The sequence below is a fragment of the Citrobacter sp. XT1-2-2 genome, assembly GCF_023516235.1.
GTDB classification, from domain to species: Bacteria; Pseudomonadota; Gammaproteobacteria; order Enterobacterales; family Enterobacteriaceae; genus Citrobacter; species Citrobacter werkmanii.
This window is the reverse complement of record NZ_CP097324.1, coordinates 1,435,828-1,493,498: the sequence shown is the minus strand read 5'-3', so window position 1 is coordinate 1,493,498 and position 57,671 is coordinate 1,435,828. Positions and strand designations below refer to the sequence as shown.

The 57,671-nt window shown below is 53.9% G+C and carries 40 protein-coding genes and 2 pseudogenes (2 of these 42 only partly in view); 6 read left to right on the top strand and 36 right to left on the bottom strand.

Annotated features, from left to right (window positions below; translation table 11 throughout):
* Positions 1–481, top strand: the end of a protein-coding gene (ptsI, locus tag M4I31_RS07030; RefSeq protein WP_003038080.1) for a phosphoenolpyruvate-protein phosphotransferase PtsI. The gene continues 1,247 nt to the left of window position 1, outside the view; 481 of the gene's 1,728 nt are visible here — the last part of the coding sequence; the start codon falls outside the window, past its left edge; it ends in the stop codon at positions 479–481.
* A 40-nt stretch (positions 482–521) separates the two neighbouring features.
* Positions 522–1,031: a PTS glucose transporter subunit IIA gene (crr, locus tag M4I31_RS07025; protein WP_000522253.1), complete on the top strand. Its 510-nt coding sequence runs from the start codon at positions 522–524 to the stop codon at positions 1,029–1,031.
* Between the two features lie 62 nt (positions 1,032–1,093).
* Here crr and M4I31_RS07020 read toward each other — a convergent pair whose 3' ends face one another.
* Together M4I31_RS07020 and pdxK are read right to left on the bottom strand one after the other, a co-directional pair.
* Positions 1,094–1,333, bottom strand: a complete 240-nt coding sequence (locus M4I31_RS07020; protein WP_038642483.1) for a hypothetical protein — start codon at positions 1,331–1,333, stop codon at positions 1,094–1,096.
* Entirely contained in the window at positions 1,330–2,196 is an 867-nt protein-coding gene (gene pdxK, locus M4I31_RS07015; protein ID WP_085049687.1) for a pyridoxine/pyridoxal/pyridoxamine kinase, read from the bottom strand. Before pdxK ends, M4I31_RS07020 begins: the two co-directional genes overlap by 4 nt.
* Before the next feature lie 82 nt (positions 2,197–2,278).
* Between pdxK and ptsJ the strand changes: the two genes are divergently transcribed.
* Together ptsJ and M4I31_RS07005 are read left to right on the top strand one after the other, a co-directional pair.
* The gene (ptsJ, locus tag M4I31_RS07010) at positions 2,279–3,571 is read left to right on the top strand and encodes a transcriptional regulator PtsJ (protein WP_085049688.1); all 1,293 of its coding nucleotides are present in this window, start codon (positions 2,279–2,281) and stop codon (positions 3,569–3,571) included.
* A 13-nt stretch (positions 3,572–3,584) separates the two neighbouring features.
* A complete protein-coding gene (locus tag M4I31_RS07005; protein WP_038642489.1) occupies positions 3,585–4,301 on the top strand; it encodes a type 1 glutamine amidotransferase in 717 nt (238 codons plus the stop codon).
* Positions 4,302–4,382: 81 nt separating this feature from the next.
* Here M4I31_RS07005 and cysM read toward each other — a convergent pair whose 3' ends face one another.
* From cysM to M4I31_RS06925, 16 genes and pseudogenes are all read right to left on the bottom strand, one after another.
* Positions 4,383–5,294 (bottom strand): cysteine synthase CysM, encoded by a 912-nt coding sequence (gene cysM, locus M4I31_RS07000; RefSeq protein ID WP_085049689.1) that lies wholly within the window; start codon positions 5,292–5,294, stop codon positions 4,383–4,385.
* 67 nt (positions 5,295–5,361) lie between these two features.
* Positions 5,362–6,459: a sulfate/thiosulfate ABC transporter ATP-binding protein CysA gene (cysA, locus tag M4I31_RS06995; protein WP_085049690.1), complete on the bottom strand. Its 1,098-nt coding sequence runs from the start codon at positions 6,457–6,459 to the stop codon at positions 5,362–5,364.
* The gene (gene cysW, locus M4I31_RS06990; protein WP_038642495.1) at positions 6,449–7,324 is read right to left on the bottom strand and encodes a sulfate/thiosulfate ABC transporter permease CysW; all 876 of its coding nucleotides are present in this window, start codon (positions 7,322–7,324) and stop codon (positions 6,449–6,451) included. The genes cysA and cysW overlap by 11 nt, the downstream gene beginning before the upstream one ends.
* Positions 7,324–8,157: a sulfate/thiosulfate ABC transporter permease CysT gene (cysT, locus tag M4I31_RS06985; RefSeq protein ID WP_038642497.1), complete on the bottom strand. Its 834-nt coding sequence runs from the start codon at positions 8,155–8,157 to the stop codon at positions 7,324–7,326. Before cysT ends, cysW begins: the two co-directional genes overlap by 1 nt.
* Complete coding sequence (locus tag M4I31_RS06980) at positions 8,158–9,174, bottom strand: sulfate ABC transporter substrate-binding protein (RefSeq protein ID WP_085049691.1); 1,017 nt, start codon at positions 9,172–9,174, stop codon at positions 8,158–8,160.
* A 157-nt stretch (positions 9,175–9,331) separates the two neighbouring features.
* A complete protein-coding gene (ucpA, locus tag M4I31_RS06975; protein ID WP_085049692.1) occupies positions 9,332–10,123 on the bottom strand; it encodes an SDR family oxidoreductase UcpA in 792 nt (263 codons plus the stop codon).
* Positions 10,124–10,318: 195 nt separating this feature from the next.
* A pseudogene (locus tag M4I31_RS06970) lies at positions 10,319–12,378 on the bottom strand (peptidase domain-containing ABC transporter); the annotation flags it as partial.
* A 49-nt stretch (positions 12,379–12,427) separates the two neighbouring features.
* Positions 12,428–30,481, bottom strand: coding sequence for an Ig-like domain-containing protein (locus M4I31_RS06965; RefSeq protein WP_250856863.1), 18,054 nt, complete (start codon positions 30,479–30,481; stop codon positions 12,428–12,430).
* A gap of 14 nt (positions 30,482–30,495) precedes the next feature.
* The gene (locus M4I31_RS06960; protein ID WP_159121833.1) at positions 30,496–31,737 is read right to left on the bottom strand and encodes an HlyD family type I secretion periplasmic adaptor subunit; all 1,242 of its coding nucleotides are present in this window, start codon (positions 31,735–31,737) and stop codon (positions 30,496–30,498) included.
* A 23-nt stretch (positions 31,738–31,760) separates the two neighbouring features.
* Positions 31,761–33,101: a TolC family protein gene (locus M4I31_RS06955; protein WP_161668367.1), complete on the bottom strand. Its 1,341-nt coding sequence runs from the start codon at positions 33,099–33,101 to the stop codon at positions 31,761–31,763.
* The gene (locus M4I31_RS06950; protein WP_085049236.1) at positions 33,094–34,545 is read right to left on the bottom strand and encodes a MotA/TolQ/ExbB proton channel family protein; all 1,452 of its coding nucleotides are present in this window, start codon (positions 34,543–34,545) and stop codon (positions 33,094–33,096) included. The genes M4I31_RS06955 and M4I31_RS06950 overlap by 8 nt, the downstream gene beginning before the upstream one ends.
* Positions 34,546–35,271: 726 nt before the next feature.
* Positions 35,272–35,409: pseudogene (locus M4I31_RS06945) on the bottom strand (hypothetical protein); the annotation flags it as partial.
* A 423-nt stretch (positions 35,410–35,832) separates the two neighbouring features.
* Positions 35,833–36,732 (bottom strand): porphyrinogen peroxidase, encoded by a 900-nt coding sequence (gene yfeX / locus M4I31_RS06940; protein ID WP_085049238.1) that lies wholly within the window; start codon positions 36,730–36,732, stop codon positions 35,833–35,835.
* A 93-nt stretch (positions 36,733–36,825) separates the two neighbouring features.
* Positions 36,826–37,401: an RpoE-regulated lipoprotein gene (locus M4I31_RS06935; RefSeq protein WP_085049239.1), complete on the bottom strand. Its 576-nt coding sequence runs from the start codon at positions 37,399–37,401 to the stop codon at positions 36,826–36,828.
* Positions 37,402–37,460: 59 nt separating this feature from the next.
* Positions 37,461–37,910, bottom strand: coding sequence for a DUF2919 domain-containing protein (locus M4I31_RS06930; protein WP_038642510.1), 450 nt, complete (start codon positions 37,908–37,910; stop codon positions 37,461–37,463).
* Positions 37,897–38,322, bottom strand: a complete 426-nt coding sequence (locus M4I31_RS06925; protein ID WP_006683546.1) for a GNAT family acetyltransferase — start codon at positions 38,320–38,322, stop codon at positions 37,897–37,899. Before M4I31_RS06925 ends, M4I31_RS06930 begins: the two co-directional genes overlap by 14 nt.
* 211 nt (positions 38,323–38,533) lie before the next feature.
* Between M4I31_RS06925 and amiA the strand changes: the two genes are divergently transcribed.
* A complete protein-coding gene (amiA, locus tag M4I31_RS06920) occupies positions 38,534–39,403 on the top strand; it encodes an N-acetylmuramoyl-L-alanine amidase AmiA (protein WP_085049240.1) in 870 nt (289 codons plus the stop codon).
* A gap of 2 nt (positions 39,404–39,405) precedes the next feature.
* Complete coding sequence (gene hemF, locus M4I31_RS06915) at positions 39,406–40,305, top strand: oxygen-dependent coproporphyrinogen oxidase (protein WP_085049241.1); 900 nt, start codon at positions 39,406–39,408, stop codon at positions 40,303–40,305.
* Positions 40,306–40,389: 84 nt separating this feature from the next.
* On the opposite strand, the gene eutR is transcribed toward hemF, so the two are convergent.
* The 18 genes from eutR to maeB form a co-directional block, all read right to left on the bottom strand.
* Positions 40,390–41,442, bottom strand: a complete 1,053-nt coding sequence (gene eutR / locus M4I31_RS06910; protein ID WP_038642516.1) for an HTH-type transcriptional regulator EutR — start codon at positions 41,440–41,442, stop codon at positions 40,390–40,392.
* Between the two features lie 48 nt (positions 41,443–41,490).
* The gene (gene eutK / locus M4I31_RS06905) at positions 41,491–42,021 is read right to left on the bottom strand and encodes an ethanolamine utilization microcompartment protein EutK (RefSeq protein ID WP_038642518.1); all 531 of its coding nucleotides are present in this window, start codon (positions 42,019–42,021) and stop codon (positions 41,491–41,493) included.
* An 11-nt stretch (positions 42,022–42,032) separates the two neighbouring features.
* Entirely contained in the window at positions 42,033–42,692 is a 660-nt protein-coding gene (eutL, locus tag M4I31_RS06900) for an ethanolamine utilization microcompartment protein EutL (protein WP_003838537.1), read from the bottom strand.
* Positions 42,693–42,701: 9 nt separating this feature from the next.
* Positions 42,702–43,598 (bottom strand): ethanolamine ammonia-lyase subunit EutC, encoded by an 897-nt coding sequence (gene eutC, locus M4I31_RS06895; RefSeq protein ID WP_085049242.1) that lies wholly within the window; start codon positions 43,596–43,598, stop codon positions 42,702–42,704.
* Between the two features lie 20 nt (positions 43,599–43,618).
* A complete protein-coding gene (eutB, locus tag M4I31_RS06890) occupies positions 43,619–44,980 on the bottom strand; it encodes an ethanolamine ammonia-lyase subunit alpha (RefSeq protein WP_085049243.1) in 1,362 nt (453 codons plus the stop codon).
* A gap of 11 nt (positions 44,981–44,991) precedes the next feature.
* Entirely contained in the window at positions 44,992–46,395 is a 1,404-nt protein-coding gene (gene eutA, locus M4I31_RS06885; RefSeq protein ID WP_038642524.1) for an ethanolamine ammonia-lyase reactivating factor EutA, read from the bottom strand.
* Positions 46,392–47,624: an ethanolamine utilization protein EutH gene (eutH, locus tag M4I31_RS06880; RefSeq protein ID WP_038642526.1), complete on the bottom strand. Its 1,233-nt coding sequence runs from the start codon at positions 47,622–47,624 to the stop codon at positions 46,392–46,394. The genes eutA and eutH overlap by 4 nt, the downstream gene beginning before the upstream one ends.
* A gap of 119 nt (positions 47,625–47,743) precedes the next feature.
* Positions 47,744–48,931: an ethanolamine utilization ethanol dehydrogenase EutG gene (gene eutG / locus M4I31_RS06875; RefSeq protein ID WP_085049244.1), complete on the bottom strand. Its 1,188-nt coding sequence runs from the start codon at positions 48,929–48,931 to the stop codon at positions 47,744–47,746.
* Positions 48,921–49,760, bottom strand: a complete 840-nt coding sequence (eutJ, locus tag M4I31_RS06870) for an ethanolamine utilization protein EutJ (RefSeq protein ID WP_038642530.1) — start codon at positions 49,758–49,760, stop codon at positions 48,921–48,923. The genes eutG and eutJ overlap by 11 nt, the downstream gene beginning before the upstream one ends.
* A gap of 12 nt (positions 49,761–49,772) precedes the next feature.
* Complete coding sequence (locus M4I31_RS06865) at positions 49,773–51,176, bottom strand: aldehyde dehydrogenase family protein (protein WP_038642532.1); 1,404 nt, start codon at positions 51,174–51,176, stop codon at positions 49,773–49,775.
* Positions 51,177–51,187: 11 nt separating this feature from the next.
* Positions 51,188–51,475: an ethanolamine utilization microcompartment protein EutN gene (eutN, locus tag M4I31_RS06860; protein WP_003038011.1), complete on the bottom strand. Its 288-nt coding sequence runs from the start codon at positions 51,473–51,475 to the stop codon at positions 51,188–51,190.
* A 114-nt stretch (positions 51,476–51,589) separates the two neighbouring features.
* Complete coding sequence (gene eutM / locus M4I31_RS06855; RefSeq protein ID WP_003835054.1) at positions 51,590–51,883, bottom strand: ethanolamine utilization microcompartment protein EutM; 294 nt, start codon at positions 51,881–51,883, stop codon at positions 51,590–51,592.
* 36 nt (positions 51,884–51,919) lie between these two features.
* Positions 51,920–52,936 carry a phosphate acetyltransferase gene (gene pta / locus M4I31_RS06850; RefSeq protein WP_085049246.1) on the bottom strand — a complete coding sequence of 339 codons (1,017 nt, stop codon included), beginning with the start codon at positions 52,934–52,936 and terminating at the stop codon, positions 51,920–51,922.
* On the bottom strand, positions 52,933–53,736 hold the full coding sequence (eutT, locus tag M4I31_RS06845) for an ethanolamine utilization cob(I)yrinic acid a,c-diamide adenosyltransferase EutT (protein ID WP_085049247.1): 804 nt from the start codon (positions 53,734–53,736) through the stop codon (positions 52,933–52,935). The genes pta and eutT overlap by 4 nt, the downstream gene beginning before the upstream one ends.
* 9 nt (positions 53,737–53,745) lie before the next feature.
* Positions 53,746–54,450, bottom strand: coding sequence for an ethanolamine utilization acetate kinase EutQ (eutQ, locus tag M4I31_RS06840; RefSeq protein WP_038642538.1), 705 nt, complete (start codon positions 54,448–54,450; stop codon positions 53,746–53,748).
* On the bottom strand, positions 54,428–54,907 hold the full coding sequence (gene eutP / locus M4I31_RS06835) for an ethanolamine utilization acetate kinase EutP (RefSeq protein WP_003037998.1): 480 nt from the start codon (positions 54,905–54,907) through the stop codon (positions 54,428–54,430). Before eutP ends, eutQ begins: the two co-directional genes overlap by 23 nt.
* A gap of 12 nt (positions 54,908–54,919) precedes the next feature.
* The gene (gene eutS, locus M4I31_RS06830) at positions 54,920–55,255 is read right to left on the bottom strand and encodes an ethanolamine utilization microcompartment protein EutS (RefSeq protein ID WP_003037995.1); all 336 of its coding nucleotides are present in this window, start codon (positions 55,253–55,255) and stop codon (positions 54,920–54,922) included.
* A gap of 159 nt (positions 55,256–55,414) precedes the next feature.
* Positions 55,415–57,671 carry the 3' portion of an NADP-dependent oxaloacetate-decarboxylating malate dehydrogenase gene (gene maeB / locus M4I31_RS06825; protein WP_038642540.1) on the bottom strand. It continues 23 nt past the right edge of the window, so only the last 2,257 of its 2,280 coding nucleotides appear in the window; the start codon falls outside the window, past its right edge — the gene reads right to left on this strand; its stop codon occupies positions 55,415–55,417.

Sequence of the window (57,671 nt, the reverse complement as noted above, 5' to 3'; positions counted from 1 at the left end):
AGGTAAAGCTTTTGACGAAAGCATTGAGATTGGCGTGATGGTGGAAACACCGGCTGCGGCAACAATTGCGCGTCATTTAGCCAAAGAAGTTGATTTCTTTAGTATCGGCACCAATGATTTAACGCAGTACACCCTGGCAGTTGACCGTGGTAATGATATGATTTCACACCTTTACCAACCGATGTCGCCATCTGTGCTGACGCTGATCAAGCAAGTTATTGATGCTTCTCATGCTGAAGGCAAATGGACTGGCATGTGTGGTGAGCTTGCAGGCGACGAACGTGCTACACTTCTGTTGCTGGGGATGGGTCTGGACGAATTCTCTATGAGCGCCATTTCTATCCCGCGCATTAAGAAGATTATCCGTAACACGAACTTCGAAGATGCGAAGGTGTTAGCAGAGCAGGCTCTTGCTCAACCGACAACGGACGAGTTAATGACGCTGGTTAACAAGTTCATTGAAGAAAAAACAATCTGCTAATCCACGAGATGCGGCCCAATTTACTGCTTAGGAGAAGATCATGGGTTTGTTCGATAAACTGAAATCTCTGGTTTCTGATGATAAGAAAGACACCGGAACTATTGAGATTGTTGCTCCGCTCTCTGGCGAGATCGTCAACATCGAAGACGTGCCGGATGTAGTTTTTGCTGAAAAAATCGTTGGTGATGGCATCGCTATCAAACCAACCGGTAATAAAATGGTCGCCCCTGTTGATGGCACCATCGGCAAAATCTTTGAAACCAACCACGCTTTCTCTATCGAATCCGACAGCGGCATTGAGCTGTTTGTTCACTTCGGTATTGATACCGTTGAACTGAAAGGCGAAGGCTTCAAGCGTATCGCTGAAGAAGGTCAGCGCGTTAAAGTGGGCGACCCGGTTATTGAATTCGATCTGCCGCTGCTGGAAGAAAAAGCCAAGTCGACCCTGACTCCGGTTGTTATCTCCAACATGGACGAAATCAAAGAACTGATCAAACTGTCCGGTAGCGTGACCGTGGGTGAAACTCCGGTAATCCGCATCAAGAAGTAATTCTTGCCGCAGAGAAGAATGGCGCCAGATGGCGCCATTTTTTTATCTAACGGATGGCGGCGTTAAATTTGTGAGGTCATCGGCCGGTAACACGCCTCGCGCATCAGGATTTTCATCCCTTCCGGTCCGCTTTCCAGCATCCGCCTTTCGGAATCAGACACCAGCAGTTCACAATCATACCCACCCGCAATACCAAACATCGCCCGCGCTACACAAATGTCTTCCAGCGCCTCTGTGCCGCTGGTATCAAAATGCCCGACTAAACGTCCATGCTGACGAACCACCAGCCGATAACTTTTCATCGCGCCTCCCCTGCCGGTGGCAGAATTAATTCATCACAACCGCACTGATGCGTCCAGCTCATGACGTCCAGCACGCGCTGCGCGGCATCGTATGCTGCCGTAGTCAGCGCTTTCCCCAGCACAATGCCGCTCACCAGTTCAGCACAGAACAGATCGCCGGTGCCTTTTAAATCCGTCTTCACCCGCGGGTGAGCGAACACCTCAACCGTTTCAGCCGTCACTACCGCCACATTAATATTCTCTTCGCTATCTCCCGGCGCGCTGGTGATCACCACCCATTTCAGCGTGTCGCTAAGCAGAGATTTTGCCGCTGCGATTGCTTCATCAAGAGTACGACACGGCTTTCCACTCAGCATTTGCAGCTCGAATACGTTCGGCGTCAGCCCCTGCGCCAGCGGCAGCAGGTGCTGACGATAAGCCTCCGGGATTTCGGCTTTAACATACATACCGCTATCCGTATCGCCAATCACGGGGTCAACCAAAATGCACAGGTCCCGATGCGTGGTCCGAACGGTTTCCAGCCACTGTGCCAGCAAGGCGATTTGCTCCGCGCTGCCCATGTACCCTGTCGTCACCGCCTTTAGCTCGCGTAAGGCATCACGTTCGCTTAAGGCGCGCAGATAGCCGCTAAACCAGTCGGGCGGAATAACGCCGCCGTAAAAGGTTTCATAATGCGGGGTGTTACTGAACAGTACCGTGGGTACTGCCGTCACGCGTAATCCCTGCGCTTTAATGGCCGGCACAGCGATGCTGTTGCCTACGCTGCCATATACCACCTGTGACTGGACGGCGACGATATCGGTCTGTAATGCCCGATGTTTGTCGTCGAAGAGCACTGACTGAATATCACTCTCCTGCTCCATTAATTTCTCCTCTCGCTGGACAGCGCGCTTACGCCTCATTATTATCGTCATATGCTAAAATTCATTTTGTCATAGGTCAATAATGATCGACGGAAAAACCGCTAACGAAATTTTTGACAGTATCCGTCAACATGTCGCTACAGGCACGCTGGTAGCGGGAGAAACGTTGCCGCCAGTGCGGGAACTGGCAACGGAATTAAACGTGAACCGCAATACTGTCGCGGCGGCTTACAAACGTCTGGTCACCTCCGGGTTGGCACAGAGTCTGGGACGCAACGGCACCGTGATTAAGGGGATTACTGCCCCCGTTGCGCTGGAAGGTGGGAACCCAGATACCCCACTAATCGATCTTTCCGGCGGTAACCCAGCCCCCTCACGGCTTCCTGACCTGAGTAGTTATTTCGCGAAGATAAATAAGAATCCGCGCTTGTACGGCGATGCCGCTGTATCACTTGGACTTAAGGTATGGGCATCACAATGGATGCAAAATGCCATGCCCGGCGAAGGTGAAATTGATATCACCAGCGGCGCCATTGACGCTATCGAGCGGCTGCTGTGCGCCCATTTGCTGCCCGGCGATAGCGTGGTTGTAGAAGACCCGTGCTTTTTAAGCAGCATCAACATGCTGCGTTATGCCGGATTCTCCGCCAGTCCAGCCAACGTTGATCGCGAAGGCATGGTGCCGGACCAACTGGAACTCGCACTACAGAAAGGCGCGCGGGCGGTGATTCTGACCCCGCGCGCGCATAACCCGACAGGATGCAGTCTGAGCGCATCCCGCGCGGCGCAATTGCAGGAAATCCTGGCCCGCTATCCGCAGACGCTGGTGATTGTCGACGACCACTTTGCGCTGCTGTCCGCTTGCCCCTGGTATCCGGTGATTGCGCAGGAAACCACGCACTGGGCGATAGTCCGTTCGATGTCGAAAACTTTAGGCCCGGATTTACGCCTGGCTATCGTAGCCAGCGATCCCGTCACTTCCGGGAAACTGCGTTTACGGCTCAACTCCGGCAGTCAGTGGGTCAGCCATCTGCTGCAGGATTTAGCCTGCGCCTGCCTGAGTGACGAGACATATCAACACACGCTGGCGCAAACGCAGCAGTTTTACGCCGTCCAGCAGCAAAAGCTAAATTCAGCTCTGCGCCAATATGGTATTGAACTGCCCGTCGGGGATGGTCTGAATCTGTGGTTACCGCTGGCAGATCACAGTCAGGCGATCGCTTTTGCGCTGGCAAAGTCCGGCTGGCTGGTACGCGAAGGCGAAGTGTTCGGCGTCAATACGCCTGCACATGGTTTACGCATTACGCTGTCAACATTAGAAGACAGCGACATTGATAAGCTGGCGTCTGATATTCATCAGGCGCTCAAGCGCTAACAGGAGAGAAAAAGTGCGAGTTCATTTTGTTATTCATGAGTCTTTTGAATCTGCTGGCGCGTACCTGCCGTGGGCCGAATCGCGCGGCTATACCATCACCTGGTCACGCGTATACGCTGGAGAAGCGGTTCCCGCCAATGCCGATGGTTTCGATATGCTCGTCGTCTTTGGCGGCCCGCAGTCGCCCCGCACCACGCAGGCAGAGTGCCCATACTTTGACGCTCAGGCCGAGCAGCATCTGATCAACCAGGCGATTACGGCACGAAAAATCGTGGTGGGGATCTGTTTGGGTTCGCAGTTAATTGGCGAAGCGCTGGGCGCGAAGGTGTGTCAAAGCCCGGAAAAAGAGATTGGCCACTATCCAATCACCCTTACCGAATCAGGCCAACAGCACCCGTTATTCAGCCATTTCGGCTCACCGCTTATCGTCGGTCACTGGCACAACGACATGCCAGGGTTAACCGACCAGGCGATAATTCTGGCCGCAAGCGAGGGCTGCCCGCGACAAATCGTGCAATACGGTAATTTCGTCTATGGTTTCCAGTGCCATATGGAGTTCACAGCTGACGCGATTGAAGGATTAATTCAGCACTCAGAGCAAGAGCTGGCCGAAGCTGAAGGGAAACGCTTCATCCGACCGGTTGAAGAGATGCGCGCCTGGGACTACCAGCAGATGAATGAGAAGCTGTGGCAATTCCTGGATAAGCTGGTGCAAAAACGTAACGAGTAATCATCCCTGGCCGGATAAAACATTATCCGGCCATCGTGCCTGGCGGTTGCCTGATGGCGCTACGCTTATCAGGCCAACAAGTTAAATTCCCAGCCCCTGATTAAAGTGCTCTTCACCAAAGACGCCGGTCGAAAGGTAGCGATCGCCGCGATCGCAGATGATCGCCACTACCACCGCGCCGGGCGTGGCACGTGCGACGCGTAACGCGCCCGCGACCGCGCCGCCAGAACTGACGCCGCAGAAAATCCCTTCACGAACGGCCAGTTCACGCATGGTGTTTTCGGCATCATTCTGATGAATATCCAGCACCTCATCCACCAGCGAGGCGTTAAAAATACCCGGCATATATTCCGCAGGCCAGCGGCGAATTCCCGGAATACTGCTGCCCTCTTCCGGCTGCAGGCCAACGATAGTGACCGCTTTTTCCTGCTCCCGCAGAAAACGCGACACGCCGGTAATGGTACCGGTCGTCCCCATACTGGAGACAAAATGGGTGATGCGGCCTGACGTCTGCTGCCAGATTTCGGGTCCGGTGGTGGTGTAGTGCGCATACGGGTTATCGAGATTATTAAACTGATCGAGCAGTTTACCTTCTCCGCGCTCAGACATAGCGAGGGCTAAATCGCGCGCCCCCTCCATCCCCTGCTCTTTAGTGACCAGAATCAGCTCTGCGCCATAGGCACGCATTGCCGCCCGGCGTTCCTGGCTCATGTTGTCTGGCATCAGCAGCTTCATGCGGTAGCCCTTCAGCGCGGCGATCATCGCCAGCGCGATGCCAGTATTGCCGCTGGTGGCCTCAATCAATATGTCACCCGGCTTAATTTCCCCACGCTTTTCCGCTTCAACAATCATCGACAGCGCCGCCCGGTCTTTCACCGAACCCGCAGGATTATTCCCTTCCAGCTTGACCCAAATTTCGCTGCCGTTATCCGGCGCCAGGCGTTGTAATTTCACCAGAGGCGTATTGCCAATTGTTTGTTCTAATGTGTTCACGTTTTCAGCTCGTAAAAAAGCCCGGTAAGCGTAGCGCCACCGGGCGATAACTATGCAAATTAACCTATCAGGCTGATTGCGCCAGGGCAAGTTCCTCTTCACGCGTTTCAATACGCTGGTCGCCGTTATACAAACGTGCATTTTGCAGTCCAACAAACAGCCGTTCACCGCGGTTCGGGGAATCATCGCCCTGCATGATGACCGTCAGCGGTTCGTTGTACCACCCGAGGGGTTGTACAACTAATTGGGTGTAGTGCCCTTTCGGACTGGCTTCCAGCACCTGAACCGGCAGCGGCGAATCCAGGCTGGTACGGCGGCTCACATCCACTTCCCATGGACGCAGGAACAGATCGACCGGTCCCTGATAGCCAGGCGTATAGCCCAACGGCCAACGGTGTGCGCCCACGTGGAATTGCCCACCGCGAATCGTCCCCTGCAGGCGGTTAACCTCGCCCATAAACTCCAACACAAAACGGGTAGCCGGTTCACGCCAGACCTGATCCGGTGCGTCGGCCTGTTCGATATGACCCTGGCTCATCACCACCACCCGGTCTGCAACTTCCGTCGCTTCTTCCTGATCGTGGGTAACAAACACGCTGGTAAACTTCAGCTCCTCATGCAGTTGACGCAGCCAACGGCGCAGTTCTTTACGCACCTGAGCATCGAGCGCGCCAAACGGCTCGTCGAGTAGCAGGATCTGCGGTTCTACCGCCAGGGCACGCGCTAATGCCACACGCTGCTTTTGCCCACCGGAAAGCTGTGCCGGGAAACGATCCGCCAGATGAGCCAATTGCACCATCTCCAGCAGTTTGGTCACTTTGGCTTTGATCGCCGCCGCATTCGGACGCTCACGCCGTGGCAGAACTGTCAGACCAAAGGCGATATTGTCGAATACCGTCATATGACGAAATAGCGCATAGTGCTGGAACACAAATCCCACTTTGCGATCGCGCGCATGCAGACGGCTGACGTCGGTGCCGTGAAAACGAATATGCCCGCTGGACTGATGCTCCAGCCCGGCAATGATACGCAGCAGCGTAGTTTTGCCCGAACCGGATGGCCCCAGCAGAGCAACCATTTGACCTGAAGGAATATCCAGCGAGATATCGTTCAGCACCTGGGTGCGACCAAAAGACTTCTTAATATTGGCAATCTCAATGCTCATGATTTTCCTCCTGCTGCGCGCGTTTCTCCTGGTTCTCCAGACGCCATTGCAACATGCTCTTCAAAAACAGGGTAATAATCGCCATCAGCGTCAACAGCGCGGCGGCGGTAAAGGAGCCGACGGCGTTATAGTCCTGCTCCAGTAATTCAATCTGCAGTGGTAAAGATAAGGTTTCGCCGCGAATCGAGCCGGAAACCACCGACACCGCGCCGAATTCGCCTATCGCACGGGCATTAGTCAGCACCACGCCATACAGCAACGCCCAACGGATATTCGGCAGCGTGACGCGGCGGAACATTTGCCAGCCGGAGGCACCAAGCAAAATCGCCGCTTCGTCTTCATTGCTGCCCTGACTTAGCATCACCGGTACCAGCTCGCGCACCACAAACGGACAGGTCACGAACACCGTCACCAGCACCATTCCCGGCCAGGAGAACATAATTTGCAGGTTGTGCTCATCCAGCCAACCACCCAGCGGGCCGTTAGAACCGTAAAACAACAGATAGATCAGACCAGCGACCACTGGCGAGACGGCAAAGGGAATATCCAACAGCGTCAGCAACAGCTGTCGTCCAGGGAAGTTGAAGCGAGTCACCAGCCAGGCCAGCAATACGCCGAACACCAGATTCACCGGCACCGCAATCAGCGCAATTAGCACCGTCAGCCAAATGGCATGCAGCATATCCGGGTCAGCCAGGTTCTGTAGCACCGGCATTAATCCCTTGCTGAACGCCTGCACGAAGATATAAATCATCGGCACCAGCAAAATAAAGGCCGATACCAACATGCCCGTGCCGATCAGAAACCATTTACCCCAGTTAATGCGGGGTGCGTCATAGCGTTTCAATTGGGTAATGTCTGCCATTAGTGACCTACCACGCGTCGACCAAAGCGACTTTGCAGGGTGTTAATTGAAAACAGTAGCAGCAACGACGCCCCGAGGATCACAGAAGCAATCGCGCTGGCAGCCGGGTAGTCAAACTCCTGCAAGCGAACAAAAATCATCAGCGAGGTCACTTCTGTTTTCCATGCGATGTTCCCGGCGATAAAAATAACCGCGCCAAACTCACCGAGGCTTCGGGTAAACGAGAGCGCTACGCCCGCCACCAGCGCAGGAGACAGCTCTGGCAACACCACTTTACGAAAACTCTGCCAGCGCGTGGCGCCAAGCGTTTCCGCCGCTTCTTCATACTCCGGGCCTAACTCTTCCAGCACCGGCTGTACGGTGCGCACGACAAACGGAATGCTGGTAAAGGCCATCGCCACCGCGATGCCCAGCCAGGTGTAGGTCACCTTAATATCCAGCTTCGCCAGCCATTCGCCGTAGAAGCCATTGACCGAAAACAGCGACGCCAGCGTCAGGCCAGCTACCGCCGTAGGCAGCGCAAATGGCAGATCCATCAGCGCATCCAACAGCGTACGGCCCGGAAAGCGATAGCGGGTTAAGATCCACGCCATCAGCAGACCGAACACGCCGTTAAAAATCGATGCCACAAACGCCGACAGCAGCGTCACTTTATAAGCCGCTACCACCTGCGGATTGGTAATCACTTCCCAATACTGCGCCCAGCTCATTTGCGCCAGTTGCATGACCAGCGCGCTAAGCGGCAGCAGCAATATCAGGCAAACGAACAGTAAGCTGGTGCCCAGGCTTAAGGTAAAGCCGGGCAGCACGCGTCGGGAGGAAACAGCAAACATTTACTTACGCCCCGCCGCCAACAGTTTGTCCAGCTCGCCGCCGCTGACAAAGTGCGTTTTCATCACCTCAGGCCACGTGCCAAACTTGTCTTCCACGCGGAACAGTTCGGTTTGCGGGAATTTATCTTTCAGCTTGTCCATCACCTGCGGGTTGTTCACGCGGTAGTAGAAATCGGTAATGATGGTTTGCGCCTGTGGGCTGTACAGCCAGTTCAGGTACGCTTTCGCCGCTTTTTCAGTACCGTTGGCCTGCACATTTTTATCGACCCAGGCTACCGGGAATTCCGCCAGAATGTTGACCTTCGGCACCACGACTTCGAAGCCCTGATCTTCATACTGTTTACGGATGTTGTTCACTTCCGATTCAAATGTGATCAGCACATCACCCAGGCCGCGTTCAACAAAGGTGGTCGTTGCACCGCGACCGCCGGTATCAAACACTTCGACATTTTTCAGGAACTGGGTCATAAATTGTTCGGTTTTGGTTTTATCGCCGCCGTCAGCTTTGTCCGCCGCGCCCCATGCCGCTAAATAGGTGTAACGCGCATTTCCGGAGGTTTTCGGGTTCGGGAAAATCAGCTTCACGTCCGGGCGAACCAGATCGTTCCATTCGTGGATATTCTTCGGGTTACCCTTACGCACTAAAAACGCCATGGTGGAATAGAATGGCGAGCTGTTATTCGGCAGGCGGCTTTGCCAATCGGCAGAGATCAGTTTGCCTTTATCGTGCAGGATCTGCACATCGGTGACCTGGTTATAGGTCACAACGTCAGCTTTCAGTCCCTGCAAAATCGCCAGCGCCTGTTTTGATGACCCGGCATGAGATTGTTTAATCGTCAGTTTATCGCCACCGTTATCTTTCGCCCATTGCTGTTCAAACGACGGGTTAAGGGCGGCAAACAGCTCGCGGGAGACATCGTATGAACTGTTCAGCAGTTCCGTTGCCTGCGCCTGCCCCACCAGCAACAGCATTGCTGCCAGCGTCAGGGTTCTTTTTTTCAGTAAGTTAACGGCCATTGCGCACCCTTATAAATTTAATGACTTTCTTATGGTCATCATATTTATAACCAGTGCTAAAGGAGTAACGGTTTTATATACCGTTTGATGATTTGAAAGTTGAAAAGAGAATAAGGGGTACCTCCTCCCCATCGCGCGGGGAGGAGACCGGCATCAATCAGACGCCAACGCTTACGCTTTCAGGCAAAGTGCTGCCGCCATCAATGACGTTTTGCGTGCCAGTTAAATAACTGGACTCATCCGAGGCGAGAAACGCGGCCAGTTCGCCGACTTCAAGCGGGCAGGCCAGACGACGCATTGGAATCGCTTTCGCCATTTCAGTTAATACAGATTCCGGATCGCCCGGATTGGACTGACGCGCAATATTTTCCGCCATCGGCGTACGAACATAGCCAGGGCAAATGGCGTTCACGCGAATGCCGGACTGCGCATATTCCACCGCCAGCGATTTGGTTAAGCCGATAATCGCCGCTTTTGACATTGCGTAGGCCGTTTCGCCCGGATCGGCCACCATATCGCCAGTGACTGAGGACATCATCACGATGCGCCCGTCTTTGCGATCAATCATCTCCGGCAGTACGGCTTTCGTTACGTTCCAGACGCCTTTGATATTGATATCAATATGGAAGTCGCGATCGTCATCGCTCATCTCAAGGAAGTTACCGAGGCGACATACGCCGGCGTTGTTGACCAGAATATCGATTTTGCCTTCAACCTTCTTCGCGCGTTTCACCGCTTCCGTGACTGAAGCAAAATCTCTGACATCCGCGTGAACCGCCGTGCAGCGGTGACCGCGTCCAGCCAGCTCATCCGCCAGTTTTTCAATCTCATCGGAGATATCCAGCAGGATTAAGTTCGCGCCATGGCGGGCAAACGTTCTGGCGATCCCTTCGCCAATACCCTGAGATGCGCCCGTAATCAATGCTGTTTTGCCCGTGAGTTTTCCCATTTCAATATTCTCCTTTTGAATATGAAGCCTTCGCTTCATTCACGCAGAAGATACAGCAATAACAAATCGGTGCTGCGAAACGGCTCACTAATCAGTCCGGTCAATGAAAAAATATCGTCAACGCGCTTGTTTTTCGTTCGCTGACGCAACCGTTATGCGAACAGGCGGCTTTGTCTGATCAACTTTTGCTGGCCCTAATAGTTTATCCGGCGTGCAGTCACGAATGATTTTGCCCCCTTTCATGACCAGCACACGATCGAAATACTTCAGCAAATAACGACGGTGCGTCACCATGACCAGTGTCTTACCGCTGATAAAGTGATCGAGATGATCGAAGATTCGCTGTTCGGTCATTTCATCCATATTCGAGGTTGGCTCATCCCATAAGTAAATCTGAGCATCGCTACTCAAACTACGCGCTAATAACAGCTGCTGGTTTTGCCCTGAGGATAAGTTACGCGCCATAAACATCACCGGGTAACGCAGCCCCATGGGATGCTGGAGCACAAAGGTACAGTTCGCCAGATTAAGCGCCTCGATCACCTTCTTGCGGTTGTCGCAATCTTTAAGGGCAAAGTTACTTTCAATGCTGCCGGTAAACAACGTGTCGTTATTGGTCACCATACTGATAAAGCGGCTGAAAAAGTTCTGCGCCAGATGTCGGGTATTGTAGCCATCGTACATAATACTGCCCTCAGTAGGTGGACAGTAGCCAGAGAGCAGGGAAACCAGCGAGCTTTTCCCGGAACCACATTCGCCAATAATTGCCACCCGCTGCCCATGAGGAATATCCAGCGTCAGCGTATCCAGCGCTTTTGGTAATTGCGGATCGTACTGATAGCTCAGGGCGCGTAGAGAGATATCACCGCGCACGTTAACAATCGATTGCAGCAATTTTTGCTCATGTTCCTGCCCTGCCGGCATAAACATTTTCATTAAATCCGTAATGGTTTTATTGGTCGTAAAAATAGTAGAGAGCGTTGATGATAACCCCGAGATGATCCCCGACATCCGCCCGGAGACAATAACGGAAGAGACAATCGCCCCCGTGGTGATTTCACCTTTGATGACCAGGAAAAAAGCGAAAACCATCAGCAGGATCTGGTTCAGGTTCGACATCGCGCTAAGCGCAGACTGATAATAGACCCCAGCCTTACGCAACTTTAAGCTAAGCCATGACTGATTGTTACTGCTATTAACCCAATCAAGCATCAGGTTTTTGTTGTTTAAGGTATGGATGGTACGTAGGGAATAGAGTAATTCAGTAATGAAAACGTTACGGTTTGACTGGCTCTCCTTCATTTTATCCATCAGCACTTCCGTATACTTGAAGTATCCCCAGGCCAACAGTAGCGACACCATCATCATCATCACGGGCACTAACACCAGGGCACCGAGATTAATGTAAATAATCACACAAAAAATAATAAATACCGGAATATCCGACACGCGCTGGAAAACGGAATTTAACAGCACGGGCTTTATTTTTTGAAATTCTGTCCACAGAACAAACACGGAGGACATAGAGCTGCTTTTGGTGGTGTTGTAGATCAATGCCTCCACAAAAGAGACATCAATATTGACATCCTCCTGGCGCGAGACAATCGACTGATAGATATCTTTCGAGGATCGCAGTAAAAATTCAAAGACGATAAATACCAGTACGATACCCACCACCCCAAACAGAGAGGCGGTCGATGACCCCGGTACAAGCTTATCGTAGTAAATGTTACTGAAAACCGGGATAGTCAGGGCAAACAAGGCCATAAACAGCGAGGTAAAAAAATACTTACTGTAAAAAACTTTATTATTTTGCAGTCCGGATTTTAATATCGAGCTGATTTTTATTGATTCAGTCATCCCGCTTAAAGGCTGGATCAGAAAGACCGAAATCGTCTGGATGTTTTCTCTGGCGCACGCAACGACACCCAACTCGTTGTTACGCTTGACCAGCTGTAGCCCCCTTCCTGGCACCCGACACACACCATCCATTGCATGTCGGAGGTTAATATAATCAGCGGCATATTTTCATTCAGCAAATCGTCGGGGCGCGAGAATTTCACCTCGTGGATCATCAGACCTAATGATAGAAAATAGTTTTTAATCTGCGCTTCATGGTTCGGATCGTTTTTATCATATTGCGACAGCGTGACCGGTATTTTTGCTTCATCTATTTCGATACGTGAGTCGTGGTTTTTGGCGATGTATTGCATAACGCCAGCCAGGCCTAAATCATATAGCGTAAAATCATTCATAGAATTTGCACTCATTCCCCCGCACGTCCTGTACGGGGGAAACGGTTATTTATTGATGGTGATGTTGCTGATCGTCCTGATTATCTTCGACGCTCTGGCTAATGCTCATCACTTGTGCCGCGAAGCTGGCTGCTTCATGCGAAGAGGATTGATCCGCTGCAGAATGCGGCGCGTCACTCTCATCGCTGCGGGCGTCGTCCATGCCTGCAACGACGCTGCGGCTACTGGTATCCACCGTAAAGGCGATATCCTGACGTTCGCTATTCCCGGCACTGTCCTGCGTGCGCAACACCAGAGAATGTGGGCCATCCTCCAGCGCCACAGGCACGTCGAACTGCGTAGGGCCAGACGGCGAAGGCACCAGCGGATGCGTGACACCGTCCAGTTCAACGCTGGCATGGGTAATGCTGGCGTCCAGGTTGAACTCAAAGACCGGATGCGACGACTCCACTTCTATGGTGTCCCTGGTGTCCTGCTCGCTACTGTACAGACTGCTGCGTAGCGACACCGGGTCATCGGTTCCAACATCCACATCGTGCGTCACGGTGCTGGTGTTACCCGCCACGTCGGTAATGGTGAAGGTAAGCTGATGCTCGCCCTGCGCCACATCCTCAAGCTGGAGATTCCAGTTACCGTCTTTATCCACGTTTGCCGTCAGCACATCGCCATTATCCAGTGAAACGCTAACCAGGGCTCCCGCTTCGCCATGCCCGCTAAACGATAAGGTTGACTCATCGGTCTGCCACGTTTCTTCCTGGCTACTCGTACCATCGAAAGTCACATCAAAATTATCGACATGGGTATCGACCGTGAACTCAACCGACTGGCTGGCGGTATTACCTGCCGCATCGCTGACATTCACCACCAACGTCCAGGTGCCTTCAGCCAGCGCCTCTTCAGGTGTCCAGATCCAGTGGCCTGATTCATCCTGCGTGGCGCTGTGGGTTTCGCCGTTTATGGTCACCGTTACGGTAGTTGCATCAGGATCGATGTTACTCAGGATAAACGTTGGGGTGTCGTCCTTAGTAATGTTGTCCCCTGAGGCACCGCTATCGCTGCCAGCATCCAGGGCGATCGTCGGCGTGCTGATAGTGGTGTCGATAGTGTAATCCAGGGACGCATCCGCGCTATTGCCCGCCGCATCGGTCACGGTCACCACTAACGTTCCGCTGCCGTCCGCCAGCGGGGTGTCCGGCGTATACGTCCAGTTACCCTGCTCATCCTTGGTTGCGCTGTGCGTTTCACCGTTCAGCGTCACCATCACTGACGTGGCGTCCGGGTCGATATTACTCAGGATAAAGGTTGGCGTCGTATCCTTCGTCAGATTATCACCCACCGTACCACTATCGCTGCCCGCATCCAGGGCGATCGTCGGCGTGCTGATAGTGGTGTCGATGGTGTAATCCAGGGACGCATCCGCGCTATTGCCCGCCGCATCGGTCACTGTCACCACCAACGTTCCGCTGCCGTCCGCCAGCGGGGTGTCCGGCGTATACGTCCAGTTACCCTGCTCATCCTTGGTTGCGCTGTGCGTTTCACCGTTCAGCGTCACCATCACCGACGTGACGTCCGGGTCGATATTACTCAGGATAAAGGTTGGCGTCGTATCGCTGGTGATATTATCCCCTGCCGTTGCGGTGTCACTGTCCGTATCCATCATTACTGTTGGTGTGCTTAGCGTACTGTCAATGGTGAAATCCAGTGAAGATTCCGCAGTGTTACCTGCGCCATCCGTGACTTTCACCTTCAGGGTCCAACTACCGTCTGACAGCGCAGTTTCCGGCGTATACGTCCAGTTACCCTGCTCATCTTTGGTTGCGCTGTGCGTTTCGCCATTCAGCGTCACCATCACCGAAGTGACATCCGGGTCAATATTGCTCAGGATAAAGGTTGGCGTCGTCTCATTCGTCAGGTTGTCACCGACATCACCGGTATCGCTGCTGGCATCAAGAGCCACCGTCGGCGTACTGATACTAGTGTCAACGGTGAAATCCAGGCTGGACTGCTTAGTATTCCCTGCCGCATCGGTTACTTTCACCTCAACGGTCCAGTTACCGTCTGCCAGCGGGGTTTCCGGCGTATAGATCCAGTTACCCGAAGCGTCTTTGGTCAGGGTTTGCGTATTGCCGTTTAAGGTCACCTCTACCTTCGTCACATCAGCGTCAACGTTAGTCACGACAAACGTCGGTTTAACGGTTTGCGTGATGTTATCGCCCACCGTGCTAGTATCGCTTGCCGCATCCATGGCGATGACCGGCGCGCTGAGCACAGTATCAATAGTAAAGCTAAAGGATTGCGTTGCGGTATTTCCTGCCGCATCCGTTGCGCTCACCTGAACGTCACATTCGCCGTCACTTAGCGGAGTTCCCCATGTTACGGTCCAGACGCCATCGCTGATCTTCGTTGCCTGCACCGTCGTTCCATCAATCGTTACGCTCACCGCAACGACATCCTTCTCGATGTTACTCAAAACCAGCGTCGGGGTTGAGTCATTGGTCAGGTTGTCGCCCAGCGCACCACCGTCTGAGGACACATCCAGCGCCACGGCTGGCGTCGTGAACATCACATCAAGGTCGACAGGCACGCTGATATTGGTGGCAGAATCCTCTGCCTGAATGCTGACTTTACCGCCATCAGGATAGTTAATCGCGGTACTCCAACTGCCGGAGCTGTTGACATTAACCGTGGTGATAACGTTGCCGGACTCATCCTTGATAACAATGGTCGTTCCCGCTTCCGCCTTGCCTGAGAGGATCCACAGGTTCCCCTCTTCGTTCCAGGAAGAGATCTCTACCGTTGGCGTATTTGGCGCAACGCTATCGACCAGAATGTCATGGTTAATGGTTTGGGTATTGCCGGCAGTATCTTTAATGGTGAAGGTTAAATTGCTGGTCCCTTCAGGCAACGCGCTGGCCTTGATGCTCCAGGTGCCATCGGCGGCAACTGTGGTGGTAGCCACCACCATCCCTGCCACCATCAGGGTGACAGTAGCCCCCGCCTCACCGACGCCATTAAAGACAGGCGTGCGGTTGTTAACTACCCATTTATCGGCCGAACTGTCTTTGTCGTCCTGCACGTTGGCGGTGAACTGGCTGATGGAGGTATCAATCACTATCGTGAAGGTTGAGACGGTACTGTCGTTCCCCGCGCGGTCTTCTGAACTCACCTGGACGGTCCATGTCGCATCGCTAAGCAACATAGGATTAACGTTTACGCTCCATTTTCCTGTACCGTCTGCCCAGACGTTGCTAACGGTCATTCCATTAATTTTGACAGTGACATAGCTGTTAGCCTCAGCCATACCGCTCAGCTTAATACCTGCAGAAATATCATTGATGTAAATCGTACCATCAACGGTGTGGTCAGCGACGCTCTCTCCGTTAATATTGTCCAGCGTGACGGGAGTATCGTTAACCGTATCGATCGTGAACTTCTGATCGCCAGTGGAGGCCGTATTGCCGGCGGCATCGGCAATATCAAAGCGGATGGTATGGCTACCGTCGTCCAGCGCTTGCGGAACGGTATATTGATAATTTCGCCCGGAGATCGTGATGGTTTCCACATACTTACCATCAATATAAACCTTGACGGGCTGACCCGTTTCACCGTTGATCTGGAACGTCGGCGTCGTTCGGGCGGTAACATAATCGTTAGAGTAGAGGCCACCATCAGGATTCATTTTATCCAGCTCAATCCAGGTGCTGGTATCGACCGTAACCAGAATGCGTGCCGACTCTGCGGTATTGCCCGCCGTATCTTCCGCCACTACGCGGATGGAATATTCACCGTCAGCCAACGTAGTTGGGTATTGCCACGTCCAGTTGCCTTCGTCATCCGCCGTTACCGTTGCGACCGTTTTTTCATCCACCAGAATAGAAATCGTCGCCCCCGGCTCTCCCGTACCATGGAAGGCTGGCGTATTGTCGCTGGTTATGTTGTCATCCAGCGAGCCTGAGTTAGACGCGTCATCCAGGTTGATGGTCGGGTAATCGGTATGGCTATCCAGCGTGAAGACAAATGGATCGCTGGTCTGGCTGTTTCCGGCCACATCCGTGATCTGTACCGTCAGGCTGTACTCGCCATCATCATTGAGGATCAGCGGTACCGTCCAACTGCCATCAGCCGCTACGGTAACCTGGCCTGCCGCGACGCCATTCAAATAGACGGTAATCGTAGCGCCGCTTTCACCGGTACCTGTGACACTCAGCGCTTTACTATTGGTCAGGTCCGGCAGCGTATCGACGCTAAAATTGTCAACTACGGTATCAATAACAACGGTAGTCGTTGCACTGGTTGCGGTATTGCCTGCCGCATCCGTCGACACCATTTTAATATCATAAGAACCGTCGGCGCTTTCCGGCATCGTCCAGCTCACTGTCCCTGCCGCATCGGCGGTTACCGTGGCAACTTTTTCGCCATTGACATAAACATCGACCGTCGCATTAGGATTGGTGACTGCCGTCAGGGTTGGCGTAGTCACTTTGGTGATGGCGTCCAGCGTGTCCGCACTGTTGGAATCACGACTCAGGACTACGTCAGTGATGCTATTTTGCGTATCGCGGGTAATATCGATATTTTTGGAGACGGTATTGCCAGCAGCATCGGTGGAAGTCACCACAAAGGTTTGCATCCCCTCCTGCAGCGTAATTTCCGTACTCCATGCACCATCGCTCTCCACGGCAATGGTAGCCAGAATCTCGCCCTGCGTATTGGCGATCGTAACGGTTGAGCCCGCTTCTGCGGTACCGTCAAGGTGAACGCTGGTTTTTTGGGTGATGTTGTCGGTATCGCTGGTGCCGGTATCATCCGTATCGCGTAAATCAACGGTCAGTGGCGCAATATAGGTATCGAGAACAAAACTCTCCGGGCCGAAGGTTTCTGTGTTACCCGCCACATCTGTTACCGAGAAGCTAATCTCATGCTCTCCGTCAGCGCCAATGTTTGTAATCGATGCCAGCCATTTACCATCACTGGCGGCAACCGTTTCCACCACTACACGACCGTCAATCATCACCTTGATATGCGCGCCGGCTTCAGAGATTCCGCTCACTACCGGGGTATTGGTGTTCAGATACCCTTCATCATTTAATCCGTTAATATCCCAGTCAAGAGGAACCACATGCGTGTCAATGACCAGACTTGCAGGGTCAGATTTTACCTCCTCCCCGTTGTTCGGGTTAATGACGCTCACCTCTATGCTGTAGGTCCCTTCAGCCATTTCTGGCAGGTTAAAGTTGTAGCGTCCGGTTGAGTCCGTTGCCGCGGTACCAACCACCTCACCGTTAACATAGATCGTCACGGTGCTGCCCGGCAGCGATGTCCCGGTAATTGATGGCGTCGTATCATTAGTGACAAAGTCACCAATGGAGCCGCTATCCGATGCGGTTTGTAGCTGCAGTGTCGGTGGATCGACGTCGATCAGCGGAATGATAAAGGCGAAGTTAGTGGCATCAGAGACGTTACCCGCTTTGTCGGTCGCGACGACGCTAATAATATGATCGCCAGAGTTAATGGCGCTCGGCGGCGTCCATGACCATGTTCCGTTGCTGTCCGCCACAACACTGGCGACAGTAACGCCATCAATACTTATCACCAGCGTCGATCCTGCTTCCGCAGTACCGCTGAATTCTGGCGCCAGACTTAAGGCTTCATGGTTATTCCCGGGATCGGACTCGCTCAATGCAACACCCGGCGCGTTAACCACTGTATCGATAACAAAATCAATGTTGCTTGCCTGGGTGTTTCCGGCCTTATCGGTCGCTGTAACCGAGATGGTATAGTTGCCATCAGTCAAATCACCCAGCGTAATAGACCAGGTCCCGTCCGAGGCAGGAGAGATCGTTTGGGTCTGAATCGCATTACCGCTCTCATCCAGCACGGTCACCACTAGCGTTGCGTCTTTGTCCGTCAGACCGCCGAACGTAGGTGACGTATCTTTGGTGATTTTATCCGTCTGCGAAGAGCCTGTATCAGAAGAGGCCAGCAGCTCCACCGACAGCGCAACGTGTGTGTCAATGGTAAAATTCATGCTGCTTTCAGCGGTATTACCGGCTTTATCCGTAACGGTCACTTCTGCGGTGTAGTTACCATCCGCCAGATTGGCTGAGGTAACCGTCCATTCCCCAGCTTCATTTTGTGTCGCCGTATATTTCGCACCGTTTATAACAACAAACACGGTATCAACATCGTCCGGCACGCCGGAAACTATGAACGTCGGCTGCGTATCATTGGTTAACGAATCACTTGAGCTATCGCCAGAATCACTGGCGCTATCCATCGAAATGGTTGGCTGCGGGATCTGAGTGTCAATCGTAAAAGTCAGGGTCTCTGTCTGGTGGTTGCCCGCGACATCGACCATCTCCACGGTGGCGGTGTAAGTACCATCCGCTAGCATGTCAGCGGTATAAATCCACTCGCCCTGGGCGTTTTTCTCCAGCGTCTGCGTGTGCCCATTGAGCGTGACGGTGACGGAGGTGAGTTCCTCCGCCGCGCTAATCTGGATACGCGGCACTGAGACGTTAGTCAGGTTATCGGTGGTATTCTGCCCGGTATCATCCAGCAGCAGCACGGCAGGAGAGTCAACCACCGTATCAACGGTAAAGTTATAGGTTGTCGATGCGCTGTTACCCGCATTATCCGTAAAGGTCACGACCACGCTATATGCGCCATCCGCCAGGCTTTGCGGTACCTGCCAGCTCGTTGTCGACGGATCCAGTGACAGCGTCGTGTCACCAAGAGTTACCGTTATACTGGCGATATCGGCAGGTACGCCGCTGATACTGATAACCGGTTTCGTCACGTTGGTGATGTTATCATCAGTGCTGCCGCTGTTGCTGCCATTATCCAGCGCCAGAACCGGTGCCGAGCAAATGGTATCAACGGTAAAGCTCATTGAGGATGATTTGGTATTGCCTGCATCATCTTCAACCTTAACAGTTGCGGTATAGGTTCCATCCGGGAGGGCATCGGCATCGGGTAACTGCAAGCCCCATACTCCATTCTTTTCCGTCGCGTTATAGGTTTTATTGTTGATAGTGACAGTGACGCTATAAGCATCGCTATCGATATTATCGAGCGTGAAATATGGCGTCGTATCGTTGGTTAGGTGATCGTTTGACAAGGTCCCCGTATCACTTGCAGCCGCTAAATCGATTGTTGGTGTGCTAAGGGTGGTATCCACCACAAATTTGAGTTCGGTGCTGGCGGTGTTACCCGCTTTATCCACTACTGAAACGTCGAGAGTGTAGTTGCCATCTGCCAGTGCCGGAGCCGAGTAGATCCAGCGGCCGGACTCATCCTTCGTCAACGAAGTCACCGTGCCGTTGAGGGTAACGCTCACCGACTCCACATCCGCCGGAACGCTGATTTCAAATTCAGGGGCATTGCTCTTCGTTATGTTATCGCTGTCGGAATATCCCGTGTCGTCACCGACGACAAAGTCCACCGATACCGACGTTTGCGTATCAATGGTGAAGGTCAGCGGAGTTTCTTTGGTATTTCCGGCGTTATCCGTCACCGTGGCAATTAAGATGTAAGTGCCGTCTGCCAGCGCTTCATCCGGCGTAAAACTCACCGGCTGACTGGTCAAATCCACAGGAATATCTTTGCCGTTCAGGTTCACCGTCAGACTATAAACATCTTTATCCAGCGAACCAAACTCAAACGTCGGCTGGGTATTGTTAGTGTAATTATCGGCGGAACTACTGCCGCTGTCGTCCTCGTCTTTAAGATCCACCGTCACAGGTGTAAGCGTTGTATCGATAGTAAAGGTGAAAGTTTCCTGGGTTGTGTTGCCCGCTTTATCCATCACGTTGACGACAATCGAATGCTCACCATCGGACAACGCCGAGCTGGCGGTGTAGGTCCACTTGCCATTGGTTTTCGTCAGCGTCTGAGCATCACCGCCGTCCAGTGCCACCGAGACATGCGTAACATCTGCGGCAACGCTAATATCAAAGCTTGGGATGGTATCGTTCGTTAAATGGTCATCCGAAGAAAAACCGGTATCATCAGACATGGTAATCTGATCGATTGCCACCGTGGTATCAATGGTAAAATCGAGATCGGACGTCCGTTCGTTCCCCGCTTTATCGGTTGCCGTGACCGTTATCGTATAGTCCCCATCGGCCAGTTTAGGAGCCTGGAATACCCACTCGCCGTCGGCATTTTTGGTGACGTCATAGTCGACACCGTTCAGGGTGACGATAACTGAATAGATATCACTATCAACATTGTTGATAACAAATTCGGGCTGCGTTTTCGACGTCAGATTATCGTCGTCGCTATCACCCGAGTCGGATGAGCTGCTGAGATCGATAGTTGGCGTCGATAATGTAGTATCTACTGTAAAGGAGAAGGTCTGCGTTGAGGTATTTCCCGCCCGATCCTGCACTTCCAGGATCATTTTATGATTGCCATCCGAAAGTGCCGATGGAGGCGTAAAGCTCCAGTTACCGCTGCCATCCTGCGTCAGCGTAATCGGCCCCCCATCAAGCGTAATGACGGCATGCGTCACGTCGCTGTCCATGTTGCTTATCAGGAACGTGGGCTTATTGTTACTCGTCAAATGATCGGTAGCGTCATAACCCGTGTCATCACCCGCGTCGAACGCAATAGTCGGTACGGAAAGCTGGTTATCAAAGGTGATCGTTTTCGTGTCGCTGGTGGTGTTCCCTGCAGCATCTTCAACGGTAACGGTCAGCGTGTAATCTCCAGCGACAGAGAGTATCGGCGAGGTGACGGTCCAGTCACCGTTGGCATTTTTCACCACGGTACAGGCAAGACCGTTAATCGTTGCCGTCAGGCTGACGACATCATCAGAGGTGGTGACGTTAAATATCGGTTGGGCAGCATTCGTGATGCCATCGGAGGACGAATCCCCGGTATCTGTCGTCAGAGTGATGGAATTAATATCCACCGAGGTATCCACGGTGAAATCATATGTCGACGTTCTTTGGTTTCCTGCTTCATCAGTAACGCGTACATCCAGCGTATATTTCCCTTCAACAAGGGCGGTTTCTGGAGTATAGGTCCAACTGCCATCCGCTTGTTTCTTAATGGTTGTCGTCGCGCCGTTCAGCGTCACTTCGATGCTGTAAACATCTGCCGGCACATTGCCTAGTTCAAACGTAGGTTTTGTATCGTTGGTAACATTGTCGCCTACCACACCACTGTCATCCGCCGCCATCATCTTGACGGTGAGCGGCTCCAGGGTGGTGTCAATGGTGAATGTTTGCGCGCGATTCGCCGTATTGCCTGCGTCATCCGTAACGGTCACCGTAAGCGTATATTCACCGTCCGCAAGGGCAGATGGCAGAGTCACCACCCACTTCCCTTCCTGGAAAATGGCATCCTGAGTCAGTGAGCCTATGCTGACAGTGACAGCATGCGCATCAGCAGGCGCGGTGATCGCAAACGTTGGGGTGGAATCGTTGGTCATCCAGTCGTTTTGCACGCCGGTATCACTTTGCAGAGTAATACCGTCCACGCTGGTGGAGGTGTCAATGGTCACGGAGAGTGAGGTCGTCTTTTCATTACCTGCATCATCAACAACCGTCAATTGGGCCTGCCAAACCCCATCCGGCAGATCGGCGGGAACGGTAAAGGTAGCACTGCCATTTTCAACCGTAATAGGCCATGTCTGACCGTTAATCGTCAGTGAAACGCTGACAACGTCGCTATCGATATTGCCGATCACAAACGTTGGGCGCACATCCTGAGTGACATTATCTGAATCACTGTGCCCCGTATCGCTATCGCTTGAAAGCTGCAGCGTCGGCACAGAAAGGGTCGTATCAACCGTAAAATTGAGATCTTTATTACTGGTATTACCCGCTTCATCTGTTACGGTAACCGACACAGTATGTGCTCCATCGGCGAGCACCGCGGTGGAAAAATGCCACTTTCCATCGGTCTGCTTAGAAGCTTCACCAGCCGCTTTACCATCAATCATTATGCTGACATGCGTGACATCATCCGGCACGCCGATCGCAAACTCAGGTGTATTCACATTGGTTTGGTTATCGGTGGTGCTTGAACCGGTATCATCCAGAAGCACGATAGAGTCGATGTGAGTGACAGTATCTATTTCAAACCTGGCAGCGTCAGAGGTGCTCTGATTACCCGCCATGTCTTCAACCGTGACCGTTATCGTATATTGCCCATCGTCCAGCGCAACCGGACAGGCCCAGGCTCCGCTTTCGTAGGTTTCACTGTCCAGTGTCCAACTATCTTTATAGCTGCCATCGCTACTCACAATCGCTATCGTAATCGTATTGACGTCATCAGTATCCACGCCACTAATCTGGAATTGCGGCTTCGTCTCATTAGTCAGCCCATCGGTCTGGCTGTCACCCGAATCAGATACCGTCGCAAGTTCGACTGTCGGTTTATCGACAATGGTATCGATAGTAAAGCTAATCTTACTGTCAGCACTGTTACCTGCCACGTCAGTCACCGTCACAGTTGCAGTGTAACTGCCATCTTGCAACTCATCAGGTAGGGTGAAAGAAGTACTCTTGCTCAGATCTATTGTGTAGTGCTGCCCGGTGCTCAACGTCAGGGTAATAGTGGCGACATCGTCCGGAATATTGCTGAACTTAAACGTCGGTGTTGTGTCCGCAGTATAATTATCTGTCGAGCTCTCTCCCGTGTCAGACGTCTTATCCAGCACAATATTGACTGGCAGAACCTCTGTATCCACCGTGATAGCCAGCGCCGCCGAGGTCGCGGTGTTGCCGGCGTCATCGGTCACCTGCACGCTGATGCTGTAGTCGCCGTCCGCCAGTTCCGGGGCGGTAAAGGTCCACTTGCCCTCAGCCTTCACGGCGTCATAGGCGGTGCCGTTGATAAGAACCTGCACCTTCGTCACATCCGCATCGATATTCCCCAGCGTAAAGGCTGGCGTGGTGTCGTTCGTGATGTTGTCGCTGTTGAGGCTGCCGCTGTCTGACGCATCCGCCAGATCGATGGTCGGCACCGACAGCGTGGTGTCCACCGTAAAGGTCAGGATGGCCGAGTCCGCGGTGTTGCCCGCCAGATCGGTGACGGTGGCCACGATGGTGTGGTCGCCGTCGGCCAGCGCGGCGCTGTCAATATGCCACTGCCCGTCCGCGGCCTTCGTCGCCGCCACCGGCTTACCGCCGTCGATGCTCACCATCACGCTGACGGCGTCGTTCTCCGTGGTGATGGTAAAGCCCGGGGTGGCGTCGTTAGTCTGGTTATCCCCCGCCGTACCGGTGTCGTCGCTCAGGGCGATCACCGGCGCCGCCACGCTGGTGTCCACCGTGATGGCCAGCGCGGTGGAGGTCTGCACGTTCCCCGCGTCGTCAGTCACCTGCACGGTGATGCTGTAGTCGCCGTCCGCCAGCTCCGGGGCGGTAAAGGTCCACTTGCCCTCAGCCTTCACGGCGTCATAGGCGGTGCCGTTGATAATGATCTGCACCTTCGTCACGTCCGCATCAATACTGCCCAGCGTGAACGCCGGCGTGGTGTCGCGGGTGATGTTGTCGCTGTTGAGGCTGCCGCTGTCTGACGCATCCGCCAGATCGATGGTCGGCACCGACAGCGTGGTGTCGACGGTGAAGGTCAGTGAGGACGTTGCGGTGTTGCCGGCCAGGTCGGTGACGGTGGCCACAATGGTGTGGTCGCCGTCGGCCAGCGCGGTACTGTCAATATGCCACTGCCCGTCCGCGGCCTTCGTCGCCGCCACCGGGGTGCCGCCGTCAATACTCACCATCACGCTGAACGCGTCCGGATCGGTGCTGACAGTGAAGCCCGGGGTGGCGTCGTTAGTCTGGTTGTCGCCGGGGGTACCGGTGTCGTCGCTCAGGGCGATCACCGGCGCCGCCACGCTGGTGTCCACCGTCACAGCCAGCGCGGTGGAGGTCTGCACGTTCCCCGCGTCGTCGGTCACCTGCACGGTGACGCTGTAGTCGCCGTCCGCCAGTTCCGGGGCGGTAAAGGTCCACTTGCCCTCAGCCTTCACGGCGTCATAGGCGGTGCCGTTGATAATGACCTGCACCTTCGTCACGTCGGCGTCGATACTGCCCAGCGTGAACGCCGGCGTGGTGTCGTTCGTGATGTTGTCGCTGTTGAGGCTGCCGCTGTCTGACGCATCCGCCAGGTCGATGGTCGGCACCGACAGCGTGGTGTCCACCGTAAAGGTCAGGGCGGCCGAGTCCGCGGTGTTGCCGGCCAGGTCGGTGACGGTGGCCACAATGGTGTGGTCGCCGTCGGCCAGCGCGGTGCTGTCAATATGCCACTGCCCGTCGGCGGTCTTCGTCGCCGCCACCGGGGTGCCGCCGTCGATGCTCACCATCACGCTGAACGCGTCCGGATCGGTGCTGACAGTGAAGCCCGGCGTGGCGTCGCGGGTCTGGTTATCCCCCGCCGTGCCGGTGTCGTCGCTCAGGGCGATCACCGGCGCCGCCACGCGGGTGTCCACCGTCACAGCCAGCGCGGTGGAGGTCTGCACGTTCCCCGCGTCGTCGGTGACCTGCACCGTGACGCTGTAGTCGCCGTCCGCCAGCTCCGGGGCGGTAAAGGTCCACTTGCCCTCAGCCTTCACGGCGTCATAGGCGGTGCCGTTGATAATGACCTGCACCTTCGTCACGTCCGCATCAATACTGCCCAGCGTGAACGCCGGCGTGGTGTCGTTCGTGATGTTGTCGCTGTTGAGGCTGCCGCTGTCTGACGCATCCGCCAGATCGATGGTCGGCACCGACAGCGTGGTGTCGACGGTGAAGGTCAGTGAGGACGTTGCGGTGTTGCCCGCCAGGTCGGTGACGGTGGCCACAATGGTGTGGTCGCCGTCGGCCAGCGCGGTACTGTCAATATGCCACTGCCCGTCCGCGTCCTTCGTCGCCGCCAGCGGCTTACCGCCGTCGATGCTCACCATCACGCTGACGGCGTCGTTCTCCGTGGTGATGGTAAAGCCCGGGGTGGTGTCGTTGGTCTGGTTGTCGCCGGGGGTGCCGGTGTCGTCGCTCAGGGCGATCACCGGTACCGCCACGCGGGTGTCCACCGTCATGGCCAGCGCGGTGGAGGTCTGCACGTTCCCCGCGTCGTCAGTCACCTGCACGGTGACGCTGTAGTCCCCGTCCGCCAGTTCCGGGGCGGTAAAGGTCCACTTGCCCTCAGCCTTCACGGCGTCATAGGCGGTGCCGTTGATAATGACCTGCACCTTCGTCACGTCCGCATCAATACTGCCCAGCGTGAACGCCGGCGTGGTGTCGTTCGTGATGTTGTCGCTGTTGAGGCTGCCGCTGTCTGACGCATCCGCCAGATCGATGGTCGGCACCGACAGCGTGGTGTCGACGGTGAAGGCCAGTGAGGACGTCGCGGTGTTACCGGCGAGGTCGGTGACGGTGGCCACGATGGTGTGGTCGCCGTCGGCCAGCGCGGTGCTGTCAATATGCCACTGCCCGTCCGCGTCCTTCGTCGCCGCCAGCGGCTTACCGCCGTCGATGCTCACCATCACGCTGAACGCGTCCGGATCGGTGCTGACAGTGAAGCCCGGCGTGGCGTCGTTAGTCTGGTTATCCCCCGCCGTGCCGGTGTCGTCGCTCAGGGCGATCACCGGCGCCGCCACGCGGGTGTCCACCGTCACAGCCAGCGCGGTGGAGGTCTGCACGTTCCCCGCGTCGTCAGTCACCTGCACCGTGACGCTGTAGTCCCCGTCCGCCAGCTCCGGGGCGGTAAAGGTCCACGTCCCGTCCGTCAGTGTCGCCGGGTAAGCCGTCCCGTTGATCAGCACCTGTACGCTGATCACGTCGGCGTCGATACTGCCCAGCGTGAACACCGGCGTGGTGTCGCGGGTGATGTTGTCGCTGTTGCTGCTGCCGCTGTCTGACGCATCCGCCAGGTCGATGGTCGGCACCGACAGCGTGGTGTCGACGGTGAAGGCCAGTGAGGACGTTGCGGTGTTACCGGCCAGGTCGGTGACGGTGGCCACAATGGTGTGGTCGCCGTCGGCCAGCGCGGTGCTGTCAATATGCCACTGCCCGTCGGCGGCCTTCGTCGCCGCCACCGGGGTGCCGCCGTCAATGCTCACCATCACGCTGATGGCGTCGTTATCCGTGGCAATGGCAAAGCCCGGGGTGGCGTCGTTAGTCTGGTTATCCCCCGCCGTGCCGGTGTCGTCGCTCAGGGCGATCACCGGCGCCGCCACGGTGGTGTCCACCGTCACAGCCAGCGCGGTGGAGGTCTGCACGTTCCCCGCGTCGTCGGTGACCTGCACCGTGACGCTGTATGTCCCGTCCGCCAGTTCCGGGGCGGTAAAGGTCCACTTGCCCTCTGACTGCACGACGTCATAGGCGGTATCATTGATAAGAACCTGCACCTTCGTCACATCGGCGTCGATACTGCCCAGCGTGAACGCCGGCATGGTGTCGTTCGTGATGTTGTCGCTGTTGAGGCTGCCGCTGTCTGACGCATCCGTCAGATCTATGGTCGGCACCGACAGCATGGTGTCCACCGTAAAGGCCAGTGAGGACGTCGCGGTGTTGCCCGCGAGGTCGGTGACGGTGGCTACAATGGAGTGATCGCCGTCGGCCAGCGCGGCGCTGTCAATATGCCACTGCCCGTCCGCGTCCTTCGTCGCCGCCACCGGGGTGCCGCCGTCAATGCTCACCATCACGCTGACGGCGTCGTTATCCGTGGCAATGGCAAAGCCCGGGGTGGTGTCGTTAGTCTGGTTGTCGCCGGGGGTACCGGTGTCGTCGCTCAGGGCGATCACCGGCGCCGCCACGCTGGTGTCCACCGTCATGGCCAGTGTGGTCGAGTTAGCGGTATTACCCGCATTGTCGGTGACGATAACACTGATGCTATAGTCGCCATCCGCCAGTTCCGGGGCGGTAAAGGTCCACTTGCCCTCTGACTGCACGGCGTCATAGGCGGTGCCGTTGATAATGACCTGCACGCTGATCACGTCAGCATCGATATTGCCCAGCGAGAATGTTGGCGTGGTGTCCCGGGTGATGTTGTCGCTGTTGAGGCTGCCGGTGTCTGACGCATCCGCCAGATCCAGCGTAGGGATAGAAACCTGGGTATCAATGGTGACCTGAATTTTTTCTGATGTCGCTGAGTTGCCGGCGACATCTGTTGCCGTGATATAAAAAATGTAGCTTCCATCGGTCAACGCCTGCGATCCCGTGAAGCTATAAGACCAATTTCCGTTAGCATCCGCGCTGACTTTCCCGATGGCCTTCCCGTCCTGATAAATAGTGATGCTGGAATAAGCCTCGGCTGAACCAGAGAAAATCGGGGAAGCGTTATTGGTAATGCGATCGGCATCACTTATGCCGCTATCGCTATCAAGATGGATTGTGGGTGTTTCCATCGTACTATCGACCACAATATCCAGCGTGGTCGAGTTTGCGCTGTTGCCGGCGGCATCTGTTGCACGTACAACGACGGCATGCTCGCCATCAGCTAAGCTCGCCTCTTCCGTGATACGATAGTTCCAGACGCCATTTTTATCAGAGACAACCTGACCGACTACGGTACCATCAATAAAGATCTCGATCGTCGCGTTGGCTTCAGCCGTTCCGGTTAACAACGGCTGCGTTTCCTTGGTGATACCATCATCATTCGACGATCCCGTATCTGAACCCGTGTCTAATTTAAGCGACGGCGTGACGGTGACGGTATCAATGACCAGATCGTAACTACTGCTCGATGTGTTCCCCACCTCATCCTGAGCCTGAATAGTCAGCGTATAATCGCCATCGGAAAGCGCCGGATTAGGGTCATATTCGAACTGCCAGTTGCCATTAGCATCAGCCTGGGTAGTGCCCACGGCTTTACCGTCAACCATCACTGTAATGGTGGCGTATTTTTCAGCGGTCCCGTCAATTGTTAAATTATCATTTTGCCGGGTGATCCAGTCAGTCTGGCTTATCCCTGTATCATCTTCAGCCTGCAACGTGGCAACCGGTGACGTCGTGCTGGTATCGACAGTGAAAGTACAATCGGCAGATGATGGAGAAACGTTTCCCGCAAGGTCAGTCGCATAAGCCACTGCAGTATAGCTACCATCAGCCAGATCGCTTGGCAAGGTAAACGACCAGATACCATCGTGGTTTGCCGTCACCGTGCCACAGGCCTTGCCATCAATATAAATCGTCACCGTACTGCCCGCTTCTGCTGTACCGGTAAAGGCTGGCGTGGCGTCGTTTGTCAGAATATCGCCTGATTTTGAAACGGTGTATTTATCCAGTTCAATATCGGGCGATACGGGAGCAACCGTATCAATAGTATATTCGTAGCTGAAGGTTTGCTGGTTGCCCGCATAATCGGTTACGGTGATTGAGAGTTCGTTCAGCCCTTCTGCAGAGGCCTGCGCCAGGTTAAAGCTGAAATTACCACTCTGTGAAGCATCAATTTCAATCTTTTCCCCGGTCGTCAGGTTAGTGATCACAATATGACTATTTGGGTCAGTTTTACCGGTAAACGCTGGATAAATATCGTTGGTATAATTGTCCCCGGCAACTCCGCTGTCTGACTGGCTAGTCATTGCCAGTGTGAATGCATCGATATCGGTATCGACAGTCACATCTATTTGTGCGGTTGAGGTATTACCCGCACGATCGGAAGAGACCACTTCAAAAGTATAAATACCATCAGCGGTAATTTTATTTTCCGGCAGTGTATATTGCCAGTTCCCCATGGAATCCACGCTGATATCGGCCACTTTGTAGCCATTAAGATATAACTCGAGCGTTGAGTTCGGTTCAGCATTACCATGCAGAGAAGGCGTTTTATCATTAGTCAGGCTATCGGTCGAGGACATCCCCGTATCACTGGATTCATCAAGAATAATAACGGGTGTTTCTGGGGGAATCGTATCCAGCGTAATAACGCCGGTCGTTGATGCCGTGTTTCCCGCTTTATCCGTAGCATCAATCTCAATATTATTAATGCCTTCATTTAATTCTGAACCACTAAACTGATACGACCAGGCGCCATCAGAATCTACGGTGACTGTGGTAAGCAGAACGCCATTGGCATAGATAGCAACCTGCGATCCTGCTTCGGCTTCACCAATAATTTTCGCATCGGTAAAACGGGTAAGATTTTCACCCTCAATGCGATCGGCTGCAGGAATGGCGTACTGATCGTCGAGTTCGAAACTGGGAGCCGCGATGACGGTATCAATGGTTACGATAATTTTCGCGCTACCGCTTCCCCCCTGCCCGTCCGTCACATCGACCTGGACGTTGTGTTGTCCGTCAGCCAGCACCGTGCCGCTATTGAATGAAAAGTTGCCCATCGCATCGGAGGTCGTGACGGCGACAACCACACCATCAATGCGCAGTGAAACTGTCAATCCGGGATCGGTAGAACCAACAAACTGCGGCGTGGTGACGTTGGTAATATTATCGTTTTTTACCCCAGAATCACTGCCGTCATCAAGCTTAAGAGCCACATCAATAGGTTTTACGTCGATGGGCGTTTCATCAGATTCTGATGAACTTGAAGAACTGGACGAACTGGATGAGTAATCAGAGAAAACGAGTCGACTGGCCTCAGCCACAGAGTCATCGTCATATTTCTTATGGTAAAGGCTGGCATCCAGCTGCTCTTCTCCCTGGTTCTGAGAGGCTGCGCCATTTTGGCCATTGCTCTGCGCTTTATCATTGAGGAACTCCTCAAGCTGCTTTTGAACTTCTGCAGAAGCTTTTTGCGCCTCTTCAGCTTCAGCACGCATTTTTTCTGCTTCATGCTTCAGATCAGCAGCCTCTTTTTTAGCTTCCTCAAGATCTTTCGCATTAATCTCGCTGATTTTATTAATATTATCTTTCAGCACGCGATCCTGACGCTGATCTGATAGTGCAGAGTCAAGCCGTTCAAGTTGAAGATTGCTTAAGTCGATCGTTTTCAGCAGTTGCTGACCTGAAACATCCTGCCCCTGGAATTTGAAGTGAACGTGGTTATTTTCAAGGCTTGAATAAAGAGCACCGTTAATAACGTTAACTACCACATTACCCGGAAAAATAAATTTAAAGTCGGTCCCACTAATGACGACTTTGGCACTATCCATAGCACCATACTGCTGTAAGTCGACAATTGAATCATTGCTTGCAAAAATAGTATTACTCATATTATCACCCTGAATTAATGAGTTGATTTACTGTCAGTGATGACCGGCTCACTGAAAACTTGTTGAAGGCCACGCAGCAATGGCGAGGCAAGGTATTTTAATATGCTGTGGTTGCCTGTAATAATGAAAGCATCTACCGTCATTCCAGGTTTGATAACATCACGTTCTTTTGTACCGATAGTGAACTCTACGATAGCTTTGTAATACCTCACCGTATTTCCATTAACCGTATCTTCGTAGGAGTCAGGACTGATTTGCTCTACTACACCGGTATAAGGTTTTGAACCCGAGAGAATAAATGAGAGAATTTTCACGTTAACCGAACCACCAACATAAATTTGATCGCGATCTTTAGGTTGAATTTTTACTTCCGCGAGCATTTTGGTTGACATTGGTTTAATCTCAAACAGCGAGTCAGCAGCCTGTATCACACCGCCTTTGGTAAAGGCATTTTTGTTAATTTGATAAATCACGCCATCAATGGGCGATCGGACGCGAGATTCTTTCATCTGCTTTTGTAATACACTCATGGCAGAGTCATTAAGCGCAGCTTCATGTTGAGCATCGACCAGGTTTTTCGACAAGGTATTACGAAAAGTAAAAACATCATCATTAATTTCGCTATGGATCACCTTTATCTCTTCTGATTTCGCTACTACCTGGCTTTCAAGATCGATAAGCTCAGACTTGAGACGCTCTGCTGCCTGTTTTTTTGCCAACAGAGTGGTATAAGAACTGATACCCTTTTTAACCAAAGGAGAAAGAAGATTAACCTCTTCCTGAACAAGCATTAGCTCGCTGTTCTTGCTGATTTTAGAAATACCTAAACGCTCAATTTCAGAATTGAGGCTGTTGATTTTATTATCCTTCGTTTTGGTCTGGCTAATTAACAATTGTATATTACCAATCAAGTCCTGATTCGTGATATTGCTAATATCAAAGAGAGTATAATCTTGCCTCCAGGCCAAAATGGACATCATTTCTTTGATATATAAGGCAAGATAGCGGTGCTGAGCTTGGGTACGTTCGTTTTCTTTCTGAATATCAAAGTTTGATGTTTCGGCAAGGACCTGGCCTTTGGTAACAAAATCCCCTTCCGCGACATGAATCGCATCAATCGTTCCTCCTTTAGAGAGAGAAACGACCTGAGTATTATCCTTGGTGATAATGACACCGCTGCCATGTACGACCGAATTTATCTTTATCAGGCTAAAAAGTAGGAGTATGACGAGGGTCATCACGACGATGACCATCATCAGATGGTCACACTGTTTCCTGTTCATTGCGACATAGAACCGCTTTTAGGCTGTATCTGGCCAGGTTCCAGATACAGTTCATGTAACAGATCGGCGAGTTGAGCCATCTGTTCAAGCTTCGCCTGATAGATAGAGAATTGTGACTCAATCATTGTCAGGTTAGCTTGATAATGTTCATTCCTGCTGGAAATAAAGTCGAGTAGCGATTTTTGACCTAATTTGAACTCTTCTTTATAGAGTTCAATGAGTTTCCCGGCATTTTCATAGGAGCGTTTAGATATTGCTAATGAATCTTTTCCTGTCATATATTTAGAGACAGAAGCATCAACACTATTGCGAGTTTTAAAAATAAAATCATCAAGACCCAGTTTTGCCTGGGTATATTTTGCGCTAAATTTGGCAGCTTCAGATTGGTTCTTAAAGCCATTAAAAATGTTAAAGCCTACTTTAACGCCAACCTGGAGTTCATCCTCATAATCATCCTGCTGCGCATCTTTGGAAGGATTATTGTCCGTGTAGTGGGCGTTGAAATCTACAACCGGATAATTAGCTGATTTTGCCGCCGAATATTCAGCATTTGCTGCAGATATTGCCTTCGTCAAAGAAAGATACGTCGGATTATCCTGCATGATTTTTTTATAAACGGCATCTTTATCAGCAATAAAAGGGTATTTATTGAAAAAATCAGGCAGCTTACCCAGGTTTTCAGCGGTGACATTGTCTCCCGTAAGATTACGCAGCATCATTAACTGCGTATCCAGTTGCGCGCGGAAATTCAACTCCTGAGTGCTTAAAGAGTCGATAGATACCTGAACTTTACGAATATCCGATTGCATTGCTGCGCCTGCGGCGATGAGTTCGGAAAAATCATTCAGCATCTGCTTGTAAAAGATTTTCTCGTCGTCGATCACCGCAAGTATCTGCCGGGTTTTTTCCACTGACAAATAGGCATCGGCCGTTTTTTGTGCGGTTGTAAGCAACTCTTGTTGGAAATCGTACTTACTGGCCTCTTCCTGCTGCTCAGACTTAGAAATATTGCTGCTTCTGACGCCAAAATCCGCAATTCGGTAAGCGAGGGTTAATTTATTCTCTACGTTCTGCTCATTATCATGTTCGTCCGTTTTTTTATGGATGGCTTCTGACGAAACGTCCAACGTCGGATAGAGAGAAGCTTTGCTCATGTTTGTCTCCTGGTGACGCATTTCGGTCTCCCAGGAGGCAATGGCCACAGAAGGTTGCGTGTTTAACGCATCTACAATTAACGTCCGCAGCGGCAACGTATGGTCTCCCGTTTCTGCATGAGCGCAGATGGCCAACGGCAGCGAACTCCCGAGGATAAGCAAAGCGATGACGGATTTATTCATGGCTTTTTTTCTCCTTAAGGACATTAATTTCTTTTTGCAGATTGCGGTGCATTCCGGCAATTTGTCCAAGCAGGGGTTCAAACGTCTGTGACTGGCTATCCAGCGTCGCGACGGTTTCATGGTGGCGATCGAGGTTGACGCGTTCGGCGGTTTCCACAGCGTTGGAGATGCCATCCAGAAGTGAAGCCTGCTCGCAAAAGTGGCGCTCAGCAACGGTATGTAGTTCTCCCACGTTTGCATCAAGGTGTCCCATACCATCATTGACCTCCAGGACGGCATGATGGGTCTGCGCTTGCGCGACCAGTAATTCGTCCAACGTACCGCGCTGAGATTCAACCGTAGCCATCATTTGTAGCTGACTGGTCTGCAGCAAAGATTGACTTTCGGTTAGCGCTGCAAGGTGTGTTCCCTGGTTGACCAGAGCTTGCGTAGATGCGCCGAGCTCTTTCTCAATCCCGAGCAAAGCGGAATGATTCGACGTGATGCACTGGTCTATATGCTGTAACTGTTCAACCTGTTGATGAACCGCAGCAATAAGGGCATCATTAAATTTCTCCGTTTTGCTGGCCCCCTCTACAGTGCAGCTAAGAAGTGAATTCAGCATGTTGTTGCTGGCGTCAAATGCGTTAGTCAGGCGTTCCTGAAAGCCAAACATGCCCGCTTTGAACTCTTTGATCACATCGTCCAGATCGGTTATCAGACGCAGGGTTTTCGTTTTTCCGATCGCAGAGGTTTTACTGCGCTCATGACATTCTCTGACGAAATCAAGGCGCGCATTGCGTAAATCGATGGCTAAACGGGTGAATTCCCCACGCAGGAAAGAACACATCACATTAAGTAAAATAGCGCTCACCACCCCATAGATTGATGAAACGAATGCGGTATTCATTCCTTTCAGTGGTTCAGCAAGCGAGGAGACCACACTGACGATAATCCCTAACGTATCCGCCTCGTTACCGCCGGTGATTTGCGATTTCTCCAGCAACGAGATGACCGAGGCAATCGTCATAGATAAACCCGCGAAGGTTCCCAACAGGCCAATCATGGTAGACAGGTTTGCGCAGGTCATAACCCCTGCCAGACTCTGATTCTGCTTACGATTCACGCTGTTATCCATGCTTTCATACAGCGTGGCTACAGTATCATCATCAAGGCCATGACTTGCTGAGAAAACAATCTTGTTGGCATCACCAAGCAAATAAGAGTGTTTCTGCGCGTTCTTATTACGTAATACGCTTACACACTTACTTATTTCAATAAATGAGAAAATAACAATAAATGTACCGGTCAGATACATAATAATAATGATGGAACTGTAGAATGCCGCGACATGCCATGTTTCAAAAACATAGGCGCGTAAGCCAGGAATACACAGCAAAATAACAGGCAGAAATGCGAACACTAATGCAATAATAAATGCATGATACCGCTTTAAGTTATTCATTATTTATCATTCACTCTTGGTAATGACGGCACTATTCGTCAACGTTGTTGCATCATTAACGACTGAGATAGAAACTTCCGTGTTAGGATATTTGCTTTTGACGACCTTTAGCAGGATCACACCGCGCTCGTAGGCCAGACGCATCGCGTCTGAAATAGCGATGGAGGGACTGACATAGGCATAAACCACAATGCTGACCGGCTTATCTTTGCCAAACCATTTAGCCATCTCATCAATGATTTCTTGCGGATAGCCTTGCTCCATTGATTTGAAATGAACAATGAACTGATTGCCCTGAGTCTCCCAGGATGGGTTCGCTTTCGAGGTATCGAATTGACCGGAAGTTTGCCCTTTAATCGAGGTGGCAGTTTGGTTGTCGGCCAGTCTAATCACGTCACTTTTTTTATCTTCACGGCCCGCTTGCTCTGACTCGTCTGCAGGAGATGCTGCTGAAGCGGCAGTAGAATCAGAGGCGGTGGCGAAATCTGCACCGGTAGCAGCGCCAGCATCAGTTGAAGCAGAAGCAGAAGCAGAAGAAGCGGCCAACATATCAGCTTCAGCATCCTGGCTACGATTTTTATTATCGTCTGCCGCAGTTGCTTCAACTGGCTGTGTTTGATCACCCGTAAGGGTTTGATTGGGTGTTGTGCTGACAGCACCACTGCTGGATCCGCTACCACTTACCGAGGAGGCTACTGGCTGAACAGTTTGTTCAGCCAGTAAAGGGGCTTCATAACGTTTTTTAGAGCTTTCATACATGATTAACATACTGTTAAGTACGAAAACTAACATCAGAAATATAAAAATACATAAAACCGTTGAAAATGCATCAACGAATGTTGGCCATGGGTTACTCTCTTCCATAAAAGCACCATATAAAATAAATTAATCATTCCTCAGCGGACATTATATTCATCAAAAAATAGAAAAAATACTCGCAAATTATATTTTAAGAAAAAAACAATACACCAAACAATATAAATAAATTCATTTTCATTCATCAAAATAATATCAACAACAAAAACAACACTCATCCCCGAGCGACGCCTTTAATTTACCCGCTTGAATTCTAAATAATATAAAACATGCCGCACGCTTGTTTTTTAGATGAAAGAAAATCCGTTCATGTAAAAGCAATTCCAAGAATCATTAATATTATTTATGTAAGAAAACGCAGTTTATGGGGTGTAAAAAAAAACGGCTCCTTATTACAGAAGCCGTTGTGGTATCACCGTTTTAATCTGTTCAGCATTGCCCGCGGGCAATGCTGCTAATAATAGTGCGACATTACAGTGCCATCAGTCGGTCCAGCGACGGAGCAAAGTAATAGCCGCCGGTTACCGGTTTGGTGAAGCGCAGCATGGCGTCGCGCTTACCGTCAGTGTCACCGAACATACTTAGCAGTTGCTGCTCAATATTGTGCAGACGTGCGCAGTAAGCGCAGAAATAGAGACCGTGCGTGCCGCTGGCCGTGCCGTATGGCAGGCTCTGGCGCACAATTTTGAGCCCTTTACCGTCTTCTTTCAGATCAACGCGGCTCAGGTGAGAAGTAACCGGACGGTCATCACCGTCGATCTCTTCGTTAGCTTCTTTGGTGCGACCAATCATCATTTCCTGGTCATGAATGCTCATGCGGTTAAGCTGCTTCAGGTTATGTTCCCAACGCTGCACAAACACATAGCTGCCGCCAGCATCCACGCCATCTTTGATCACCGCGACTTCACGGCGCGTTTCTTCACCAGCCGGGTTTTCCGTACCGTCAACAAAGCCGCTGAGATCGCGTTCTTCAACCCAACGGAAACCGTGGATCTCTTCTTTGACGTCAACACAGTCACCAAATGCTTCCATTGCCGCCTGCGCGACGGAGAAATTCACGTCATGACGCAGAGAGAGTATATGGATCAGCACGTCATATTGGGTAGCCGGCGCCAGACCTTTACCATAAGGGATAAAGTCTTTTAACTCTTCCGCCCCAACGCCGCCGCTTAATGCACGCCAGGTGTTGTTGCCGAAAGCCACAACCGCGCCCAGATGCGCATCCGGGAACTTCGCTTCAAAGGTCGCCAGTTTATCGGCAAAGATTTTGCTGGCCGCACGCAGGGCCTCAACGTCGCCTTTTACATTGGCTTCAATCCAAATCGCCGCACGGCAATGTTCTGGCAAAATGCCACTCTGAACCTGAGACATTGTTCCTCCTGAAAAAAAGATGCCACGACCTCGTGGCATTGATTGGCTCTATTCTACCTGTTTTTTTAGCAAGTCGATTTGTTCAGACGCAAATTAACGCCGCCAGATGATTTTGCTGACTTTCCACGTTTTCAGCGTGTCGTCCGACGGCATTAAGCCCTCAGGCCCGCTCCATTCGCCGGAAAAAATATAGCTAATATGCTGACTGCCTTCAGCTTTACATTCAACGTTCGCACTGTCATCGCCGGTTGCTTTCTGGCAATTACCAAAGGCTTTGGTGTAAAGGTCGCTAAACGGTGTACCGATTTCGGCACCCGCGTCTGATGAAATATCGCTGTCCAGGACATCAATACGGCTGATGGTTCCCTGACTGCCATTGATGACCATTGCCAGCTTGTCATCTTTCATCGCTTCATAGAAGCGCACCACATTACCGTCATCGGTCTTCATCCCGCTGCGCAGGCGGTAATCACCGTCCAGGGCATCAGCAATAGCTTTTTCATCCAGCGGCGTAGCGCCAGTTAACGCGCCGACGCCCTGCTCAGTGACCTGCGTTGAAGAACCGAACCAGTTCCACGGATTGGCGGCAGACCAGTTCACCGACGACAGCGTGGAACACCCGGTCAATAGCAGCGGCATCGCGCATAAAGTCAAACGCAGTGATTTCATTTCACTTCCTTCCTTATTTATCAACGTTGCTTGGAGTCCGGTTTCGCCAAAAAGTGCCGTTATTCTTTCTCAAGGGAAAAACAGGCGCGCAGACGTTGATTGGTTAACAGCCAGACCAGCGCGACGATATCCGCAACCAGCAGCGCCAGTCCGATGCCGTTGACAGGATCGCCTGCCAGCCACATCGCCGGTTGCCAGCAAAGCAGCACCAGTTGCGCGAGAATCAGCAATCCGCGCAGCCAGCGCCACAAAACAGGAAACGCAAAACGCCGCCCGCTGAGTAAAAAAGCCACCACCGCGGGAACGCCGGGAAGCAACCCCAGCCAGAACGCGTTATGGTCGGGATAAAACAGATTCAGTAGCGTATTGCCCTGCTCCCGGGAAGAGCCGGCAATCACAAACAGTACCCAGGTGCGTGCCTGCAGCAGCAGTACGCACCAGAACAGAAAAGGCAGGCGCAGACGTCCGTGACCGTCATAGTCGGCGGGGTGAAATTCAGTACTCTTCATCTTCGATCAAGCGCTTACCGAGATTGAGTACATCTGCATGTTCATAGCCCAGGCGTTCATACATCCCCAACACCAGATCATTATCCTCACGCACCATGATTTGAATCTTCGGACACCCGCGGGCGATGAGCTTTTTCTCCAGTCGGTTAAGCAGCGCATTGGCGATGCCGCGACCGCGAAACTCAGGATGCACGCCCAGGTAATAGGCCGAGCCGCGATGGCCGTCGTAACCGCCCATCACCGTACCGACTACCTCGCCGTTCACTTCAGCGACCAGGAACAAGCTGACGTCATGATTTACTTTACGCTCAATGTCCATTTCCGGGTCATTCCATGGACGCAGCAAATCACAGCGCTCCCAGAGGGTGATCACCTCTTCGAAATCTTCCTGGCGAAAAACGCGTATTTCCATGGTATTGGTTACCTTTTCAGGACGTTAAAAAGCGATTATGGCGCGAACGGCTGATTTAGCCAATATCTGACGCGAAGCGGCGGAAAAAATGGCATAATACGGAATTGTCACGTATTGAAATGAAAAGTAAAACAATTCTTATCCCGATCCGTCGCAACGGACTACGCGATACGATATAACGTCTGGAACCTTTTTTTACAACTCAGGCCGTATGAGCACTTTTAAACCACTAAAAACACTCACATCGCGCCGCCAGGTGCTGAAAGCCGGGCTGGCCGCCCTGACGCTGTCAGGCATGTCGCAAGCCATCGCTAAAGAAGAAGCGCTAAAAACCAATAATGGACACAGCAAACCGAAAGCGAAAAAATCAGGCGCTAAACGCGTGGTTGTCCTTGATCCGGGTCACGGAGGGATAGATACCGGCGCAATTGGACGCAACGGTTCGAAAGAAAAGCACGTGGTACTGGCGATTGCCAAAAACGTGCGCTCTATTCTTCGCAATCAGGGGATTGATGCGCGCCTGACCCGCTCTGGCGATACATTTATTCCGCTTTACGATCGCGTCGAGATCGCCCACAAACACGGGGCCGATCTGTTTATGTCGATCCACGCCGACGGTTTTACCAACCCAAGCGCCGCGGGTGCATCGGTCTTCGCGCTGTCCAATCGCGGCGCCAGTAGCGCTATGGCAAAGTATCTGTCCGATCGCGAAAACCGCGCCGATGAAGTCGCCGGGAAAAAAACCACCGATAAAGATCACTTGTTGCAGCAGGTGCTATTTGATCTGGTGCAAACCGATACCATTAAAAACAGCCTGACGTTAGGCTCGCATATTCTCAAGAAGATTAAACCAGTACACCGTCTGCACAGTCGCAGCACGGAACAGGCCGCCTTCGTGGTGCTAAAATCACCCTCAATTCCTTCGGTACTGGTCGAAACGTCGTTCATTACTAATCCGGAAGAAGAACGTCTGCTGGGTACGGCGGCATTTCGTCAAAAAATTGCTACCGCTATCGCCAATGGCATCATCAGTTATTTCCACTGGTTTGATAACCAGAAAGCACACTCGAAGAAACGTTAATCATGAAGCCCGATGCACAGCGCGTAAAACAGTTCCTGCTTAGCCTGCAGGACGATATTTGCCAGCGATTATCCGCCGTAGACGGCGCCGAGTTCAGTGAAGATAGCTGGCAGCGTGAAGCGGGCGGCGGCGGGCGCAGTCGGGTGCTGCGTAACGGCGGTATTTTCGAGCAAGCGGGCGTCAATTTCTCTCACGTCCACGGCGACGCGATGCCGGCCTCGGCCACCGCCCATCGACCAGAGCTTGCCGGACGCAGCTTTGAAGCCATGGGCGTCTCGCTGGTGGTGCATCCACTCAATCCCTACATTCCGACCAGTCATGCCAACGTGCGGTTTTTTATCGCGGAAAAACCGGGTGCCGACCCAGTCTGGTGGTTTGGCGGCGGCTTTGACTTAACGCCCTACTACGGCTTTGAAGAGGATGCGGTACACTGGCACCGTACGGCGCGGGATCTGTGTCAGCCGTTCGGTGATGACGTTTATCCCCGTTACAAAAAGTGGTGCGATGACTACTTCTTCCTTAAACACCGCAACGAGCAGCGCGGCATTGGCGGGTTGTTTTTCGATGATTTGAATACGCCGAATTTTGACCACTGCTTCGCCTTTATGCAGGCGGTGGGGCAAGGTTACACCGAGGCGTATCTGCCCATTGTTGAGCGACGTAAAGCGATGAACTGGGGCGAGCGCGAGCGTGATTTCCAGCTTTATCGTCGCGGGCGCTATGTCGAATTTAACCTGGTGTGGGATCGCGGCACATTGTTCGGTCTACAGACCGGTGGGCGCACGGAATCAATTCTGATGTCGATGCCGCCGCTGGTGCGCTGGGAGTATGACTGGCAGCCGGAAGCGAACAGCCCGGAAGCTGCCCTTAGCAAGTTTATTCAGGTCCGCGACTGGGTGTGATTGCCTGATGGCGCGACGCTTATCCGGTCTACAGCCCTTAGGCCGGATAAGACGCAAAGCGTCGCATCCGGCACCATAATCTTATCACGCCCACTGCCGCATACGCTGATGCAGCGTCAACGACGGTTTTTCCGCAAACAACTGCTGGTAGTCGGTAGCAAACTGCCCTAAATGCCAGAATCCCCACTGCATGGCGGCATCTTTCACCGTCGTACTCTGCGACCACGGGCTTATCAACTCGCGACGCACGGCGTTCAGGCGAATACGTTTTAACCAGGCATTCGGACCAATACCCAGTATCGCGTGAAAGGCGTTTTGCAACGTCCGGCGACTAACGTGCAGTTGGTTACACAAATCGAGCACGGTCAGCGGCTCTGACATGTTTTCCAGCACATATTCGCGCGCACGTGACAACAGACGACGATAGCTCTGATGGCTGATGCTCTCAGCGGTTATAATCGGCTGCGCTTCTTCCAGCATAGTCCCCATCGCCAGCAACAGGTTATCGCCCAACACTTTGCGTACCGCAGGTTGACGCAGGTTTTCCGGATTCTCGCTAAACGTCGCCAGCGCCTGCTGCACAAAGCCCCATAGCGCGGCTTTGTGCTGTTCTTTGACTTCCAGCGCCGACTGGTTGCGCAGCATATGCAGCACCCTTTCCGGGTTATGCAGGAAGTTGGCCTGACGGGCAATCGCCTCTTCCGAAATGACAACCCCCAGAATGGTGTAATCATCCGGCGTACTCAGTTCAAACTCCGTCCCGCCTGGACGGGTGGCAATTTCAGCACTTCCCAGACATTGGGCGCCAATAAATCCCTGTTCGCCGCGCGTGGCCGGAATACCAAACCAGAACGAGTTCGGCCAGACAAGGCATGACTGGCGCAGCGCGAGTCCGGTGTATTCACGGAAAACCTGAATATCGTCGAGCAGGATTTCCGTGAACTCGCCATGAAATTTTCCCGGATGCAGCTGGTCGTAAATCTGCTGCCAGGCGGTAATCGTCAGCGCGTGTTCATATACATCCGTTGTTCGCCGCTGGTGAACGTTGTCCACCTCTACTTTCGGCGTAAGTTTAACGTCTTCGGGTAGTGCTTCATGATAAAGATGGTGCAAGTTTGCAGTACGGTTCTTTTTCATGATCTTTTAAGCCGGAAGCTTCAGGGAAGCCCCCGGCCCTCCGACAGGTTAATTTTTTAAGCGATAGCGACTGCTACGTTTACGCAACGCTCCGTCAGAAAAGAGCTGTTCCAGCGCCTTTCTGGCTTCATCAAGTGACCAGCCAAAGTGGGCAGCCACTTCCCCTGCCGTCATTCCTTGACGGACCGATGCCAACAGCGTCAGAAGTTGTGCAGAGGATTCAGACGTCAACGGGGCGTCCTGCGTCTTCTCTGCTTTTACGTCTGTTTTTACATCTGGCTTCTGTTCTGGTTTCTTCGGCTGGCGCTTAAAACCGCCGATCAGCCACTGGGTGTCATCGTCCGGTCGGCCTATCTCTTTACGGCTGATAACACGGCCCGTACGCGCTGCGGCGGCGCTGCCGGCATCAAGCGCTGCGCGGCACGCCGCCAGATCGCCTTCCACCACCAGCGTCAGCCTGCCAGGATCGAGCACTTCGTGGCTCAGCAGGCGTACGTTCGCGGCTTTCAGCATGGCATCCGCCGCGTCTACGGCAGCCACCATGCCATCCACTTCCAGTAATCCCAGTGCATTGATCATCACAACCTCTCTTACGCGCGCTGGATTGGATTACGGGCAATATCCAGAACGGCATCGGCAAAGGCGTTACATGCGGCTTTACAAGCGGCCTGGCTACCGGTCAAAAACGCTGCTGAATAGTTGGTTTCTGACGGCGGCGGCACGTAGGTCACCAGTTGTACATCGGCAGATTTCAGCGCCGCATCAATACCAAATGTTGCTTCCAGCGGCGGCGCCACCAGATACGCCATCGGATCGCCAAGTCGGCATCCCGCCGTCGCGGAAAGATACGAACCGGTACGCGAAACCACGTGCGCCAGGAAAGCGGTATCTTCTGCGTCATTCGCCCACTGGAACGCTGCGCCGCTTTCAATGTTGGCCACCATCGCGTCCAGACCCGCGCGAACTTCAGCCGGGTTGGGTCCACCGAGCATAATCAGTACTTCGCCCGAGGTTGGAGAGGGACTATGCGCCGCCCCGGCATACAGCGAGCGGCCATAAACCACTTCCACCATCGCCTGTTTTGTCGCTTCGTCTGCGGCAATATACGCCACGTCATCAGAGTCTGCTGTGATGAGTCCGAGGCTACGGATATGTGGCGGTAACTTAAGCTCACGGGCAAAACCGTCATTTACCGAGGCAATCACGCGCATTGCGGTGACTGAAGGTCTAATCAAATCTAATGCTGGCATGATGCCTCCTTAACGGGTCATATTGATGCCGGAGGCTTTTTGCTCCAGCATGCGCTTGGCCAAATCCACAATTACCGCCGCTGCTTCAACCGGTGGCGTACCGCCCTGGTGAATGTTCGAGATACAGGTACGGTCAGCTTCTACGGTCGTCGCAACGCGCGGTGAATAGACGGCGTAGCAGGAGAGACTTTCCGACTGACCGAGGCCCGGACGTTCACCCACCAGCAGGATCACCGCTTTCGCGCCCAGCAGCTCGCCAATCTGATCTTCGATTTTCACGCGACCATAGCGAACGAAGAACGGGGTCCCGACCTTCAGTCCGGCCTGTTTTAAGCCCGACAACAATGGCGGCAGAATCTCTTCGTAGTTAGCGGTGATGGCGTCAGTAGACAGGCCATCAGAGATAATCACCTGCACATCCGGGTTCATCACACACTGCGATTTCAGCGCATCAATGGCTTCCGCGCTCAGACGACGGCCAAGATCCGGGCGCGTCAGATACAGGTTTTTGTCGCTAATTTCCGAGCGTACTTCCAGCAGTCCCTGCGCTTTTACCCACTCTTCCGGCACTTCTTTTAATACCGTATCTTTTGAACGCGAGTGGTCGGCCAGGAAGCGCAGTAACGCCTGGGTGCGCGGACGAGGGCCGGCGCGACCGGTACATACACGCGCCGCGGTACTGCGCCGCAGTTCAGTCAACACCTCTGCGCGGTGCGGATTCTCAACGCCTATCCACGCTTTGGCTTCGGCTGAACCTAAGTCCATCGCACAACTTTCACCAGTCGGCGCGGCGCACTGCGTGGTGCTGCATTTTGCTGGTGCTGACGATTCTTGAGCCTGCGGCTGCGACTCCCCCATTGACGCCATTACGCTGCGTACAATTTCTTCAATCTGTTTTTGATCCATCGTGTTTCATCCCCGCATCATCAAAAGAACAGTGACGGATCGCCCGCCCGTTTGGTCAGGCGACCGTTTGCCATAATGCCCATGGTTTCCAGCCAGCGTTCAAATTCCGGCGACGGGCGCAGGTTCAGCAACTGGCGGACGGTCGCGGTATCGTGGAATGCGGTGGTCTGATAGTTGAGCATGATGTCGTCGCCGAGCGGCATGCCCATGATGTAGTTGCAGCCAGCGGTGGCGAGCAGAATCATCAGGTTTTCGTTAAGGTTCTGGTCAGCATCAGCATGGTTGGTGTAGCAGCAGTCGCAGCCCATTGAGATGCCGCTCAGCTTGCCCATAAAGTGATCTTCCAAACCGGCGCGAATGATCTGACGGTCGTTGTAGAGATACTCCGGCCCGATAAAGCCCACGACGGTATTCACCAGGAACGGATCGTAGTGGCGCGCCAGCCCGTAGTTACGCGCTTCCATTGTTACCTGATCGGCGCCGAAGTTTGCGCCAGCGGAGAGCGCCGACCCTTGTCCGGTTTCGAAGTAAAGACAGTTTTCCCCGGCGATACGGTTGAATTCAGCGCCAACTGCGCGCGCTTCGTCGAGCATTGCCAGCTCAACACCGAACTCTTTTAAACCTTTCTCGCTGCCGCAGATACTCTGGAAGATAAGCCCCCCCGGCGCGCCGCGACGAATCGCTTCAATCTGGGTGGTAACGTGCGCCAGTACGCAGCCCTGGGTCGGAATGTTGAATTTATCGATAACGCCGTACACGGTATCGAGCACGCGGCTTAAGTTTTCCACGTCATCCGTTACCGGGTTTACGCCGATCACCGCATCGCCCGCCCCGAAAGACAGCCCTTCATAGATTTGCGCCACAATACTCTGCACGTCGTCACGGGTGTCGTTCGGCTGCAAACGGCAGCTAAAGGTGCCCGGCAGACCGATGGTGGTGTTAGCCTTTTTGATCACTGGCATTTTCTTGCCGCCGTAGATCAGGTCCGCGTTGGAGCAGATTTTTGCTACCGCAGCGACCACCTCCGACGTTAACCCTTTGCGCGTAAACGCGATGTCATCAACGGAAGTTTCATCGCTCAGCACGTACTCGCGCAGCTCGCTGATACTCCAGTTTTTGATGCGGTTATAGGCCGTTTCATTGACGTCATCCTGAATCAGACGCGTCACGCAGTCCTCTTCATAGGAAATCACCGGGTTATTGCGGATATCCGCTACCGTCATTTCCGACAATACCTGCTTGGCCGCCACGCGTTCCTGTGAACTGGTTGCAGCTACCCCTGCCAGCACATCCCCCGAACGCAGTTCGTTGGCTTTGGCCAGCACCTCTTTAACATCCTTAAACTGATAAACATTGCCGAACAATGTGGTCTTTAGTTTCATAAGTCGTTCCCTCAGGAAGGAAATGCGAGTGATTTCACCGTCACCGGCACAACCGATCCGCCAAAAAGAGGCGTACCAATGTCGATATAGTCCCCCGCCCGGACAACCACCTCATCGATGACCGCCAGCGGGTGTTGCTGTAACTGTGGGCGTAACAGCATGCCCAGGGCTTTACCAAAATCCTGCTCGGCTACCACCAGCAGGGGATGCGGATTTGGATAACGCGCGACAAAAGCCAGCAGCGCATCAATTACCGTTAACAGCGCGGCGTAGCGCACCGGCAGAGAACCGGGCAACGCCAGCACGTAGGCGTCCGTTTGCGGATCCAGATCGAGCTGCATTAACGCCTGTTGCCAGGCGGCCACCAAATCAGCCTCATCAACCGGAATCGCCACCGGCAGATTGCGCAGCGGAAGCGCCACGCCTTCCAGCCAGATGGTGCTGCCCGAAAGCGACAGCGTATGCGCCCCAGCGCCAATCACCGTGGCGCGCACGGTTTGCGCCGGGAACTGCACGTTCATCTCACGCAGGCGCGGATGTTCATGCAGCGCCGTGGCGAGCAGCGGTCCAATGTCGGAAAAACAGAACGGATCGGCAGGTTGGTTGCGGTAGCACTCGCCTACCCCGCCGGACAACGTAATCACTTCCGGCTTCACGCCCGCAGGCAGCAGACCGGTTTGCATCAGCGCCTGCGCCAGCGGTGAAAGCGTGCCGTCAATCACCTCCACAATCAGCGCCGCCATGCGTCGCGCCACCGCAACCAGTTGCGCCGCATTGAGGGTTCGGGCGTCAAAGCCCGGACCAAATACGTCATCAACAATCATCTGTCCCGGCTGATGCGCGTGCACCACGTGCCCCTGACCGTCGGTTTCCAGCAGTCGCCCGCCGACGTTCAGACAGGCCGAACCACTGACTTTTCCGGCGTCGAACAGCGCATAGTTCGACGTCCCGCCACCGATGTCGATATTCAGTACACGGCACAACTTCTGCTCAGACAGCGTTTGCGCCCCCGCGCCGTGACCGGCGATCACCGACTCCAGATGCGGACCGGCGCTGGCAACCACGAAGTCCCCCAGCGACTGGGAGAGCGTCATTACCGCCGGGCGGGCGTTACGGGTTTTGGCGCTTTCTCCGGTAATGATGATCGCGCCGGAATCAACGGTCTCAGGTGCGATGCCTGCCGCCTGATACTGGGCAAGGATCAGTGCCTTAAGTTCGGCTTCTTTCAACCCGCCCTGCTTATCAACAGGGGTAAAGAACACCGGGCTTTGCCAGCTAATTTCGCGTTTGATGAATTCATAGCGCGGCACCTGCGACACAGCCGCACGGTTAACCAGCTCAAGGCGCGAGAAGATCACCTGAGTCGTGGTGGTGCCGATATCAATACCGACGCTCAGTAGCTGGCGAGTGTTCACGATTGCGCCTCCGGGTTGGTTTCTACTTCTGCTGGCACGTTTTCATCTTTCGGTACCAACAGCATAGCCACGCCAATCGCCGTTACGCCGCCAATCAGCTTGCCGACAATCATCGGGAAGATCATGGCGTTCATGTTGGCGGCGGCGAAACCTAAGTGGTCACCCAGGGCGAAGGCCGCGGAGACCGCAAAGGCGCAGTTGATCACTTTCCCGCGGGTATCCATATTCTTCATCATGCCGAACATTGGGATGTTGTTGGCCAGCGTCGCCACCATGCCAGCAGCCGCAATATTATTAACTTTTAACAGGTTACCGACACTCATCAGCGGCTTTTCAAACCAGCGGGTCAGCAGCAGCACCATCGGGTACGCACCCAGCAGCACGCAGGAGATAGAACCGATAACTTCGATGGCGCGCATTACTTCACCCGGCTTGTCGCCCGGTGCCATGAAGATAGGGTCCAGACCCGGGATCAGCTCCCAACCAAGCAGGAATTTGATGACTGCCGCCGCCAGACCGAGAGTGATCAGCGCCACCAGAAATTTCGCGAAGATCTGGAAACCGTTGATCATTTTTTCCGGGATAAATTTCAGCCCCAGCGCCACCAGCACAGCAACGATGATCACCGGGATCATGTTCATCAGGATCAGCGCGAAGGTAAACTCCACCGGCTGCCCGTTGATTTCGACGCCGGAGTACATCGCGACCAATCCCCCCGCGATACAGCCAATCGGAATGGTGACGATACCGGCCAGCACGCCCAGCGCCAGATAACGACGGTCAGACGGTTCAATAATCCCCAGCGCAACCGGAATAGAGAACACCAGAGTCGGCCCCATCATCGCCCCAAGGATCAGGCCAGAGTACAGCCACGCCGCAACGTCGCCGCCCGCCAGTTCTTTCGCCAGGAAGAAGCCGCCCATGTCGCACGCCAGCAGCGTTCCGGCAAACATCGACGGGTTCGCGCCCAGCATTTCGTACAGCGGAATAATCACCGGTCCGAGCAAATGCGCCAGTACCGGCGCCAGTGCGGTCATACCGACCATCGCCAGGCCCAACGCGCCCATCGCCATAAAACCTTCTTCAAACTGACCGCCCGACCCCTCAATACTCTTACCGAATTTACCGAGGAAGCGCGCTGAACCGCCGAACTGCGACAGGATCCTGTCCACGGCGGCAATCAGCATAAAGAACATCATGATGTACATGATGATTTCGTTAATTCCCATAGCCCCTACTCCCTGTCATTTGTGATTTGTAGGCCGGATAAGACGTTTCCGTCGCCTCCGGCATTAACGCCGTGTTATTGCCGGATGGCGGTGCGAGCACCTTATCCGGCCTACAGGCATTACCCGGCAACCGCGTACAGGTCGATAATCTGCGCCTGCGTGGCGGTGCGAGGGTTACTGCGAATACAAATATCCTCCAGCGCGGCGTCAGCCCATGCGCTGTAATGCTCGGGCTTTGCCCCAACGTCAGAGAGCCGTTTGGTCTGGCCCACTTCGCTAATCAGCTCGCTGACGGCATTGATGGCATCGCGATCGTCCGCCTTCTTGTTGGTTAACGCCCGTCCGATATGGCTGAAACGCTCGCGACACACCATGCGGTTGAACCCCATTACCGTGGGCAGCAACATGGCGTTAGCCTGTCCGTGCGGGATGTGCAGCGTAGCACCCGGCTGGTGCGCCATCGCATGACACAGGCCCAGCCCCGCGCTGGAAAACGCCATCCCGGCCATACAGGAGGCCAGCAACATGCTCTCCCGCGCCGCCAGATCCTGCCCATAGCCGACAGCCTTCGGCAGCGATTTACCGATCATCGCAATCGCGCCAATCGCCAGGCTGTCGGTAAACGGCGTCGCGTTCAGGGCGCTATACGCTTCAACGGCGTGCGTCAGCGCATCGATACCCGTCATCGCCGTAACGTGCGCGGGTACACCTTCCGTTAGCGCTGCATCAAGAATCGCCACGTCCGGCATCAGAGACGCATGCGCCAGCACTTTTTTAAGTCCGCTCGCGGCGTCGATAATCACCGTGACATTAGTGGTTTCCGACCCCGTTCCGGCGGTAGTCGGTACGGCAATCAGCGGCAAACGCGGTCGTAACGCGCTGTGCTCGGTCATGTCAGCCAGGGTCTGCGTGGGATTAGTCACCAGCAACGCCACTGCCTTAGCGGCATCCAGTACGGAACCTCCGCCAAAGGCCACCACGCCGTCGCACTTCGATTCACGCAGTTGCGCGACCGCGGCGCAGACATCCGTAATGCACGGTTCGCCCACCGGGCACGGCCACAGCGTCATCGCCACACCTTTCATCGCCAGGCTGCGTTCCAGTGCGGCGGTCATTCCCGCCTGATGCAGGAAGCTGTCGACCATGACAAACATGTGCGTCAGTCCGCGCGTTTGTGCTTCCTGTCCGCAGGTACTGAGCGCTCCCAGCCCACAAAGGGTGACCGGTGGAACGCTAAACGTTTTTACGCGTTGCAGATTCAGGGTATCGAATGCCTGAAAGAGCGCGGTCTGCAATTCAGCTTGCATAGATTCCTTCCGCTTTTTCTTTTCCGCTGTTGGCAATCGCCAGCGGGGTCATAAACAGGCTGTGCTGAGGTAAATGCACCTGCAGTTCCGGGAAGCGCTTACGGAACAGCTCATCCACGCCCGGCTGCATGCAGGAACCGCCGGCCAGCCATAAATCGGTGACACCCTGTCCGGCAATATGGTGAGCCACGATTTCCGCCATTTTTTCGTAGACTGGCTTCACCACCGGCCAGATCTCCTGACCGTTGCTGCGTTTGTACTGTTCGGCTTCTTCCAGTTGGATACGGCGGTTCCCGGCCAGCGTCAGAGAAATGTGGTGCCCGCCGGTCGCCTCATCGGCGGAATACGTCACTTTGCCCTGCTTAACAATGGCTATCCCGGTGGTGCCGCCACCGATATCCACCACGCCAGCGTTATCGAGCTGCAACAGATCCGCCACGGCGGTCGGCTCGTCGAGCACATGACTCACTTCAAGTCCGGCTGACTCCAGCACGTTGATGGAGATACGTGGGTCCGTTCCCGGTGGAAATGAGGTTGCCGCATGGGTAAATCGACAACCCAGTTGTTGCTCAAGCGTATCGAGATGGCGACGAACAATGGTCACTGCGCCGAAGAAATCCCAGACGATGCCATCGCGCACGACATCGGCCCAGTCGAGGCAAACCGCTACCGGCTGCCCGTCACCGTCGACGACCATCGACACCACATCACACGTCCCCAAATCAACGCCCAGCCATAGCGGTGATTCGCTCTCAGCAGGCGTCTGGTTGCATAGCGTGGCTGCTTTTTGCAGTCTGGGTGTCAGCCAACGTTGTTCGTCGTGCGCCATCTCTTTTACTCCTTATACAATTCTGAAGGCGTCCACCAACACACAGCGACGCAGACGCACAAACGTACGCGCGCTGGTCACCCCTTCCCCGGTTGGCGTGGTAATGGTCATCGTGGTCCAGCCTTCGCCGCCAAGTCCCAGACCGGCAATACACGGCCCGTTCTTGACGAAAATGCTGGTATCAATGGCGTTCGCCATGCGGTTCATGTTGTCGATGTTGCGTGAGTGCATCGCCGCCGTATGGTGGCAGCCGCCTTCAAGCCTGACCGCCAGTTCGATGGCGTCATCGACGTTAGCGACCCGCACGACCGGCAGAACCGGCATCATCAGTTCGGTGACAGCAAACGGATGCGTCGCGGAGGTTTCGACGAATAACAGCCGGGTTTGCTCCGGTACGTTCAGACCAATCGCCGCAGCGATTTTTCCTGCGTCGCGCCCTACCCAGTCACGACTGACCGTGCCTTTACCGCGCTCATCGATATTTTTCAGCAGCACTGGTTGCAGCTGTTCAGCCTGGGCCGCGGTCAGTTTCACCGCATGCTGGCTTTCCATCAGACGCATCAGCTCATCGGCGACGCTGTCGACCACAATTAGCACTTTTTCGTCGGCGCAGATGATGTTGTTGTCAAACGACGCGCCTTTGACGATCGACTGCGCCGCGCGGGCCAGGTCGGCCGTTTCATCGACCACCACCGGCGGGTTACCCGCACCGGCGGCAATCAGACGTTTGTTGGTGTGTTTACGCGCGGCATCTACTACGGCTTCGCCACCGGTGACGACCAGCAGGCCGATGCCTGGGTACTTGAACAACCGCTGGGCGGTTTCGATGTCCGGGTTAGCAACGGTCACCAGCAGGTTTGCCGGACCGCCTGCAGCGACCACCGCCTGGTTAAGCAGGGTGATGGCGCGCTGAGAGACTTTTTTGGCCGCCGGATGCGGCGCGAAGACCACGCTGTTGCCAGCGGCGATCAGGCTAATGGCGTTGTTAATAACGGTTGCGGCCGGATTGGTGGACGGTGTCACCGAAGCCACCACGCCCCACGGTGCGTTTTCAATCAGCGTCAGGCCGTTATCGCCGGTCAGGACCTGTGGAGACAGACATTCCACTCCCGGCGTGCCGCGTGCCTGCGCCACGTTTTTGGCAAATTTATCTTCTACGCGTCCCATGCCGGTTTCTGTAACGGCAAGCTCCGCTAATTCTCTGGCGTGCTTTTCGCCCGCCTCACGTAGCGCCGCGATAGCCAGTTGGCGCATGGCGACGCTTTTCAGCCCTTGCTGGGCCAGTTTTGCTGCCGCCACTGCGTCATCCAGGGAGGCAAAAACGCCCATTTCTTGAACGGCACTGACGGGTTGGCTGCTGTCTTTCATTTTTAGCAGTACCGCTTTCACGACCTGTTCAATATCCTGTTGATTCATGATTTTCTGCCTTATTTATGGAAGATCACCTGACCACCTGCCACCACTTCATCGACAATGCCAATCACGCACAGATCGACAGGTGATGATTCGTTACGGTGCGCCTGACGGGCTGAGCTTCCGCTGACCAGCAGCACCCACTCTCCGGTTCCCGCCCCGATGCTGTCGATAGCAACAGCACATTGCCCGTCGGGATTACCCTGGGCATCAATCATTTCCACCATCAGCAACTTGTCGTGCGCGAGCCCCTGATGGCGTACGGTACAAACAATTTGTCCTGTGACGATTGCCAGTTTCATACGCGCCTCCGTGGCATATTTCAGGTAAAACCTCCCCCTACCCTCCGCAGAAGGTAATGTGAAAAGGAGAGAGGGTGACGCCAGCAATGCAGTCTGTGGCGTCACATGGACGACTTACATGTCGTTGCTGTCGCCTTTAAAGCTGATCGGGAATACTTCTTCCAGATCGCCATGCGGACGCGGGATCACATGTACGGAAACCAGCTCGCCAATACGCTGTGCAGCCGCAGCACCTGCGTCCGTTGCGGCTTTGCATGCCGCTACGTCGCCACGGACCATGGCAGTGACCAGACCGCCACCGATCTGCTTCACGCCAACCAGTTTCACGCGTGCCGCTTTAACCATTGCGTCAGAAGCCTCAATCAGTGCAACCAGGCCCCGGGTTTCAATCATTCCTAATGCTTCCATTGTGTTTTCCTCTCATTAAGGGGTCCAGAACGGGACCTAAACAACCAGTGTTTGTGAGGCGTTTTCACGACTCACGTCAGTCTGGCGCGGCACTGCTGCCACCAACGCCAGTTCGATAATTTCCTGTACGCTACAGCCGCGAGAGAGGTCATGAAGCGGTGCGGCAAGCCCCTGGATCAGCGGCCCGACAGCACGATAACCTCCCAAACGCTGGGCGATTTTGTAACCAATATTGCCTGCTTCAAGCGACGGGAAGACCATCACATTGGCATTGCCCTTTAACGGACTTGCAGGCGCTTTTTGCGCGGCGACATCCGGAACAAAGGCGGCATCAAATTGCAGTTCGCCATCCACCATAAGCTGCGGCGCACGTTCACGAACGATCTCCGTGGCCTGCTGCACGTTAGCGACGTTAGGGTGTCGGGCACTGCCATTACTTGAAAATGACAGCATGGCCACGCGCGGTTCTTCCCCCGTAATTGCCTGCCAGGTCTGCGCGCTGGCAATCGCAATATCCGCCAGCTGTGCGGCGGTGGGCTGGGGTACGACGCTGCAATCGGCAAATCCTAATGACGGTCCGAGATACTGCGGCAGCATCAGGAAAATTGACGACAGCGTTTTACAGCCAGGCTGTAGCCCAATAATGCGTAACCCGGCGCGCAGCACGTTTGCCGTCGACGAAAGATTGCCGGCAATACAGACATCCGCTTTTCCCGCGCTAACCATTGCGGCGGCGAACATTAATGGGTCATTGAGTTTTTCCAGCGCATCGGCTGGCGTTTTATCTCCCGCGCGGGCCAGCCAGCGCAGCGCAAACTCTTCGCGCATTGCCAGATTGCTTTGCGGATCGATAACCTGGATACCATCCATCGCCACCCGATGGCTGAGAGCAAACTGGCGCAAGGCAAATGGACTGGCGACGAGAATGGGGCGCGCCAGACCGTGCTGATGCAGATAATTCGCCGCTTTCAGCACCCGGACATCCAGCGCATCCGGGAACACCACCCGGGCAGGTGAGCGTTGGGCGAGTTGACGAGCACGTTCAATGATCATGGCTTCTCCCCCAGTCGCTGTTGAATTTGGCTAACCGTCAGCGGATGCTTCGCCACGCTCAGAATCATCATCACGTAGACTGTACTGGAAAGGCGGTTAAGCGCCTGCATGATGTCCGGTCGCATAACGTCAAAACTGCGGGTGATGAAGACCTGCGCCGCCACCGTCTCCGTTTCACGGACTTTGGTACGCAGCAGATTCAGCAACGCGCAATCACGTCCGTGGCTGGCCTCAGGCACCAGATGATCGTGATCCAGATAGCGCAGCGGATGATGTGAAAGCCGGTGTAAATCTTCGTCGCTCAAACCGACGATAGCTTGTGCGGTCAGCGGCTCGTCCATAGCATCGGCGCGCATAATATTGCCCAGGCGTGAGCGAATATCCGCCAGCCACGGCTGCCACAGTTCCGCCAGCTCGATCTGCAACCACACGGCCAGGGCGATGGTGCTGTCCAGCGCGGCGCGAAATCCCAGACGCGGATCGCTTTTGGCTACCATCTTGTCTGCCGTCAGATGCGTCAGCGTGTCTGGTTTCTTCGCCACCGGTTGATGACACAGTTCGCAGCTGGCCTGGGGATGGGTAGCGCTGCTGGTTAAACCATGCACCGGCTGCGGCTGCTGTTCTTCGTCATCAATAAACAGGCTGCCCTGCTCGTCGATAAACTTAATGCGCAGATGTCGGCTTTCCAGTAATTCCCGGGCAGACGGCGTCAGGCGAGCATCAGCGGGGAGATGAATTTCAGCCCCTTCGCTGAGCGTATGATTCGCTCTGAGCCATGCTTCGGTAATGAAATCCTTCATACATCCGCCTTAGCAGGACTGCCAGTTCGCAGGCCAGGCCACATACAGAAACTTCACCGTCGATGGCGTACCAAATTCAATGCTGGAGCCTTTCGGGATAAACATGACGTCCCCGGCTTTAGCAATCATGGTTTCGCCTTCGTGACGAACGTGCAGCTCGCCTTCCAGAATCATGTCGATTTCGTCGTAGTTCAGCGTCCATGGGAAAAAGGCGTTATCCCACTGCATGAACCCGGCGGCCATGCTGCTACCGTCCTGGTCGGTCACCAGGTCGGTTAAGCCAACGCAGTGCGGTTGCGCGCCGTCAAAACGCCCAAACTTCACGCTGCTACCGTCGATGACTTTGACGCCGCCTTTGCCGGTGACCGATTTAAAGCTCGGCTGCATTCCGCCCTGCTCCAGCGACTGTTTCTCCTTCATGACTTTGTCCATCAGCTGCGCGACCAGGCTTTCGGTAAATTGCCCTTCGGGCAATTGCGCAATGATGGTTTCACGAATGCGCTGGCTCTCCGTTTTGCCATCATCCCCCGCAGCCGGTGCTGCAGCGGCGGCAGTTGGCGCGGATTCGTCGCATTCACGGATAGTGACGCCCAGCAGCTCCGCCACTTCGCGTGCCTCCGGGGTGATGATGCTGGCGCGCAGAACAACCGACATTTCCTGTTCGCCGCGTGCGTGGGCCGCACGAATATCGTTAGCTGTGATGAGTTTTTTCACCTGCCCTTTCCTCCTTTTGGCTGAGCTCAGTCAGATAATCCACCAGGTGCTGCACGCTGCGCGGGTCATGGCTATTGAGCTCGAAAATCGGCTCCTGAAACCCCATCCCGCGAAGTAATTGTCGCGTTGCGGCGACGTCGGCATCCGGCATGTCCGTTTTGCTGATAACGGCGATTTGTCGTTTACTGGCGCCGATATCCAACAGCCCGGCAGGTAAGCGACTTTCTTTATCATTTGCCGCGTGTATATAAATCAACGTATCGACATCCTGCAGCGTGGTAATTAAGGCGTGGTACCAGCGCGGATGGCTAAAATATTCTCCCGGCGTATCGATATCGCCATTTTCATTAAACTCAACGGCCTGTGTTTTTCTGGCGAGGGAATAATTCCCCTGTAGCGCATTAAAGAGCGTTGTTTTCCCCGCGCCCACCGTACCGACAAACGCAATACGTTTCATCGCCGCCTCTGATTAACTTTTTGTCAGGTTGCACAACGTGAAATTTAATAACCGACCCAGACCGCTCACCGTCTGTAATAGCGCTTCTTCTACCGCGCCTACCGAGCCATAAATCACCAGTGCCCCGCTGAATCTATCGAGAAAGCCGATATGTACATCCGCCGCCTTCATGGCTAAGTCACCGGCAATCATCGCGGTTTCGCCTGGCGTCAGCGTCATAATGCCGATGGCGCCCGCCTCGGGAACGCCGATCTTTTTCGCCAGTTCTTCGCCAGGGTGCGCAATGAGATGCGCCAGCGTGACCTGTTTCCCCGGCACAAATTCCTGAATGATGCGTTCTTTTTCCATTGCTCACCGCCTCCGCTGAAACTGCCCTCATCGTGGCAATTTTTTGTCAGAGTAAATAACAAAATTCGGCAACCAGGTTTAAAAGGTGAAGTGGATCACTAAGAAAAGGAAAATAAAAAGGCGCGGGAGAGACCCGCGCCAGAAATAATTAAAGTGAAATTACAGCGGCTGTGTTTGAGCTTCTACAACGGCCAGCGCCACCATATTAACGATACGACGAACAGAGGCGATCTGCGTTAATACGTGCACCGGTTTCGCTACCCCCATCAACACTGGGCCGACCGTTACGCCTTCGGAGCTGGAAACACGTAGTAAGTTGTAACTAATACGAGCAGCCTCCATATTCGGCATCACCAGAATATTGGCTGAGCCTTTCAGTGGGCTATCCGGCATACGGTCGTTACGGATACTTTCCACCAGCGCGGCATCACCGTGCATTTCACCGTCAATCATCAATTCTGGCGCACGCGCCTTAATCAGCGCCAGTGCTTCACGCATTTTGCTGGCAGACGGACAATTTGATGAGCCAAAGTTGGAATGTGACAGTAATGCCACCTTCGGTTCGATACCAAAGCGACGCACGGTTTCTGCCGCCATCACGGCGATTTCAGCCAGTTGCTCCGGCGTTGGGTCATCGTTGACGTAGGTGTCGGCGATAAAGGTGTTACCGCTTGGCAGCAGCAGTGCGTTCATCGCCCCGGCTGTATGCACGCCATCACGGTGACCAAACACCTCTTTCACCACGCTGAAGTGCTCATGATAGTCACCAATCGTACCGCAGATCATCGCATCGGCTTCACCGCGCTGCACCATGATCGCGCCGATAACCGTAGTGTTGGCAATCACCGCACGCTGCGCCTGCTCCTGGGTAATACCACGGCGCTTCATGATCTGGTAGTACTCGTTCCAGTACTCTTTAAAGCGCGGATCGGACTCATTGTTAACGATTTCAAAATCGACGCCGGCTTTGATCTGCAGTCCCAGTTTCTGGATACGCATTTCGATCACACTCGGACGACCAATCAGGATCGGCTTCGCCAGACCTAAGGTGATCAGCTCCTGAGTCGCATGCAGCACACGCGCCTCTTCCCCTTCCGTCAGCACCACACGCTTCGGCGCTTTACGTGCCTGGGAGAAAATCGGCTTCATGAACAGGTTGGTTTTGTAGACAAATTCGGTCAGCTTATCGATATAAGCGTCAAAGTCAGCAATCGGACGCGTTGCCACACCGGAGTCCATCGCCGCTTTTGCTACCGCCGGGGCGATTTTAACAATCAGACGCGGGTCGAACGGTTTAGGGATGATGTATTCCGGGCCAAAGCTCAGGTCCTGGTCGCCATAGGCGGAGGCCACCACTTCGCTCTGCTCGGCGTGCGCCAGCTCAGCAATGGCGTGTACCGCGGCCAGTTTCATCTCTTCGTTGATGGCGGTAGCGCCGACGTCCAGCGCGCCACGGAAGATGAACGGGAAGCAGAGAACGTTGTTAACCTGGTTCGGATAGTCGGAACGACCGGTACAAATGATAGCGTCCGAGCGCACCTCTTTTGCCAGCGGCGGCAGGATTTCCGGTTCCGGGTTGGCAAGTGCCAGGATCATCGGCGCACGCGCCATCTTCTTGACCATTTCCTGGGTCAGCACTTTGGGACCGGAGCAGCCGAGGAAAATGTCTGCACCGTCAATCACGTCATCCAGCGTACGTTTACCGTCATCCACTACCGCGTAAGCCGCTTTGGTTTCCGCCATGTTCGGTTCGCGGTCTTTGTAAATCACGCCTTTGGAGTCGCAGACCACAATATTGTGTTTCTGCATCCCCAGCGCCACCAGCAGGTTCATACAGGCAATCGCCGCCGCACCTGCGCCGGACACCACCATGCGTACGTCAGAGATATTTTTCTCTACCACCCGCAGACCGTTAAGAATTGCGGCGGTGCTGATGATCGCCGTGCCGTGCTGATCATCATGGAATACCGGTATATTCATACGCTCGCGCAGTTTTTGCTCAATGTAGAAGCATTCCGGCGCTTTGATGTCTTCGAGGTTGATGCCGCCAAACGTTGGCTCAAGGGCCGCCACGACATTGATAAATTTATCCGGATCAAGCTCATCCACTTCGATGTCGAACACGTCAATCCCGGCGAATTTCTTAAACAGAACGCCTTTTCCTTCCATCACCGGTTTGCCAGCCAGTGCGCCGATATTGCCCAGGCCCAGCACCGCTGTACCGTTGGAGATAACCGCAACCAGGTTGCCGCGCGCGGTGTATTTGTAGGCCGCCAGCGGGTCCTTTTCAATTTCCAGACACGGCGCTGCAACGCCTGGCGAGTAGGCCAGAGCAAGATCGCGCTGTGTTGCAAGAGGCTTGGTCGGAGAAACCTGAATTTTACCTGGTACTGGAAATTCGTGGAAATCGAGGGCG

Excerpts from the sequence above, each read along its gene's own strand:
- crr (WP_000522253.1), top strand. The coding sequence starts at position 522 with ATGGGTTTGTTCGATAAACTGAAATCTCTGGTTTCTGATGATAAGAAA.
- M4I31_RS07020 (WP_038642483.1), bottom strand. The coding sequence starts at position 1,333 with ATGAAAAGTTATCGGCTGGTGGTTCGTCAGCATGGACGTTTAGTCGGG.
- pdxK (WP_085049687.1), bottom strand. The coding sequence starts at position 2,196 with ATGGAGCAGGAGAGTGATATTCAGTCAGTGCTCTTCGACGACAAACAT.
- ptsJ (WP_085049688.1), top strand. The coding sequence starts at position 2,279 with ATGATCGACGGAAAAACCGCTAACGAAATTTTTGACAGTATCCGTCAA.
- cysA (WP_085049690.1), bottom strand. The coding sequence starts at position 6,459 with ATGAGCATTGAGATTGCCAATATTAAGAAGTCTTTTGGTCGCACCCAG.
- cysW (WP_038642495.1), bottom strand. The coding sequence starts at position 7,324 with ATGGCAGACATTACCCAATTGAAACGCTATGACGCACCCCGCATTAAC.
- cysT (WP_038642497.1), bottom strand. The coding sequence starts at position 8,157 with ATGTTTGCTGTTTCCTCCCGACGCGTGCTGCCCGGCTTTACCTTAAGC.
- M4I31_RS06980 (WP_085049691.1), bottom strand. The coding sequence starts at position 9,174 with ATGGCCGTTAACTTACTGAAAAAAAGAACCCTGACGCTGGCAGCAATG.
- ucpA (WP_085049692.1), bottom strand. The coding sequence starts at position 10,123 with ATGGGAAAACTCACGGGCAAAACAGCATTGATTACGGGCGCATCTCAG.
- M4I31_RS06965 (WP_250856863.1), bottom strand. The coding sequence starts at position 30,481 with ATGAGTAATACTATTTTTGCAAGCAATGATTCAATTGTCGACTTACAG.
- M4I31_RS06960 (WP_159121833.1), bottom strand. The coding sequence starts at position 31,737 with ATGATGGTCATCGTCGTGATGACCCTCGTCATACTCCTACTTTTTAGC.
- M4I31_RS06955 (WP_161668367.1), bottom strand. The coding sequence starts at position 33,101 with ATGAATAAATCCGTCATCGCTTTGCTTATCCTCGGGAGTTCGCTGCCG.
- M4I31_RS06950 (WP_085049236.1), bottom strand. The coding sequence starts at position 34,545 with ATGAATAACTTAAAGCGGTATCATGCATTTATTATTGCATTAGTGTTC.
- yfeX (WP_085049238.1), bottom strand. The coding sequence starts at position 36,732 with ATGTCTCAGGTTCAGAGTGGCATTTTGCCAGAACATTGCCGTGCGGCG.
- M4I31_RS06935 (WP_085049239.1), bottom strand. The coding sequence starts at position 37,401 with ATGAAATCACTGCGTTTGACTTTATGCGCGATGCCGCTGCTATTGACC.
- M4I31_RS06930 (WP_038642510.1), bottom strand. The coding sequence starts at position 37,910 with ATGAAGAGTACTGAATTTCACCCCGCCGACTATGACGGTCACGGACGT.
- M4I31_RS06925 (WP_006683546.1), bottom strand. The coding sequence starts at position 38,322 with ATGGAAATACGCGTTTTTCGCCAGGAAGATTTCGAAGAGGTGATCACC.
- amiA (WP_085049240.1), top strand. The coding sequence starts at position 38,534 with ATGAGCACTTTTAAACCACTAAAAACACTCACATCGCGCCGCCAGGTG.
- hemF (WP_085049241.1), top strand. The coding sequence starts at position 39,406 with ATGAAGCCCGATGCACAGCGCGTAAAACAGTTCCTGCTTAGCCTGCAG.
- eutR (WP_038642516.1), bottom strand. The coding sequence starts at position 41,442 with ATGAAAAAGAACCGTACTGCAAACTTGCACCATCTTTATCATGAAGCA.
- eutK (WP_038642518.1), bottom strand. The coding sequence starts at position 42,021 with ATGATCAATGCACTGGGATTACTGGAAGTGGATGGCATGGTGGCTGCC.
- eutL (WP_003838537.1), bottom strand. The coding sequence starts at position 42,692 with ATGCCAGCATTAGATTTGATTAGACCTTCAGTCACCGCAATGCGCGTG.
- eutC (WP_085049242.1), bottom strand. The coding sequence starts at position 43,598 with ATGGATCAAAAACAGATTGAAGAAATTGTACGCAGCGTAATGGCGTCA.
- eutB (WP_085049243.1), bottom strand. The coding sequence starts at position 44,980 with ATGAAACTAAAGACCACATTGTTCGGCAATGTTTATCAGTTTAAGGAT.
- eutH (WP_038642526.1), bottom strand. The coding sequence starts at position 47,624 with ATGGGAATTAACGAAATCATCATGTACATCATGATGTTCTTTATGCTG.
- eutG (WP_085049244.1), bottom strand. The coding sequence starts at position 48,931 with ATGCAAGCTGAATTGCAGACCGCGCTCTTTCAGGCATTCGATACCCTG.
- eutJ (WP_038642530.1), bottom strand. The coding sequence starts at position 49,760 with ATGGCGCACGACGAACAACGTTGGCTGACACCCAGACTGCAAAAAGCA.
- M4I31_RS06865 (WP_038642532.1), bottom strand. The coding sequence starts at position 51,176 with ATGAATCAACAGGATATTGAACAGGTCGTGAAAGCGGTACTGCTAAAA.
- eutN (WP_003038011.1), bottom strand. The coding sequence starts at position 51,475 with ATGAAACTGGCAATCGTCACAGGACAAATTGTTTGTACCGTACGCCAT.
- eutM (WP_003835054.1), bottom strand. The coding sequence starts at position 51,883 with ATGGAAGCATTAGGAATGATTGAAACCCGGGGCCTGGTTGCACTGATT.
- pta (WP_085049246.1), bottom strand. The coding sequence starts at position 52,936 with ATGATCATTGAACGTGCTCGTCAACTCGCCCAACGCTCACCTGCCCGG.
- eutT (WP_085049247.1), bottom strand. The coding sequence starts at position 53,736 with ATGAAGGATTTCATTACCGAAGCATGGCTCAGAGCGAATCATACGCTC.
- eutP (WP_003037998.1), bottom strand. The coding sequence starts at position 54,907 with ATGAAACGTATTGCGTTTGTCGGTACGGTGGGCGCGGGGAAAACAACG.
- eutS (WP_003037995.1), bottom strand. The coding sequence starts at position 55,255 with ATGGAAAAAGAACGCATCATTCAGGAATTTGTGCCGGGGAAACAGGTC.